We start from the raw sequence: 57671 nt of genomic DNA, 5'->3' as shown, positions 1-57671 counted from the left end.
CGCAAGGACGGCCTCCGCATCGCCTACGAGATCACAGCAACCGCGTCACGCGGCCTGGAAAGCAAGGTCCGCCGATGGGCCCAGGCTTTAGCGGCGCACCCCCTCGAAACGTCGGGCCTGGTCTTAGTTTTCATCGCGGCTCCGCACCCCGACCGGAAAGACGGGAAGAATCCTCTCACTGCGATCCGCAACGCCATCGCGGAAGTCCTCCGCGATTTTCCCGGAACGGGCAGCGACTCACCCACCGCCCGCATAGGTGTCGCGTCATGGGACGACTACTTCCCCTCACGCCACGAACTGAGCGAAAATTTCTTCCGCCTCGAAGCAGATTTCGCCGTCGGCAACGGAAAAGGCGCGGCCAAATGGATCCCCCGAGGGCTCCTTGACGAACAGAAGTTCGAGCCCTGGACCGAGACATTCGACGCGAAGGCAGTCATCGACAACGCATCATTGCTGGGAGCCACGCCCCATTGGTTTCGTGAAGCAGGGAAGGATTACACGCAACTCATTGGGAGCCCCATGGACAGGGCCGGTGTATCCGTTCCGCACCCGGCACCTGCCAACGCAAAACTCGCGAAGGGACGGGCACTCGGCTCCGGGGTAGGCTCCGCAAAAGACACCCAGCTCCCCCGCAGGCTCCGAATCATCGGATGACGCAGAGTCAGGTTCGTCATGGGAGAAACCGACCACAGTGCCCATACGTGCGGCGTGAGTGGACGGCGCCTTGGGCAGGCGCTTTGACGGTAGCGGCTGGGCTTTAGCCTTCGCTTTCGTCAGTGACAGGAGATGCCCCGAGTATCTTGACGAAACGATTCCTGATCCTGAGCTTCCGCTCCTCGAAGAACGTCGTGAAGTCCGCAAGATCGAGGGCTAGTCCGTCTAGATCGTTCTCCGCCAGATAGGTCGATCGCTTCTCTTGGTTCGGGAAGGCATTCGCGATCCAGTCGGACGGAAGAGCCGCCTGTTTCTCGCTGTTGACAGTGCCTGCGAGCAGCTGGAGGTTGGGCAAGAGGTTGACGGCGGCGAGGTACTCGTTGACCTTGTCCTCGGCAATTCCGGCATCGATGAGCTTTTTCTTAGTGAAGCGGGACTTGGGGAAGATGTGATCCTCGTGGAACTTTTTACCCAGATCCAACCCAGGGTAGAGCACCGATAGTACGGAGAAGGTGCGCTGCCCTGCGTACTTGAGGTTAAGCAGCTCGTCGATCTCTGCTGCTTCAAAGGTCAGGCTCTTACCGACCGCCGTCATAGCCGCCTCGACGGCCAAGACCGGAAACCCTGAGGTTGTGTTGGCACGGAGTACATCGCGAATACGAGTGAGGAGGGTGTCGAGCCCGGATCCCCATATGCCGCGCTTTATCAACGAGCGGTTGATCCAACGCTGGAGAACCAGGCGGTCGGCCGCGTCGGCGCTGGAATCGAGGTAGGAGTCTCCAGCGCCTCGAAGGTGAAGGTAGTGCGCGATTGGAACGATGACGCTACTGGCAGTCAGATTGCCTTCGCTGTAACCGAACTGCTGGAGGAGGGTTGCAGCCCGCAGCAGTGCGCTCTTGATCTGCGGCCAGGAAGTCTCGACCTTCGCCATGTTTGCATGGGTGAAGTTTGAGACTTTGAAGCGGACGTCAACATCAGCGATGGTCAGTGCTGTCTTGAGGACGACGTCCTTTGAGAACGCGAACTGTCGCCCGGCATTGCTGTTGAGGTCGCTTACGAGGGAGCGGACCTCTTCGCGGGCGTCGAGATCCCTCCACTGGTTGGTGGCCATCGACAGTAGAAGGTCCGAGTATGACAGCGTCGTACCACCGCTGTTGACCCGCACGAAGATTTCCAGAACCTTATCAGGGTCCTGGTCGGTGACCAGGAAGTAGTTCATCGGCTTAAGGATGCGAACCGCCTCGTAGAGGTCATACATTCTCTGAAAAGCAGCCCCGGAGTTTGCTATGTGGCGTCGCTCCAGCTCTTTCATGATCGCCGGGCCCGAGTTGGCTAGATCGAGGACCGCTCCAACGCGGAACCACTTGTCTTCGCCACCCTCCTCGCGTGCAGCATCTTTATCGGTGAGAAAGCGCAGGTCGTACTTGAGGCCCAGCTCCTCATCGGCGGGGTCATCTACGAGGTTCAGGTAGAGCCGCTTGACGGGGAACGCGTCGGGACTGTTCCACCAGGCGTACTTCTTCTTCTCGGCAAAGCTCCCGTAGAGGGCGATGTTCAACGAGGTCAGACGTTGCTGCCCGTCGAGGACAGCTGTGGTTCCGTTGCCCGCCGGGACTGTGGCTTTGTCGGCGTAGGGGTTGTCCCGCTCGTGAAAGTTCGTCAGGAACTCGTAAAACGTATAAGACTGGGCGGTCTCGGGCTTGACTTCCCACAGCAGGAACGAGCCAACCGGATAGCCACGCATGAGGCTATCAACAAGCTTTGTTATTTGGTTCACATCCCAGACAAACTCGCGCTGGATCGCAGGCATGAGGTACTCCCGCTTATGGATGGCGGTCAGCATCTCCTCGATGCTTCGCGGGGTCTGGAACGACATGGGTTACTTCCTTTGGTCGGTCTTGGGGAGGAACAGGTTTGACCCTCAGGTGTCGATCTAGTCCTCTACGGCGATCACGGTGTCGTAGAGGCCATAATGCCGGAGGCCCTTGTGGGACTCGATGCCGGTGTACGACAGGGACGCGTCCTCGTAACGGCGGAAGGCGAAGACGGCTTGGTTCATGTGGGTCGCGTTAAAGACCCCGAGGTTGACAAGCAGGTGGAAGTCGGCGACGCTCAGGCCTGTGACTGCCCTGAACAGATCCGGTTCTAGCTTGGTGATGACGTCCTGGAGGGTGTTCTCGCGGAAGTCCGTGAGGTACATGAAAGCCGGGATACGGGTGGCGAACTTGACCAGCTTCTCTTGAATCTGTTTGCGCTTGGACTTGTACTCCTTCTCCTCGGCAGTCAACTCTTTCGTCTCTGCGGGCGTGATCTTTTCGCCCTTCTCCTTCTTCGCCTTTTTCACGGCCTCGCTCTTGTTGACGACAGTCTCGAAGACTGAGCTGCCCAGTGCGCGGAAGCCCTCGATGTTCATGACCGCATCCATCGCCGCCGGGTTACCCATGATGCGGCGCAGGGTGTCGTTATCGACGTTGACGAGGATCGCCGACTCCCACTTTCGGGCCAGTAGGGTAGCCGAGGTGCCGGCCATTGCGATGTCAAGGATGCCGCCGGCATCCACCTGGGTCATGTTCGATCCGTCGTATGCAAGCACCGGCAGAAACTTCACCAGCTCCTCGACCGCTTTCTCGGCATTCGGAGTTTCGGGCGAGAGGCCAATACCGTAGTCCGAAATCTGACGCAGCGCACGGGTCGGAGCGAAGTCGAAGACGAAACATACGGGTTTGAGGACGGCTTCCTCGTTCGGATCGTCCCCGTTGGGGTTCTTGATCGACCAAGGCGATTGGACACGGAACGCGGCCTGGAAGTAGGTCTCCGGCGAGTTGAGATTGCGGAGCATCAGGATCGAGGACCACTGCTTGACCGTGACTCCGGTGGTCAACTTTCCGCAAGACAGGGTGATCGTCTTCGTGTCATGGCCGTCCCGGATGGCTTCACGAACCGGAGGAAGCGCGTCGCGTCCGATCCCTGCGTGGGGGCCTGCGACGGTGAGTACCTGGTAGTCGTGCCAGAACACGTTCTGACGCTCAGCCAACAGGTTTGCCATTGCTTCGCAGGCCGCGACGTTGGGCAGGAACCAGAACGAGTGCTGCAGGTACGGCAGGAGCCGGGCGTCGGAGTATGGGAACGGCGGGCGCGTCCCCATTCGCATTGCGTCAACCTGGGTAGGCATGTGAGCGCCGCGGATGAGTTCGAGCCACTTCTGAACATCAGTCTTGCGCGTGAACTCGGCATCCGGGCCGGTGCCCGTGGCGTCGAAGAACGCGTTGAGATCGAACTCGTCGAATTCACCCTGGTTGGCGACCGCGACCAGATCGTCTGGCATCTGGTACGTGAATAGACGCATTTCAGGGAGCGCCCCGTACGGGTTCCACTGACCGGGATGCGCCTCTGCATACTGGGCCTTGGCGCGCTGCTCGTCGGTGTAGGTCCAGTTGAAGATTTGCTCCTCGATGAACTCCCCGGTGGCCAATGCCTTGAATGGCGTGCCCGAAAGGTACAGGTAAGCACGAGTTGTGATCGGCAGGAACTCGTCCTCGTCGTTGCCGAGCTCATCAAGCTCCTCATCGAACGCGACGAGCGCGTCGTCGTACTCAACGGCGAGTTCCTTCTTCGCGACTTTCTCGTCCTCGCCCTCGAAAAGCTCCTTCGCGGACTCGCGCCAGGCGCCGAAGTGGTACTCGTCGAAAATCACGAGGTCCCAGTTGGTAGTGTGGACCCACTCATTTTTCGACTTGATAAGGCCCGTTTTCTTGTCCCTGCCGAGCAGATCCTGGAATGAACCGAAGTAAACCATCGGCCGGTCGCGTTCGGCGGATTCAGGGTCAACCCCGTTAGCGGCGGAGAGGTACTGCCAGCCATTGAAATCGGAGTGTGATTCAAGGTCGGCCTGCCAGGCATCCTCGACGGCAGGCTTGAACGTCACAACGAGCACCCGTCGGGCGCCGAGCCGTTTGGCGAGCTGGTAGGAGGTAAAAGTCTTGCCAAAGCGCATCTTGGCGTTCCATAGGAACCGCGGTACCCCATTCGGGTTCTCGGCCCAGATCGATTTGTAGTAGTCCGAAGTCTTCTCAACAGCCTTCGTCTGCTCGGGGCGCATCCGGAATGTCTCATGATGTGTGCCGGTGAGTTTCACCCCGGTGCGCAACTCCGTGATCGCAGTCTTCACGTCCTCGGGGGTACAGCGCATCCATTCCCGCGCCGATCCGAAGGTGGGATTTTCAAAACCCTTCTCGATCAAACGCCTCCGCACATCGCTGTCTCGGAAAGCACTTCCGCCGTCATACTCAGCAAGTTCGTTGACATGCAGGGTGTACGCCTGCTGCATCTGGCCCTGCGACTCGCGGATGCGGGCGTTTACGTCGCTCTTCGTAGTTTGACCGACTTTGATAAGCCCCGCGTAGTCAGCGGGAGCATCGTTCGGGGACCATGCGTAGATGCGCAGTCGCGCCGTCGGTTTTTCAGGGAGGAGTTCGTCGACGTCCCTACTCATCGTCGTCCTCACCGCTGAGTTCGTCGAGCAGCGTGGCCTCGTGCTCGGCAACCTGCGACTCGATGAACGTGATCTCGTCGGTCGTCAGGTCGTAGCGCTCGTAGAGCAGCGCGTCGGTCCAGTCCCGGTCCAGCGGAACATCGGGAACGAACGCATAGACATCGCGAGTGGCGTGCTGGGTGGACTTTCGGAGGGAGACGAGAAACCTCACAAACCTGGTGCGGAGGTACAAGGAGTATCGATTTGCCTCCTCCTCAGTGGGAAACCTCCCCGCCACGAGGTAGGTCTCCGTGCAGGCAGCACCGGGACCGGCGATGATCGGTCTCGAGAGGAACTTTGTCTCCACAGCTGCGCTCGTGCCCTGCACGGCTGTCATCAAGACTTTCCACTCGTCGATCCATGCACTATTGACCGGGATGTCGTTGCGTTTGACCCAAGACATCTTCCGAGACCCGAACAGCCGAACCGGGTCAAGAATGCCTCGGTTAGTCTCTTTGCCGTGGAAGTTGGTCGGAAGTCCGAACGGCTTACGGCTGGAGACCCGAGCGTCGAGGGTGGGTTCGTTCTTGACCCGGACCTTGTCGAGGATGGGTATGGCTTCGTTGCGGCGGACGAGAACGTCGTAGGCATCAAGATAGCGGGCGACGGGTTCTCCGACGGGCTTCCCGTCCCACATGGTCTGAACAGTGCAGGGTCCGTCGTAATTGCGATCCCACAGGAAGTAGGAGACGCCACCTCTGATCTTTACTCCAGGGAAGGCTTCGTAGAGTTTGGGATAGTCGACGATGTCGCGCATGCGGTGGTCGGAGAGCATCTTTTTCCGGTACTCGTCGAGCCCCTTGCCGCCCGCGAACCAGCGAGATGGGGTCACGAAGACGGCGAATCGCGGGTCGAGTGCGAGGGCCTTCTCTACGAACATTTGGTAGATCGGCGCCGCCGAAGTGCCGTATCCACCGTCGCTGAGCTGGTACGGCGGGTTGCCGATGATTACGTCGAACTGCATGTCTTCTCCGAACAGCTCGGCTATCCGAGCTTTGACGTCGTGGGTGTGAATCAACGCGTAGGCATGCGTTTCGAGTTCGTCGCCGCGGCCGTAAGCGTCCTCGCTGGCACCGCAAAAGATGCATCTACGGTTGGTATAGATGGTGATTTCATCGCCGGTAAGGGGTGCGGAACGGAACTCTCGGGTGCCGCCGCCCCACGTGTGCTCGGTGCGCTCAAACCAGATGTTCCCGTCCGTGTCAGGGAAGGACTTGGCGACCGAGTGCGGCCCACTGGCATTTTTCGAGCAGTACACGCTACGGCGCGCCAGCAGCCCGGTGAGCTGGGTAATTGCGATCGCGTAGACCTGACGAGTGAGGATGTGGTCGACGCGCGCCTCGCGGCCGGGAAACGCGGACGCCAGACCGTCGATAAGGCGGCGGACGATTTCACGCAGGAAAACCCCGGACTTTGTGAAAGGGTCAAGGAACGTCACATTCGGGTCTGCCCAAATGTCGGCCCCGCCGTTTGCATCGGCCCAGGCGGTGGCGAGGGTGTCGAGCATCTGGTTGGCGAGCTCCGGCGGGGTAAATACCTCGTCGTTGGAGAGGTTGGCGATGCACGTTAGAACGTCGGGATTGTGCCCGCTTAGAGTGAACGGTGCGACGCTCATATGGTCACCTGCTCCGCGATCTCTCGGACGTTCATCGACGGAAATGTCTTGGTCGGGGTGAAGAGGTCTTCGTCGTCGAGTTGACCGAAGAGAGTGCCTTCGAAGGAGGCGCGCTGAGTGAGGGCGTCATAGCGGAAGTCACGACGCTGGTACTTTCCCTTGCCGAGGTAGCCCCACTCGGGGAATGTGATTGGCCCACCGCCGGAAACAGTCATGGTTAGGGCGTCGCCTTCCACGATGTTCACTGCCAGCACCGCTCTGGCCGCTTGCGCCCACTCATCTGCGTCTTCAATGTCCAGGAAACTGTTAAAGACCGTGGCGAGGTTGATTCGGCACTCCTGAGCGTTGTCGGCCAGAAGCTCAATCCCGTAGGTGCACATGAGGGCGAAGAGAGCGTAGTGTCGCTTCTCGAAGTCGCTCTTGCCGTGGCGTAAGTGGACGGTGACGAGCTTGCGGACCAGGACGGGAAGGAGGAAGTTTCCGGAGCCGCAGGCGGGTTCAAGGACACGGCTGTCGATCCGATCGGATTCGTCTTTGACAAGGTCGAGCATGTCTTCGACCATCCAGGCAGGGGTGAACACTTCGCCGTGGTCGGCCACGCGCTGTTTGGACTTAATCAGGCGCTCTACCTCGTTCAGGCTCATCGCCGCTCCTTCACTTCTTCTTGCTGTCAGGGTAGGTCAACCCAACGACATTTGAGTCGGACGACTCGTAGCGCCGGGGCGCTTCTGCGGACCGCATCGGTGCGCGACCGGTCGTCAACCTCGCTGGCATGAACTTCCAGGGCGCCCGATCCAGTGAGCAGTCACGCCCCGTCAGTGATCCAGGCGTAAACGGCGTCTTTGGTGAGGCCGAGATGGGTGGCGATGTCGTCAGTTGACAGCTGCCGCTCGGTCATGCCGGCCCTCCCCCTGGCACTCCGGCGGGGCCAGCGCTCCTGATGCTACCGGAGGGAGCCGGTTTTGACCTGAATTTGCCTTGACGTTGATGGCGATTTTCGATGACGATGGGGACAAACCAAGGGCTGCACACACACTTGCTGGACTCGACGACGAGGCCGGCGGGGCGAACAAACACGAGGTGTTAGGCGTTGTCATCATGCGCGCCAGCCGAGGCCAGCACTTTCTCTTGGAATGAGCGCCCGATTAAGACCTCCTGGAACACCTTGTCGAGATCACCGGTCGCCTTCAAATATGTCCTGACAGCCGTCTAGGGCTGACTAGGCAAACCACAGGGCACACCAGACTGCCCGGAAGCGACCGCGGACACAGGCCCCCAGCATCCCCGCCAGCAGTGAAAAATCGCGACTAGCGGCGCATCAGAAGATCGGAGAGTATGCTCATCGAAATAGATCTTGTAGTCATTTCCAGATTCTTTGCGATGCTACAGCTATCAGTACGCTGGCGGCACCATGGTAAGGGGGTGGACACGTTGTTCGAATGGACGCAGGGCTTGAGGCCCGCTCGAACCGACTACGTGCATCCCATGGCATGGCAAGAAATACTGTTCCGACGTTTGACCGGCGATCACAGTGCAGCGCCAGCAGGTGAAAAGACCGGAAGAGCTGAGTTAGCGCTCGACCTGGGTAGGAACGTGTACTTCTCTGTGGGCCGTGTATTACCTGATTTCGGATTTCAAGCAGTCGCCCACAACCCACAAATACGCGTAGCCCAAGTTGTACTGAAGTCTTCACCGTTTGACACGGGTGGACTCATTGCCGGGAAAATACCACTTCGGCGTGAACTTAGTCCAGATGATCTGAAGCAAACTATTGCATCGAACACCTATGCGGACCTCGAATACCTCACCCCCATGAAAAACTGGATAAACGCTTCTTTCGATAGTGCCGCAGACTACGTTCTCGGGCATAGACCGCGCACTTCTACAGTTGACATTATTGATATGGCTAAATCTGATGAACCAGCATGGTCCTGGGAAGGGCGAATTATCGCCGAGGACTATCAGGAGCCCCCACTCATGCCCGTCCGGCTCTTCATAAGACATGATGACTACCACTTTTATACAAAATGGGTAGAACACTCATCATATCTCCTGGATGATGAATATTTTGAACATTTGGATTTTCTTGAGGACATCGTTAGAACCGTCGATGACCCGGTGAAGTCAATGAAGGAGTTCCTGTGCAAGGAGACGCCCGAATGATGATGAAGTTAGTGGGATTTGTTGCTGAAACTATTGGCAACGAAGATAATCTCGTCATCGCTGACGCAATTATCAGAATTGACGGTAAAGAATTCGTCGCACCGAAGCCGGATTGGAAAACTGACGACTTGCGCCCACTGGTCGCCAGTCAGCGCAATTTTGTTCATTGGCTAGACTCGAGTGAACATCGTGAAATCGCAGAAGGGAATTTCGTTTGGGTCGCTGGAAGCGGTTTCGTCGCGGTTCTTTCAACCGACTACGTAACGGAAATGCGACGCCAAATCGCTGCGTGGAGTGTCTACACACGCGGGATTCGGTGGAGAATTGGCAATCGTACAAATTTCCGCCAATTTCAAATCCAAGTTGGAAACAACATTGAAGACGCCTTTTTCAAACTTCTCCGCACAGGCGGCAGCGTAGACTCCATACGCAGCCTGACCAAAGTATATGAAAACCTTCCACTGCCACCGACCTTGGAGAGAAACGCCTGGCTGGGCCTCATCTACTTGGAAATCGGCCCTTTTCGCTCATACAACAACACTGCCCGGACTGCTATGCGCGACGGATTAGTTCAATCAACAGAAGAATTCGATAAACTAGTTCAAAGGCGCCGGAATTTGATCAAGCAAAAGCCAATTATCGAGGTAGCATCTTCCGTTGAAGTTCTACCTTCGAACGATGGGGATACGACAATCGCCATCATTTCAAAGTTGCCAACATATGGGAATTTGAAGCCGAATATACGTGCCCTTGATCCGGCTCTGCCTAAGTCAATTTTCGGTTCACGAAAATGGAGAGAAGTTCCAAAGACGTCAGTTGTTGAGATAATTCATAATTACGACGCAAAGAACCAGGACCCATTGAGAGGTTTATTTAGGTGAACGAAGAATCGCAGCGTCCTGCACTCCCAAATTTCGCGGAAAATCCGGAAAACATCAGTTCTGATCGCAGCTCGGACCAAGAGTCTGCGCCATATTCCAGAGTGCTCGATGCTATTCGCCTTGAAGAGCGGCAGGAAATTTCCGATTATGAAGTTAACATTCAGCATGAAGGGTACGAAGACAGGCTTAGGGAGGCCTTAACTCAATACAGCTCTGAAACGAAGTTTGAACCAGGAGATCTTGTTCAGTGGAAGACCTACATGCGGGATGCGATCTTCCCCTACGCTGGAGCCCCGGCAATTGTAGTCAGCTACCTTGATGACCCGATCACAACACTTAGGGATGGAATGAGGTTGCCCGAGCCTAGGAACTTAGTTCTCGGCTACCTCGACGGGGCTAATGAGTTTGTGATCGGCTTTTACTCGAGCAGGCGATTTACACAGTGGAACCAAGTGGATACGGACAATTCACCCGGCGAAACCGATTAGTTGGAATCGAAGCGGACTGATTCGGCCTCAGCCCGTCCGGCACCTCCCGGCGCCACCTAGGGACGCCGTCATCATCATAGTTATTCCTCCCGAATGGGCCGAGGATCGTCTGTCCAGGAAATTCGCAATTCCTCAGCTTCGGGACCGGTGCCGAGAGCGCAGGAAGGGTGTTCTGCGTGGCTCTACATCCGCGGCCTTCTCCTCCACGGCCGAAGGGTGCAGTTCCACTTTCGCCGCGGCCGCGCTCGGAGAAAACTGGTGTGCAGCAGGGCCCTGACTTCTTCCTGGACGCTCCACAGGTCTTACAGGGCTCTTCGTAGTTCGTGGGGAATTGAGTTCGTGTCGTTGAAGACAAGGGGGCCCGTTGCCCTGTTGGGATGAGCGTGTCTAGCATTCACCCTGAAACAGGACCACGAGCCGTGATCGAGCCTACCGGGGTCGCAGCCGACGCTGCCACCATCCTTTTCAACCTGCCCGACTACCGCATCATTTCCACCAGCATCATTGCGGGCCGGCGGCAGGTGATCGTCGAAACCGACCAGCCAGCGGGGTGCCCGAGCTGCGGCGTAATCGCGTCCAAGCGGAAGGAGCGCCGGCCTTCAGCGGCTTCGTGATTCCGGTTGCCGGGCCGGTGGAAGTGCTCTGGTCCAAGTACCGCTGGTACTGCGAAGAACCGGCGTGCGACCGGTTGTCGTTCTTTGAATCCACGCCGCAGGTGCCGCGCCCTGCCCGGTCCAGGGGCAGGCTGCGGGACCAGCTCGTGGACGCGGTCATCCGCTTAGGCAGGCCGGTGTCGGAAACAGCTGCCGGCTTCGCGGTTTCCGGGTGGATGGTCCGTGCCGCGGTGACCGAGGCCCTGCCTGCTGCAGCTGCCGGACGTGGACAAGCTCAGCCCGCGGATGCTGGGCATCGATGAACACCGGTTCCGCTCCGTTCGTTACTTCCAGGACTCCGCGTCGAAGGTGTGGACCCGCTTCGAGCCGTGGATGACAACCATCGTCGACCTGGACACCGGCCAAGTCCTCGGTGTCGTTGACGGCCGGGATCACAAGGGCGTTGGGGACTGGCTGTTCGCACGGCCGTTGGAGTGGCGGCTGGCGGTGCAGGTCGTCGCGATCGATCCAACGGCGGCGTTTCGCAAAGCGCTGCGGATGTGGCTCCCGCGCACCGCCGTTGCGGTCGATCATTTCCACCTGATCTCGCTGGCCAACCAGGTCATGACCGAGACCCGGCAGAACCTCTCGCAGCAGGTCAAGTGCCGACGCGGACGGGCGATCGACAAGGCGTGGGCGCACCGGATGCTCCTGCTGCGCGGCGGCGACGCCCTCAGTTGCAGAGCCGCCGCCCGGCTCGAGGAAGTCTTCACCCTGGACGATTCGACCGGCACCCTCCAGGCCGTATGGAAAGCCAAGGAACAGCTCCGGACCCTGCTTCGAACAGGCTCACTGGAGGACGCTGCAGCGGCCAAGAAAGTACTCGAGGACCGGGTGAAGGCAGCATGACGCTCATTCCAGCGATCCATTTCCCCACAAACCGCGAAGAGCCTCTGACAGCCTGCCGGTGGCGGTGGCGGCGGCGGCGGCAAAACTTGCCTCAGGTGGCGGCCCGGGCAGCCTGTTCTCAGAGTGTGCCGCTAGCGCGAAGCAGCGGCATCTGTTCGGCCCAGGCCTTGGGAGATGGACCACCTCGGGCAGACTTTTGGTCAGGGCGGCGCGGTCCGTTCACCGGGAGACCGCGGACGCGGCAGAGGTCTCGGAGCCGGCCCGGCTGGAATTAATGACGGCATCAAAGACGTGGCCTTGGAGCCGGACCGCGGAGCGAGAACGACGCGGGATGTGGGCATTCGACAGCGACCCTGCGCTGCCGTCATTCAAGACCTTCGCGGAAATGACCCGGTAGTGGGGCGGATTGAAGATACTGATGGCAGTTTCAGCCACCTCCCCGACAAGCTCAGTCAAGGCTTCCTGTCCTGTTCCTGATTTAATGCTAGACAGACTCAACCCGGCAGAAACACCGGCCACTTCTTTATCTACGACACGTCAGCACGCCACCAACCACTAAGAGCGGCTGCAGGCTCTCGCGGCGTGTTACTTGGGGTTGGGGGGCTAAGAGCTGGGCGGAAAAAACCTCAGACAACCTGCAACTCCGTTCCAGCGTGGGCTCCGCCGCATCGCTATGATGACCCTCATGAAATACAAGCCATACCTCGCGACGGGAGCTTTGGAGACGATTTCCGGCCCAAAGTGTTACCAAAGTGTTTATTCCCAGGACTCAAGGGCCCAAAAACCCTTGAAATTTGTGGAGCTAAGGAGATTCGAACTCCTGACCTCTTCGATGCGAACGAAGCGCTCTACCAACTGAGCTATAGCCCCGGACGAATCCGCGTCCTGCAGGTTTGCTGCCTGCCGGTGCGGAACCGGTGTCCCTAGGCTACAAATTTTCGTAGCCCAACGCCAATTGACGCGCGGGAGCTGGGGCGGCGCCCCGCAACCCTATGCGCGGCGGCGCTGCAGGACGTCGTCGAGGTTGCTGAGGGCGCTTTGGGCTTTGGACAGCTGCTGCGCTTCCGTTGCGGCAGCTGCCTCAACGGCCGGAGCGGAAGTGGCGCCCTGTTTCAGCGAGGGCTTCCCCACTGCCTTTGGTGCTTCCGGGAGCTCCAGCGGCTTCGGTTCGGGACGCTCGGCCTTGGGAGCCTCAACATAGACGGGCTTGGGAACCTCTACGGGCTCCCATGGGGTGTTCAAGGGAACGGCAGGTGCGGACGCGCCTGCGCTGGTGTCGCCGGCCGCTATGGCGACGGCGAGGGCTGCTTCCCGCAGCTCCACAGCGGTCAGTGGCTTGGCCTTCGGCTCTCCTGCCTCGGCGTCGAAAAGCGGGCTGTCACGCCGTGTGGGGGCGCTTTCGGGCTTCGGCGGGATTGCCTCGGCGGTGTCGGGACGGCGCGCCGGGGCGCTCATCGCGGAGCGGAAGGCGGCGTCCACCTTCGCCTTGCGGTCACGGACGGCGAGCCAGCGCAGCAGTGCCACGGACGCAACCGTCAGCAGGGTGCAGGTAAGCGGAAGGGCGGGCGAACCGATGCCGAAAAGAAGAATCACGCCGGAGATGAAGGCGGTGACGAGTGACAGCAGCCCCACGAGAGCCAACGATGTCCGGCCGTAGCGGATGCGGAACGGCGCCGCAGGTGGAGTACTTGCAGTGCCGGCAGCGGATGCGGCGCTCTTCCTGGGTTCCATGGCTTTCTCCTGCTGGGCGGCGACGTTTCGGACCAGGCCGGACTGGGGGTCCGGCCTCTCATCGGCGGGGGCGTCTGCGAGGAAATCGACGGCGGGCTGGAACTTTTGCCGGCGGTTCCGGAGGACGTAGGGGGCAACCCACACAATCCAGAGCGCGACGGCAACCACAAGGATCACTGAGCTGCTAAGGGGGAAGTCCACACTCAAAACCGTATGAGCATCATGCCTGCTCAGGCCGCATTAGCAGCGGTGTGTCGTGTCCGCATAGGCAAACCGTTGGATTTATGACCGGCGCGATGCCAGCCACGGGCCCAGCAGGCCTTCCGGGACCTCTTCCGAGGTGAGCGCAAACGACCTGTGGTCAGCCCATTTGCCGTTGATGTGCAGGAAACGGGGCCGGTAGCCCTCGTCCCTGAACCCCAGCTTCTCCACCACCCGCAGGCTCGGGCCGTTCTCGGGCCGGATGTTGATTTCCATCCGGTGCAGCCCGAGCGCCCGGAAGCAGTGGTCCGTTACCAGCGCCACGGATGTGGGGGCTATCCCGCGCCCGGCCCGGGACTGGTCCACCCAATAGCCCAACGTAGCCATCATCGCCGAACCCCAGACGATCGAAGACACTGTCAACTGGCCCACGATGGCCGGGCTCCGCAGACCCTGCCTCCACTCGGTGATGAGGAAGGGAAGCGCGGTGGCCTGGGCGGCCTGGATATTCAGGGACCGCACCATGTGCCGGTAGTCAGGAAGTCCGCCCTGCGGGTCCGGGTTGGAGGCCTCCCACGGCGCCAGCCACTCGCTGTTCCGGTACCGAACTTCGGTCCACTCTTTTTTGTCGCGGTACCGGATGGGCCGCAGGACCAGGTCGCCGCACTCAAGGGTGACCGGCCAGATGGTTCCAGTGCGCACGGCGCTACCGGGAAAGGCCGGCGGTGAAGCCCGGAAGCCATTCCCGCAGGCCCGGGCCAAGGTCCTCGCTGTCGATGGCCAGCTGGACGCAGGCCTTGAGGTAGCTCAGCTTGTCGCCGGTGTCGTAGCGGCGGCCACGGAACACCACGCCGTACACTCCGTGCCCCTCGCCGTCACCGGTGGCCAGTTCCTGGAGGGCATCGGTCAACTGGATTTCGCCGCCACGGCCGGGCTTCGTGTGCTCGAGGACTTCGAACACGGCGGGGTGCAGGACATAGCGTCCGATCAGTGCAAGGTTGGACGGCGCTTCCTCGGGCGAGGGCTTCTCCACCAACCGGTTGACCCGAACGTAGTCTCCGCCGTCGATCTCCTGGACGTCGGCGCAACCGTAGGCGCTGATCTGGGACGGTTCCACTTCGATGAGGGCGACGACGGACCCTCCGGTTTGGGCCTGCACGTCGATCATGGTGCTGAGGAGTTCGTCGCGGGCGTCGATGAGGTCATCGCCCAGCAGGACAGCGAAGGCTTCATTGCCCACATGCTGCTTTGCCCGGAGCACTGCGTGCCCCAGCCCGTGCGGATCGCCCTGCCGCACGTAGTGGATATCGCCCAGCTGGCTCGCTGCCTGAACGGACGCGAGCTTTTCGGTGTCGCCCTTTTCCCGGAGGGTCGATTCGAGGGATGGCACCCTGTCGAAGTGGTCCTCAAGGGCCCGCTTGTTGCGGCCGGTAATCATCAGCACGTCGCTGAGGCCCACGTGGACGGCTTCCTCCACGACGTACTGGATGGCAGGCTTGTCCACGACGGGAAGCATTTCCTTGGGCATAGCCTTGGTGGCAGGGAGGAACCTGGTGCCCAGGCCCGCTGCGGGAATGACGGCTTTGCGGACTCTGGGATTACTGGTGTTCACCGGACTAATCTAACGTCAGCGTCAAGTATTTCAGTAACTACCGATGCGACGGGCCGGCACCCGGGCTGCAGGCTGCGGACCACGGGGCGACGCAGGGAGGACAACATGCTGCAGAAGTCGAACGCCATCAAGGACGGGATCCGGGCCAGTCATCGCCGCAGGCGGGCAGGCCTCGCGCCGGCCCAGCTTGAAGCAGCGGGCCTGGCTCTGGCCACCCACGGGGACGCGTGGGCCGGATCGGTCACGGAGGGCCGCCCTGGCATTGCGTGCGTCTACCTTGGCGTGGGCCAGGAGCCACCCACCCTGCCGCTGATCAACGCCCTGTACCGCAGCGGGCACAAGGTCCTGCTGCCGGTGTGCGAACCCGCACGGGAGCTGAGCTGGGTTTTCTGGACGCCGGACACCGGCTTCGAACGCAGCAGGTATGCCCCCATTTTGGAGCCTGCGGGGCACCGCCATGGCCCCGAAACCGCGGGCGATGCGTCGGTGCTTTTTATTCCGGCCACAGCGGTGGACCTTGCCGGCAACAGGATTGGCCAAGGCGGCGGTTACTACGACAAATTCCTGGGGCACCTGGCCACGGCCGGGAAGGAAATCCCTTTGTCCGCTGTTATCTACGACGATGAATTACTGCCCGCCGGCAGCATCCCAGCAGAGGAGTTCGACAGGCCCGTTCCGGCCGTTCTTTCGCCCTCCGGGCACCGGCCCCTGTTCGGGGCGGCCTGAGCACACGGCCGGCGGCGCAGTGATAGAATTAGCACTCAGGCCCTGCGACTGCTAATGGTTAACCATGTGGCAGCACGGGACCTCTCGTTTGCCCAAGAGGAGGAGCACCAGTGCCAACATATGCTTACGCCTGCAAGGACTGCGGCCACGCCTTCGACATCGTGCAGTCGTTTTCGGACAGCAGCCTGACATCCTGCCCTGAATGCCAGGGCACGTTGCGCAAGAAGTTCAATAGCGTTGGCGTGGTCTTCAGGGGCTCCGGCTTCTACCGCACGGACTCCCGCGATTCCAAGGGCAGCTCCGTCTCCCCCGCCCCGGCTTCGGCTCCGTCCGCACCCGCTGCCGCCCCCGCCGCGGCGGCACCGGCAGCTGCCGCGAGCTAACGGGCACATTCTTTCGACGGCGGCCGGCGCGTTCCAGCGCCGGCCGCTTTTGTCCACATAGCCGCAGTCCCGGCTCCCGGGCGGTTGCGGCTACAGCTAGCGTGGGCGCATGCCCATATTCCCCCGCCGTGGCCGCACCGGCATCAGGTATCCAACGAACACTGGCGGCGTCGGCCGCAGCCCCGGGAAGCGTCCGCCTGCCGCCCGGCTCGCCGCCTGGCTGAACCGCAACCGCAGGCTTGCCGCTGCCCTGCTGCTGTCAGCAGCCGCCGCTGTCGCCGTCCAGCAGGTCACCCCCGCCCCGCTCTCCACAGCTACTGCGCTGGCCGCTGCCCGCGACCTGGCCGCGGGGACAGCGGTGACCGAAGCGGACGTGGCGCGGGTCCAGGTGCCGCCCGGCATGGTCGCCGATGGCTTCCTCCAGGATGAGGCCGCCGCCAAGGGCAAGCAGCTGGCCGCGCCGATGCGGAAGGGCCAACTTTTGTCCGATGCCCAGCTGGTGGGCCCTGGGCTCCTAGCAGGTACGCCGCCGGGGTCTGCCGCTGTGCCACTGCGAATGGCTGACCCTTCGTCCATCCAACTGGTCTCCCCCGGCCAGCTGGTCAATGTGGTGCTCACATCAGCCAACGGGTTCGACCAGCAGGGTCCCTCCGAAGTATTGGCGTCCGCCGTCCCGGTACTGTGGACCTCCAACAAGGGCGGCCAGAGCGGACAATGGCTGGGTACCTCGGAGACGGATGGCCTCATCGTGGTGGCAGCCACGGCCGAACAATCATCCCGCCTGGCCGGAGCCTCCACCCAAGGCAGGCTGTTCTTTGTTTTGGTCGGCCCGCAGTGACTTGGTGGCGGTCAGCCCCAGTGCGGCGGCTTCTGTTCCTTCAGCCACGCGTCGTGGTCCTCCTCGCGGTCACCCCAGCTGCGGGCATCGTCCTCCGCGGCCTTGGTGGGGAGGACCGCCCCGGTACCACCCGGAGCCGTCCGGGACGTGGGGGTGGGAGCGGCCGGCCCCGCAGGGACTCCGCCATCAGCTGCTGTTTCCGGCTGCTTGTTCACGTTCTCGTCCTGGCGCATCTCTTCCTCGCGGCCGTTTTCCTCAGGCCTGCCGTCTGCAGGCTTCTTTTCCTCAGTCATGGGGTCCGCCTCCTGGCGTCCACCGCCGCCGTCCCGTGCTGCGCCGGAATCCCGGGACAGGTAGGAAGCTCCCGCGGCCGGCGCAGAATCAATTCCATTGAGCGCCTGGTCAACGTCGTCGTCAAGGAACCCCACGGACTGGCTGGCGCGGCCCGGAAGCACCATCTTTTCCAAGCCCAGGTAGCCGGCAATACGGTCCGCGCAGGACGAGGGGTCCGTGAAGACCTCGATGGTCCACAGCGGCATGTACCGCCAGCCGAGGCGTTCCAGCAGTTGCGGGCGCAGCCTGCTGCGCTCACGCACGCTCATGGTGCGGTACTGCGCAGTTCCGTCGGACTCGATCGCTACGGGTCGCGGAATGTCGGAATCATCCTGGCCCATCGTGTTCAAGGGGTCCGCGGCCGCAACCACGTCAATGGCACCGTCGTATTGGTGCCAGACCCTGGCGCCACGGGCACGCAAACGGTCGCCCAGGTCCGCTACCAACGGGTCCGCGCCAAGTGCCTGTTCACTGGCCGCAGCACGGGACGCGGGAGTACCGAGGTCCGTGTTGCCGGCGATTTCCCGGTCCAAAAGCGCGTACAGGTCCACCGCGCCGTGGGTAAGCCGGGTGTGGTCCAGGTCTTCGGGCCGGAAGCAGGTGAGCACGTGCAGGGAACGGCGGGCCCGGGTCATGGCCAGGGCGAACTTCTCCCGGCCGCCTTCAGCGGACAGCGGCCCAAAGTTGTGGAGCGCACGGCCGTGCGGGGTCCGCCCGAATCCGGGCGAGAAGATGACGTGGTCGCGGACCAGGCCCTGGGCGCGTTCCAGGTCCACCACGCGGAAGGACTCCGGGCCGGCGCCGAAGAACCCGGCCAGGCCCGGCTGGTTGGACAGCTGGAGCCTAATGGACTCGCCGATCCTGGCGGCGTGCCGCAGGCTGGCGGTGACGACCGCCAGGGAGGTCCGCGGACGCAGGCGGGCGTGTTCGAACACCAGCTCCACTACCCTGTTGACCTCCGCCACCACGGACTCCACGCCCTCGTGGTCAGCGCTGGGAAGGCCGGTGCCGTCCGGCAGGTATTCCACCAGCAGGGACCGGTCCAAGCCTGTGGCTGACTGGCCTTCGGGCAGACGGCGCAGGCCGCCGTCGTAAAAATTCTTGCTGAGCTGCAGGACCAGGTCCTCGTCCACTGCCCGGTACACCACGTTGAGCCGCCACACCGGCAGCACTGCAGAGAGGGCGGTGAATGCGCTCTCGACGCGGTGATGGGCGGGCTCTCCAGCGGCCAGCCGCTCCACCCCTACCGTGAACGTCCGCGGCGTGGCAATGCGGGGATCGCCGAACGCAATCACCTGCCGTGCCCGGGCAATGGAGGGCAGGACAGCCTGCAGCGAAGTGGCCTCGGCGTCAAGGATGACGACGGCGTCAAAGTGCTGTTCGGCCGGTAGCAGTCCGGTCATCAGGTAGGGGCTGACCGACCACACCGGAACCAGGGTGCCGATCAGCTCCGGTGCCTGGGCAGTCAGGGACGCCAGGGAAACCCTGCCGTCCTTGAGCAGGCTGCGCAGGAGGTCTGCCTGGCGCGGCTGGGCAGAGATGGCTGTGCGCCACCGTTCCGCGAGGTCCCACCGCAACCGGGCGGCGCCGCTGGCAATGTGCGCGTTGTCAGCCAGCCGGTACTCTGCCTCGAGCTGGCGGAGGGCATCGCCGTCGGACATTGCCAGGTAGTCGTCGCCGCTGATCATCGCCTCCAGGGCGGACTGCCACCAGGCCAGCTCCAGCTCCGCGGCGACGGATCGTTCCGGAACTTCCCGTTCGGCGAGGTCGGCGAGAAGTTCACCCAGCCCGTGTTCGCGCATGTTCTCGATGAGGAGCGTGCGTTCGGGCAGGGTCTTGAGCGTGTCGGTGTCCGCTACCAGGCGTTCCAGGCGCTCCATCAGCTGCGTGTAAGGAACGGTGGAAAGTGCCCCGCCGTCCTCCGTGTGCCGCAGTGCCGCGCCCAGCTGTGCCAGCTCCTGGTCAAGGGACCGGTACATGGCAATCATCTCGGCCAGGCCTGAGGGAACAGCGGGATGGCGCTGCGTGGTGGCGTAGGCCGCCCAGAGGGCACGCTGTTCCTGGACCAGCACCAGGGACGAGTGCAGGTCGGCGATGTGGACGCCCGGACGGACGTACTCCTTGGCCACCCGGCGCAGCCTGGAACGCTGCATGGCGGTCAGTTCAATGCCGCGCTCACGCCGCCAGGCGGACGGCGCCGTGGCGGAGATGAGGTCGGTCACCGGCCGGTCGAAGATGTCAGGGGTGAACTTGTCCAGGCTGCCGCGGACGGCCACCAGCAGTTCAAGCTGTTCGCCCCATTCCGCGAAGGATTCGCCCAGACGGATTTCGGCGTGCTCCGCAACGGCGTCCATGCGGTCGCGCAGGGCGGGAAGGCTCTTGGCCACGGAGCGGACCAGGTCCTGGGCTTCCTCGGTTTCCTTGCGGGTCAGCAGCCTGGCGCCGTGCCATGGGCTGGTGGTGGCGGCCTTGCTGAAGCTGCCCAGTTCGGCTGCGCGGCGGAGGCGGCCGGCCAGTTCTTCACGGTCCCGGATGCTGTCCAGGACGCTTCGCTTGAGCCGGACGGTGGTGGCCGGCGCAGGGTGGATGGAGGTGAGTTCGGCAAGCGACTGCATGGCCTGGTAGGGCGAGCAGCCCCACCGCTCGCGGACGTTGTGGAGCGATGCCACGTGGTCCATGAGGGCATGCCGGTGTTCGGTCAGGGTGGTGTGGAGGTTTCCAAGCTGCGGTTCCAACGACTTTTCGTTGCGGACGATTGCCCGGACCAGTTGGCCCTTCAGCTGTTGGGCCGTGACGTTTCCGGTCAGCTGGAACAGGATGGATTCCAGTCCCAGTGACTCCAGGTGGCCGGAGACCTCATTGAGGCTGGCGCGGCGGTCGCCCACCACCAGCACCGTCTTGCCGGCATCCACCAGCGCGCCGATGGTGTTAATGGCGGTCTGGGTCTGGCCCGTTCCCGGCGGGGTGCTGACCACCAGGGAGTCGCCCGCCCGGGCGGCGTCGACCACGTACTGCTGGTCCGTATCGGCGTCCAGCAGCAGCAGTTCGTCTTTGGGGTGCCGGTTGTCCAGGTGCGGGAAGCGGGACGGGTCCGGATCCTCAACGTCTATCACTTCACCGCCGGCAGCGGTGGCCAGGGCGGAGACGATGGGGTTGGAATCGTTGATCCAGGGGTCGTCCAGGTTGCCGGACAGGTCGGCAAAGGTGGACACCAGCAGGTTGTGCTGGGTTTCGACGCCGTGGATGGGCCGGATAAGGGTGGCCAGCCGGTCCAGGACGGGCTGGGGGTCGAACCGGGCGGTGCTGTAGGCCAGGCGGGTCACGGCATTGACGTCGAAAACGATCCCGTGGATGTTTTTCAGGTGCCGGACCAGGGCGGGATTGATCTGGGCCTGTTCGGTGAGTTGCAGTTCGAAGTCATCCTCTCCCGGCCGGACCGTGAGGGAGATGGCGGTCAGCATGACCGGAGCGGAGACGCGCTGGGGTTTGCCGCCGACGGCGGACGTCCACACTACGGTGCCTGCGGACAGGTACCCGGCATCGATGCCGCGGTCGTTGGCGAGTTCGAAGATCTTGGACCGGATGTTGCGCGACGCCCTGGCGGCCACGACATACTGCTGCCGGTCACGAATCAGGGTGGACAGGCGTGTGCGGCGCCCGGCCATGAGCTGGGCGAGGCCTGAGGGGTGCGCCGAAGTGAGGTCGATGGAACCTTCCGGCGTCTTGGTGAAGCGCAGCATCGTGTCCGCGCCGGTGACGGGTTTGAGCCCGGAGAGCCATTTACGAAGCTCTTCGGAGCCTTCCGGGTGGCCTTGACCAACTGACACTTCTGCCTTCTTTTCTGCGTTTGCACGTGACGCCCTGGACCATACCGGCATAGATTCGAGAGTAGCCGCTCCGGCGCCGGACTTGAGAGACCGCAACACTGGGGCACGGGAAATTGCCGGGGAATTCGCTGGGAAAAGGCAGTGGCCGGCCTCCGCTGACGGAGGCCGGCCACTAGGACGCTATTCCCACTCGATGGTTCCCGGCGGCTTGCTGGTAACGTCCAGCACCACCCGGTTGACGCCGTCAACCTCGTTGGTGATCCGGTTGGAGATGCGGGCAAGCAGGTCGTACGGCAGGCGTGACCAGTCGGCGGTCATCGCGTCTTCGGAGGACACCGGACGGAGCACGATGGGGTGGCCGTAGGTGCGGCCGTCGCCCATGACGCCCACGCTGCGGACCTCCGCGAGCAGGACCACGGGCATCTGCCATACTTCGTTGTCCAGCCCGGCTGCGGTCAGTTCGGCGCGGGCGATGGCGTCGGCCTTGCGGAGCAGTTCCAGCCGCTCCTTGGTGATGTCGCCGACGATCCGGATGCCGAGGCCTGGGCCGGGGAACGGCTGGCGGCCGACGATTTCCTGCGGCAGGCCGAGCTGGGCGCCCACGGCACGGACCTCATCTTTGAACAGTGCGCGCAGCGGCTCAACGAGCTCGAACTGCAGGTCATCGGGGAGGCCGCCCACATTGTGGTGGCTCTTGATGTTGGCTGCACCTTCGCCGCCGCCGGATTCGACGACGTCCGGGTAAAGCGTGCCCTGGACCAGGAACTTGATCTTCTCGCCGTGGGCTGCGGCCTCGGCGATGATGGCCAGTTCTGCTTCTTCGAAGGCGCGGATGAACTCCCGGCCAATGATCTTGCGCTTGGTCTCGGGATCGCTGACGCCGGCCAGCGCGGACAGGAAGCGCTCCTGTTCGTTGGCCACGTACAGCTTCACGCCGGTGGCGGCCACGAAGTCGCGCTCCACCTGTTCGGCTTCGCCTTCGCGCAGGAGGCCGTGGTCCACGAACACGCAAGTGAGCTGGTCGCCCACAGCGCGCTGGACCAGTGCTGCCGCCACGGCGGAATCGACGCCGCCGGAGAGGCCGCAAATGACACGGGCATCCCCGATCTGCCGGCGGATGCGCTCCACCTGTTCTTCGAGGATGTTGCCGGTGGTCCAGTTGGGTTCGATCTTGGCGCAGTTGAACAGGAAGTTCTCGAGCACCTGCTGGCCGTAGGCGGAGTGCTTGACCTCAGGGTGCCACTGCACACCGAAGAGGCCCTTTTCCTCGTTGGCGAAAGCGGCCACTTCCGCGCCCGCCGTCGTGGCCAGGACTTCGAAGCCTTCCGGCGCCCGGTGGACGGAGTCGCCGTGGCTCATCCAGGTCTTCTGGTGCTGGGGCATGCCCTCCAGCACGGAGCGCCCCTCGCCCAGGATGGTGGTTTCCGTGGATCCGTACTCCCGCAGCCCGGTCTTGTCCACCTTGCCGCCCAGGGCGTTGGCCATGGCCTGGAAGCCATAGCAGATGCCAAAGACGGGAACACCCGCTTCGAAGAGGTCGGCACCCACGCTGGGGGCGCCGTCGGCATAGACGCTGGAAGGTCCGCCGGAAAGGATGATGGCGGCGGGATTCTTGGCCAGGAGCTGCTCGGTGGACCAGGTATGCGGAACCACTTCCGAATACACGTTCGCTTCCCTGACGCGGCGGGCAATCAGCTGCGCGTACTGGGCACCGTAATCAACAACCAGCACCGGCTTCTGGGAAGTCTGGGATGCAGTGGGAGTAGTCACCGTAATAGCCTACTTTGCGCCCTTGCACCGGCGCACCTTGAGAGGCCCGGCTGTGACGGAGCAGACGTCCGACGGCGGGTGGCCGGCGCGCGCGAGGCACGTTTCAGTAGCGCTGCGGTGCCTGCGGGTTGGCGGCCAGCTCGGCCTCCACCTCGGCGTGGAACTTCTTTTCGACGATGAAGGACAGGAACGGCACCACACCGCCCAGTGCCAGCAGGACAAGTTTCAGGAACGGCCAGCGCATCAGGGACCAGAGCCGGAAGTTCGAGATCAGGTACACAACGTACATCCAGCCGTGGACGATCAGCACGGTGACGGAGACGTTCATGCCGTTGAGCACCCCCGCCGGTTCGGCGTCGGCAAACCCGAAGCCGAACGGCTGCCCGGTCACCGCGTTGGTCCCCCCGGCGAACAGGTACTGCCCGAAGCCGTAGCGTGCCACCAGTTCCGCACACAGCAGCAGGAGCATGGTGCCGGTGAGGTAGGCCATGACCTTGTAGAACTTCAGGGCCGACCGGATCTGGGCCTCGGTACCGCCGAAACGGCGTTTCTTCCCGGAGCTCTTGCCGGAGGCCTGCGATGAGGGGGTGGCCGGTTTCGGATCAATCATGGCTGTACCTTCTGCTGGTGCTGGTCAGGCTGCTGGTGCTGTTTGGCCTGCTGTGGAAGCTGGTGCTGTTCGTCGTGCCCGTCATCGTCGGCGTCGTCAAGGGCCTCCTCGAGGTCCCGGTGGTAGTCATCCTTGACCAGGCGCCACCAGATGAAAAGCGCGAAGCCGGCGAAGACAACCCACTCGATGGAGTAGAAGAGGTTGAGCCAGTTGATGTGCTGGGCGGGCGGCTGGGGTCCGATGTCCAATGGAAGGAGGTTCCCTGGCACCGCGGAGGCACTCACATCCTGGCCGCCCACCACCTCTGCGGTGGCGGAGACGAAGCCGGGATAGCTGCTCACCTCCCAGTAGTTGATGAGTTCCGCCACGGAGACGGCGGAGGCCTCCCCCGCTTTGGGCGCTTTCCCGGCCACCGGCGCTTCGGACGGCAGCAGCCGCCCGGTCAGTTCAACAAGTCCCGACGGCGGTGCTGCCGCGTCCCCGGGTTCCGCGACCCACCCGCGTGCCACCGGGATCCAGGTCTGCGGTGAGGCGCCTGCGCCGGCCAGGGCCGGGGCATCTTTGACGGCGAAGGCTGAAACGACCCAGTAGCCGGTCTTTCCGTCGTGGAGCCTGCCGGGAACCAGGACCTGCTTGTCCGGGCTGTACGTCCCCTGCGCGGTGACCATTTGGTCGGCAACGCTGCCGTGGAAGAATTCACCCGGCTGCAGGGTGGTGGTGAGTGGCTGTACCTGTTCAGTGGCGGGGTTGACCGGAACCTCGGGCTGGGTGGAGCGGCCGAACTGCCACTGGCTCAGCAGCACGAAGACCCCGGAGAGAGCGATCGCGAAGATAAAGCCTGCGATCCATCGGGGCTTAAGGGCTGTTTTCCACACGTCTTAACCGTACTTCGTACTTCTGTAGAACAACTAAACGCCAAGGGGCGTCCGGGCTCGGAGGCGGGACCGGGGATGCGCCTAGTGGTCGAAGAACACCAGGCTGGAGTTGATGAGCTCGGCGATTACTTCTGCGTCGTAGGCACGCCGAAGCGACTCGCGGAATGACTCCTTGGAGAGTGACCGGGCCAGGGTGGCCAGGACTTCCAGATGGTCGGAGAACGAGCTGGCCGGGGTGGCGATCAGCAGGATGACCGTGGCGGGGCCGTCGGCGGCTCCGAAATCCAGCGCGTGGCCGTACTTGGCAATGCCGACGGCGATGGAGGTTTGCGATACGAACTCGCTGCGGGCATGCGGCAGCCCGATGCCGCCCGGGAGCCCCGTAGCCAGCTGATGCTCCCGGGCGTTGACGTTCTTCAGGAACCCGTCAAGGTCCGAGATCCGCCCGGCGGCGTAGAGCCGCTCTGCCAGTTGGTTGGTGGCGTCGGTCTTGTCCTTCGCCTCCATTTCCAGGATCACCATGTCGGCGGTGGTCAGGTGGGCGTCATACGGGTCCAGTGGTTCCGCCAAGGCGTATCCCTTCGGTCAGCAGTGGGGCGAACGGCCCCTCAACGCAAGGGCACGATGTCTTCCGCGCCCAGGCGGGCGGCGTCTGCGGATTCGTCGTCCGGCTGTTGCTGGCTAAGGCGTTCGGCCTCCACGCGGGCAAGGTAGTGGCGGACTTCGTTTTCACGCTGCGTGTCACTCCAGCCGAGGACGTCACCCATCAGTTTAGCGACAACGGGAGCGGCCGACACTCCGCGGTCCCAGGATTCGATGGAGATCCTGGTGCGGCGGGTGAGGACGTCCTGGACATGGCGGGCACCTTCATGGCTTGCGGCGTAGACCGCCTCTGCCTGCAAGTAATCGTCGGCGCCGGGGAGTGGCTCCGCCAGCTCCGGGTTCTGCTCAATAATGGCCAGGACCTCAGGCGTCATGGAGCCGTACCGGTTGAGCAGGTGCTCGATCCGCGCCACGTGGACACCGGATTCCTCTGCGGTGCGGTTCCGGCGGTTCCAGGCCGCCCGGAAACCGCTGGCACCCAGCAACGGGATGGTCTCGGTGCAGCTCGGCGGGACCCGCTCATCCATGGTGCGGGTGGCCTCGTCGACGGCATCCTTGGCCATGACCCGGTAAGTGGTCCATTTTCCACCGGCAACCACCACCAGCCCGGGGACGGGGTGCGCCACGACGTGTTCGCGGGAGAGCTTGGCGGTGGAGTCGTTTTCGCCGGCCAGCAGTGGCCGCAGCCCCGCGTAGACTCCTTCGACGTCTTCCCTGGTCAGGGGCCGTTTCAGCACCTGGTTGACGTGTTCCAGGACGTAGTCGATGTCCTTGCTGGAAGCGGCAGGGTGGGCCTTGTCCAGGTGCCAGTCCGTGTCGGTGGTGCCGATGATCCAGTGCCGTCCCCACGGGATGACGAACAGGACCGATTTCTCGGTGCGCAGGATCAGGCCAACCGTGGACTGGAAGCGGTCGCGGGGCACCACAAGGTGGATGCCCTTGGAGGCGCGGACCTTCAGCTGGCCGCGGTCGGTGACCATGGCCTGGGTTTCGTCGGTCCATACGCCGGTGGCATTGATGACCTGTTTGGCGCGGATGCTGAACTGGCTCCCGTCTTCGCGGTTTTCCACCTTGGCACCGACCACCCGCTCGCCTTCGCGGAGGAAGTCCACCACTTTCATCTGGTTCACGGCATGGGCGCCGTAGTAGGCAGCAGTGCGGACCAGGTTGGCGCAGTATTTGGCGTCGTCCACCTGCCCGTCGTAGTACCGGATGGACCCCACGAAGGCGTCGTCCTTCAGGCTGGGCGCGGCGCGCAGGGTGCCCCGCCTGCTCAGGTGCTTGTGGAACGGGACGCCGCGGCTGTGCCCACTGGAGATGGACATGGCGTCATAGAGGGCGATGCCGGCACCAACATAGGGCCGCTCGATGAAGGGTTTGGTCAGCGGATACAGGAACGGCACCGGCCGGGCCAGGTGGGGGGCAATCTCGGAGAGGAGCAGCCCGCGTTCCTGCAGGGCCTCCTTGACCAGGGCAAAGTCCAGCATTTCCAGGTAGCGCAAGCCACCATGGATAAGTTTTGAAGACCGGGATGACGTCCCCGCAGCCCAGTCGCTTGCCTCGACGATGCCGACGCTCAACCCCCGGGTCACGGCGTCAAGGGCGGCTCCCGTGCCGACGATGCCGCCGCCCACAATCAGGATGTCGAGTTCCTGGCCGGGTTCCGTGGTGGCGCGCAGCCGCTGGATGGATGCTTCCCTGGCTTCGGGGCCAAGGACCCCGCCGTTTGCAGGAACACTCTTCATTGAACGCCTCCAGTGCCTCTCGTGCCGGTAGTAAACCCACACTACTTGCTCGTGGCGTGCTTGGGCAGGGCGGGCCAGCGCCCGCCCTGCCGCGGAGCGTTAGTTGCCGGCGTAAGGCGACACCACGACGTCGACCCGCTGGAATTCCTTCAGGTCGGAATATCCGGTGGTGGCCATGGAGCGCCGCAGGGCGCCAATGAGGTTGGACGTGCCGTTGGTGTGGTGGCCGGGCCCAAAGAGGACCTCCTGCAGGGGGCCGACGGTGCCCACGTTGGCGCGGTCTCCGCGGGGCAGTTCGGTGTGGTGCGCTTCCTGGCCCCAGTGCCATCCCTTACCCGGCGCTTCTTCTGCCCGGGCCAAGGCACTGCCCAGCATGACGGCGTCGGCGCCCATGGCGATTGCCTTGACGATGTCGCCCGAGGTGCCCATCCCGCCGTCGGCAATGACGTGGACGTAGCGGCCGCCGGACTCGTCCATGTAGTCGCGGCGGGCGGCTGCGACGTCGGAGATGGCGGAGGCCATGGGCGAGTGGATGCCCAGGGCGCGGCGGGTGGTGGTGGTGGCGCCGCCGCCGAAGCCGACCAGGACGCCTGCGGCGCCGGTGCGCATGAGGTGCAGCGCCGGGGTGTAACCTGCTGCGCCGCCCACGATCACCGGGACGTCGAGTTCGTAGATGAACTGTTTGAGGTTCAGCGGCTCGTGGTCCTTGGAGACGTGCTCGGCGGACACGGTGGTGCCGCGGATGACGAAGATATCGACGCCGGCCGCCAGGACGGTCTTGTAGTGTTCCTGGGTGCGCTGCGGGGTCAGGGACCCGGCAACGGTGACGCCGGCTTCGCGGATTTCAGCCAGGCGGGAGGTGATGAGCTCCGGCTGGATGGGGGCCTGGTAAAGCTCCTGCATGCGCCCGGTCACGGCGGGGCTGTTGGTTTCGTCCTCCAGCGCCGCAATTTCGTCCAGGACCGACTGCGGATCCTCGTACCGGGTCCAGAGGCCTTCCAGGTCCAGCACGCCAAGGCCGCCCAGCTTGCCGAGGGCGATTGCGGTGGCCGGGGACATGGCCGAGTCCATCGGCGCGGCGATCACCGGCATCTCGAACTGATAGGCGTCGATCTGCCAGGAGACGGAGACGTCCTTGGGGTCGCGGGTGCGACGGTTGGGGACGATTGCAATGTCATCCAGGGAGTAGGCACGACGCCCACGCTTGCCACGGCCGATCTCGATCTCATAAGTCACTGCTCTAGGTTATCCCAGCGGCTTCGGTGAACTGGCCCGGCTGTGTCCGTCCGGGTAGCGCTGCCGGTTGGAGCGTTGCCATCGACGGCGGACCCGTCCTGGCCTCCCATTAGAGTGGCGTGATGGGCGCACGCTGGATTTTCGACGGGCACATCGCCGGGATTGGCACTGCCTCCGGGCTGCGCGCCGTCGTGGGCATCTGGCAGGACTCCCCCTTTGGTTCATTTGCCGATGTCATGGTGCAGCAGCCTTCGGGGCACCGGATGCTGCTGGCTCCCTCACCCGAAGTGGCCAGCTTCATATCGGCCACATACAGCTTTGACGAGGTACAGGTCGGGGAGGTTCACGCCTCGCTCGCCGGACAGGTGTTAACGGTCGACGCCGGCCCGCTGGCCATCCGGGCTGCCACCGGACCGCGTACCCTTCTGGGAACAGCGCTGCGGGCAGTGCCCCGGCGCCTTGCGGTCCATCCCCGGTGGCTCGCCGCGGTCAATCCGCTCGCCGCCCTCGCCGCACCCGGCGCCCGCACGTACGGCACTGCCGGCAGCGGCAGGGCTGAGTTCTACGGGGTGACTGACCTGCACCACGTGACCTCCGCCGTCGTCAGCTGGGAAGGATCCGACGCCGGGGCGCTGGCTCCCATCCGGCCCGCCGTCACGTTCGGCTTCAGCAGCGTGCCGCCGCGGCCAAGCCTTGCCCGCGTCCGAACCACAGTTGTGGAGGCATGACGGGCAGCCGCGTCAGACTTCTTCAGGTTCATCGACCGTCAGCTGCGATTCAAACATCCTGAAGTAGCGGCCGCGCAGGGCAACCAACTCCTTGTGCGTGCCCTCCTCCACCACTTCCCCGTCCTCCAGCATGTACACGACGTCCGCCTTCTCGATGGTGGCGAGCCGGTGGCTGATAGCGATGATGGTGCTGCTGCGGTCCGCAAAGAGCCGGGTGAAGATGCGGTGCTCGGCGAGGGCGTCGATGGCGGAGGTGGGCTCGTCCATCACCATGAAGGACGCGTCCCGGTAGAAGTTCCTGGCCATGGCAAGGCGCTGCCACTGGCCTCCCGAAAGGCCACTCCCCTTCCGCCCCCGTGGATCCTCCATCCAGTTGCTGACGTGGTTGTCCAGGCCGTTGGGCAGCCTGTTGATGAATTCCAGGGCCTCCGCGTCCGAGGCCGCCCTGCGGATGCGTTCATCATCCCGGGCCGAGTCGACGTCCCCGAAGTAGATGTTCTCGGCCGCCGTGGCGAACTCATACTTGAGGAACTCCTGGCTGAGCACGGCCAAGTGCCGGTGCCAGGAGGTGACGTCGACGGCGGCGAGGTCCACGCCGTCGAGCAGGACCTGGCCTGAGTCAGGCCGGTAGAGCCCGGCGAGGATGCGGATCAGCGTCGACTTCCCGGCCCCGTTCTCACCCACGATGGCGATGTGCTGGCCCCGCCGGATAGTGAGGCTGATGCCCCGGATGACTTCGATGTCGCTTCCGGTGTAGGTGAAGCGGATGTCCTTCAGCTCAATTTCCCGCGGGGCTTCCAGCAGCGGCGGGGCATGCTCAGAGTGCACGGGCATCGCCATGAACAGCTCGTAGTCCTTCAGGTTCGCGAGGTCTTCGTCAATGGAGCTGAGCGAGGACACCAGGTTATTGGCCGTGGACAATGCACGGCTGACGATCTGCTGTACGTAGAGGAACTGGCCCACCGGGGCTGCGCGGGCAATGATCTGCCCCACCACCCAAATCAAGGACACCACCTCGGCACCGTACTGCAGGGCGTCCGCAGCCAACTGCCTGGGAATGTACCGGCGCTGGTAGTCCAGCCGGCGACGCTCGTCCGCATCACGAAGGCGCGAGCGAAGGTCCATGAGGAAACTGACGATGCCGTAAAGCCGCATTTCGGCAATGTGCTGCGGCCGGAGGAGGTTGGTCTCGATCATGCGGCGCTGGCGGCGTGAATCAACCTGCGTGTTCCAGTGCGCGATCTGCTCCCTGGACAGCTTGAACTGCAGGTACACGCTGGGGACGATGGCCACCAGGACGATGACGGCGATCCACCAGCTGACCAGCAGCAGGGCGCCGATGGCCAGGATGACTGAGATCAACTGGGTGAAGATTGCTGCGATGCGGTCCAGGACGCGCGCATACGAATCCGAAAACCGTTTGGCACGGTCGTAGAGGTCCACTGTCTCCTTGTCGTCGTACCGCCAGAACTCGAGGGCAAGGAAGCGTTCGTACATCTGGTCACCGACGATGGCCCCCACCTTGAAGCTCATCAACTGCTGGATATACCGGTCGATGCTGTTGAAGGCGCCCCAGAAGAGACCCAGCGCGGCAGTGACGACGACGTAGACGATCGCAAGGCGCCCCGCCGCGGCGTCGCCCGCGTAGGCTGCCGCCAAAGCCGTGGTGGTGAGGGACGCGAAGTAGGTGGTGACCAGCGGCAGCACGGCCGAAATCAGCGAGCCAAGCACTTTCATGACCACCGCGCCCGGGGAGGCGCGGAAACTCACCCGGAGAACCTGGGCCACGGCCTTGGCATAGGGACGCAGCGCCAGCCGCTTTTGCGGGTCGCGTTTAGGGGCCAGTTCCGCCGGATGGCGCGGTTGGGACATGGAATCAGCCTAGCGCCGGACTGGACATGAAAAACGGCCGCTAGCCAGCGAGACGCAGCACGAGTGCTTCCTCCAGAATACTTCTTTGCCCTGGCAGGCTTCCTGGTGGCCAGTGGGTTGGTTCTGCCTCCTGCTGGTCGGGTTTGTAGAAGCGCCCGGTGGGTGAGGTCCAGCCCGGTGGGTCCTTGCTCGTGGCCGGGCCGGGGGTCCATTGGCTGTGGTGTTTGAGCCGATGGTGCTTGCGGCAGAGCTGGGCCAGGTTGCTGACGTTGGTGGTGCCGCCGTGTTGCCAGGCGGTGAGGTGGTCTGTTTCGTTGTCGGGGGTCCTGTTGGTGCAGCCGGGGAACGTGCACTGGGCATCGCGCAGCCTGATCCAGCGTTTGATGGGCCCGGTGAGCCGGTAGTTTTTGCGGCCGATTTCCAGGGGTGCACCGTCCCGCGGGTCGACCAGGACCCGGTAGAACGACTCCGCCCCACCGGCGACGAGTTTCCGTGCCATCGATGCCGGGATTGGGCCGAAGCCGTCCAGCACTGCGGGTTCGTGGTGAGGCCGAGGAGCGAGAACACGGGCACGGTGACCAGCACGTCGGCCCGCGGGGTGGGAACTTCAGCAACGTCGGTGGCGGTTTCAGCCCCCAGCAACAGGGATGCGGCGATGTCGGGGCGGAGTTGGGTGAGCGTGCGGGGTTCGTTGGGGCCTTGGAGGCCGCGGGCGGTGGGTGGTCCGGTTCCAGATGGCGCACGCGGTATCGCCGGGAAGGTAGAGGGAGACCCAGGCCATGCCGTCCCGGTCCGGGGTGTACTCCATCCGCCGGTCCGCCACCCCCTTCGCATGGCGCTTTTGGATCGACTCCGGGTGGTGGCGTTCCCGCCAGGCCCGGATCTTGGCCCGGAACCGGGACGGAACCAGTTCACCGGGCGCGGCACCCCGGGCCGGATCGGGTGCGTCGGGGTCGAAGAAATGCGCCACCAGCCCGGCCGCCCCGACAGCGTCAAGGCTCTCGGTTTCGTCCGCGACGACGCGGGCGTGCTGCCACGACATCACGCCCGCGGCCAAGGCGTTCATGACCAGCGGCAGGGAACAGACCCGCCGGGACTGCTCCACCAGCGCCCCGGCACCGGCGGAACTAACCGTCAAGACCGCGGCGATCTCCTCCACCACCTACATCTGCGCGTAGGTACGGTCCTGGACCGAGGCGTCCGGCGGGGTCATCGCCTCCTGGAACCCGACGGCGTCGGCCGCGTCCCGTGCCTTCACTGCTGCAAGCTGCGCCTCCAACCGGGCAACGAGCTCCAGCCGCTCCAGCCGGATCTCATAGCGCCGCTGCAACACATCCACACCGGCACCAACACTGGCACCGACCGCCAGGGAAGCGTCCTCCCGCTCCAGCGCATCCAGGGCAGCAACAGAGGCACGAACACCCTCCAACGCCACCGCAACACCACCGCCGATTCCCATACCCACATCATCCAACGGGGGTCCGACATTCAAGGACGAGAAGGGCTCTGCGGAGGAAGAGGAGAGGAGGCAAGGTCAAAAACCTTGCCTCCTCTATTCAGTCCTGTGTCTAGCGCGAGCCGTAGTTCGGCGCCTCGACGGTCATCTGGATATCGTGCGGGTGCGATTCCTTCAGCCCGGCGGAGGTGATCCGTACGAATTTGCCCCGGACCTTCAGCTCGGGGACAGTGGGTGCACCGGTGTAGAACATGGTCTGGCGCAGGCCGCCCACCAGCTGGTACGCCACGGAGGACAGCGGGCCACGGTACGCCACGCGGCCTTCGATGCCTTCAGGGATCAACTTGTCGTCACCGGAGACGTCAGCCTGGAAGTAGCGGTCCTTGGAGTAGGACGTGTTCTTGCCGCGCGACTGCATGGCGCCCAGGGAACCCATTCCACGGTAGGACTTGAACTGCTTGCCGTTGACGAAGATCAGGTCGCCAGGGGACTCGTCGCAGCCTGCCAGGAGCGAGCCCAGCATCACGGTGTCGGCTCCGGCCACCAGGGCTTTGCCGATGTCGCCGGAGTATTGCAGGCCGCCGTCGGCGATCAGCGGAACGCCGGCCGGAATGGCAGCCTTGGCGGATTCGTAGATGGCTGTGATCTGGGGGACGCCGACACCGGCCACGACGCGGGTGGTGCAGATGGACCCGGGACCAACGCCCACCTTGATGCCGTCGGCACCGGCGTCGATCAGGGCCTGGGCGCCTTCGCGGGTGGCGGCCTGGCCGCCGATGATGTCCACGTGGGCGGCGACGGGGTCGGACTTCAGCCTGCGGATCATGTCCAGGACACCCTGGGAGTGGCCGTTGGCGGTATCCACGAACAGGGCGTCGACGCCGGCGTCCACCAGGGTCATGGCGCGCTCCCAGCCGTCGCCGAAGAAGCCGATCGCGGCACCCACGCGGAGGCGGCCCTCATCGTCCTTGGTGGCAAGGGGGTACTGCTCGGCCTTGGTGAAGTCCTTGGTGGTGATCAGGCCCTTGAGCCGGCCCTGCTCGTCCACGAGCGGGAGCTTCTCGATCTTGTTGGTAGCCAGCTTGTGCGAGGCTTCCTCGCGGCTGATGCCTACATGCCCGGTGACCAGGGGCATCTTGGTCATGACGTCGCTGACCAGCCGCAGCGGGAAATCGGACTCCGGCACAAAGCGGGTGTCGCGGTTGGTGACGATGCCCAGCAGCCGGTTGTCCTCATCCACCACGGGAAGGCCGGACACGCGGTAGTGGGCGCAGAGATCATCGAGCTCGCGCAGCGTTGCCTCGGGCCGGATGGTCAGCGGGTTGGTGATCATCCCGGACTCGCTCCGCTTCACCCGGTCAACCTGGTCCGCCTGGTCGGCGATGGACAGGTTGCGGTGCACCACGCCCAGGCCGCCCTGACGGGCCATGGCGATGGCCATCCGGGATTCCGTCACGGTGTCCATGGCGGCGGAGAGCAGCGGGGTCTGGACCGTGATCCGCTTGGAAATCCGCGAGGACGTGTCGGCCTCGGACGGAATGACGTCCGTGTGCCCCGGCAGGAGCAGGACGTCGTCGTAGGTCAGGCCGATAAAGCCAAAGGGATTGTGTTCGGGCTCGGTCATGAGTGCGCCTCTTACCTTGGTTGCTGGGTCACGGGTAGGGGTTGCAGCCGATGACCAGCCCGTGATTACGGAACTGGCCTGTGCAGACGATCCTGCGGGAGCACCGCGCAGGACGGCGTTCCGGGGGCAGAAAGTGTTGAGTAAATATTAGAACCTCGGCGCCGATCCCCCTATTCCACGCCGCCAATGTGAGCAACCCCACCCACGGTCCGGCAACCGTGACGGCTCAGCTCCAGCCGGTGGCAGCCAGCAGCCGCTGTTCGAACATGGGAATCATGGACTCGACATAAGTCCTGGTGAGGTGGTTGTCGTCCTTGTAGACGTACACATTCCCCACCACGGCCGGGCAGACGCCCCGTGCGCAGATGAAGTCGCTCATGTCCATCAGGTGAAGCCCCGGAAGCTTGCCGCGGTAGTTTTCCAGCGGCGACGGCTCCACCAGGGACTCGGCCAGAGGCGGGTTGCACGCGGGTGCGCCGGCACCGTTACGTTGGGCGCACTGCGGCATATTGAAGGTGAACCGGGGGTTGTCGCGGATGCCGACGATCTCGATTCCAGCGTCAGCGAACGGCTTCACACCATCGAGGTATCCCGGAACCTCAGTTTCGAACGGGGCGTCCTCGTGGGTCAGCGACGCCACGGTGAACACGGCGTCCGGCCGGTGTTCCAGGACGTAGGCGGAGCTGGCGCGGTTGTAGGCGTTGCATTCAGCGTTCCTGGCGTCCGATTCGGCTCCGAAGCGGCAGGCAGGCATCAGCAGCGTTACCAGTTCCCAGCCACGGGCCGCTGCCACCGGCGCCAGGGCGGCGAGGTACTGCTGGGCGTGGGAGTCGCCCAGGACCACGATGCGCCGGGTGGCCGGTTCCTCCGGAAGCTCCTGCCGGCAGCCCTCCAGGATGGGGTCGGCCGTGGCGTTGGCACCGGTGCAGGGCGAGTCGATGCCGGCCCAATCGTTGTCCAGGGCCGTGGGCCCGGGGATGGTGCGGGCTCTCGGCGCGGGCGAGTCTTCGTTCTCCGGGGTGAGCGCCAGCGCCCCGGGCGTGAGCTCCCTCGGTTGTGCCGCCGTCGCACTTTCCTCAGCGGTGAGTGATGTCTGCCAGACCGCGACGGGCCCGGCCAGGACAGCGCCACAGGCAACAACGACGACGGCGGTCCGCCACGTTCGGAGCTTGGGCCAGTGCCAGTCCCGCAACGGCTTTTCCACGAAGCGCGTGGTCAGGACGGCGAGGACGATGGCGGCTCCAACGATGCCGAGGCCCTGCATGAGGTTCGGCGCTTCGACGCCGGTGGCCGCGAGCGCCAGCACCAGGACGGGCCAGTGCCACAGATAAAGAGCATAGGAGTTGTCGCCCAGGGCCACGGCGGCCCGGCTGCTGAGCAGGCGGTCAACGCCGAAACGGCTGCCGGTCTGCCCGGCAACGATGATCGCGGCGGCCGCAAGCGTAGGCCACAGTGCCACGTACCCCGGGAAGGACCGGTCAACGGTCAGCACCAGTCCGCAGGAAATCATCGCGGCCAGTCCGGCCCAGCCCAGGGCAATGCGCACCATGCGTCCGGGCCGCAGGTACGGCAGCGCCAGCGCCACCAGGGAGCCCAGTGCAAACTCCCAGAGCCGGGCGCGGGTGTCGAAGTAGGCGTAGGCCTGGTTGGTGGCTGTCTGGTCAACGGAGTAGGCCAGTGACACCGCGAAGACTGCACCGAAAACCATGGCCAGCAGGCCGCGGTACGTCAGCCATTGCAGGCGGGATACCCGGCGCAGCCCGGCCAGAACGGCTGCCGTGGCGGCAAAGACCAGCGGCCACAGGATGAAGACCTGCCCTTGGATGGACAGGGACCAGAAGTGCTGCAGCGGGCTGGCACCGGCGTGGTCCTGCGCGTAATAGTCCACAGATAAGTCCGCCAGGAGCCAGTTCTGGCTGTACAGCAGGGACGCCCAGGCCTGGTCCAGTACCTGCGGCCAGCGGCCCTGCGGCAGGATCAGCCAGGTGCCGGCGAGCACGCCGAGGATCACCACGACGGCGGCTGGCAGCAGCCGCTTTAACAGGTGCAGCCAGTGCGCCGGCAGCTTGAAGGGTTTGCCTGACTCGGCTTTCCGGACGAACGACAACGTGAGCAGGAAGGCCGAGATGAGCAGGAAGATATCGACTCCGCCGGACACCCGGCCCAGCCACACGTGGTAGGCCACCACCATCAGGACAGCCAGCGCCCGGAGCCCCTGGACCTCCGGACGGAAAGTGGGCTTCCGCGGGCGGTCAGCGGGGCCGGATCCTGGTGCCTTCGGGGCTTCCGTTACGGACACTAGAACCCCTCACAACAGCCGCCAGCCAAAGCATCAAGCCTAGCCAACGCGCTGTCCAACAGCCAATCACGCCGCCGGTTCAGACTATGCTGGGCCCAGTCGTGGAAGGGAGCGGGCGTGGTTGTCCAGCTGCGGATTTGTGTGCCCGGGGAGCTGTCCGACGTGACCGTGCAGACCTGCCGCGACCAGCGTGGAACGGCAGAGGTCACTGTGGTCCGGGGTGCCTCCGTGGTGCCAGAGGGCGATGTCATTGAAGTCCTGGTCGCCCGGGAATCAGTGGAGGAACTTCTGGAGAAGCTCAGCATCCTGAAGGTCCGCGATGTTGGGTCCATTTCCATGTCCACACCCGAATTCGTGCTGTCCCGGAACGCCGACCAGGCTGAGCGCGCCGCCCCGGGTGAGGGCGCAGACGCAGTGATCTGGGAGGACGTCACCCGGCAGACCGGCGAGGACTCCCGTTTGACCTGGAACTTCCTTGCCTTCCTGGTCCTGGCAACCCAACTCGCCGGAATCGGTATCGTCACCGACTCCCCCATTGCCATTGTGGGCGCCATGGCAGTGGGTCCTGAGTTCGGGCCACTGGCCGCCCTCGCGGTTTCGATCGCCACCCGAAAGTGGAGGCTTGGCCGCCGTGCCGCAGTAGCCCTGGCCGTGGGCTTCCCGGTTGCGATGCTGCTGGCCGCACTGACGGCGTGGCTGTCGATCCCGCTGGGCCTCTTTCCGCGCGATGCCCTGGACAAAGGCTCGGCAGTGGAGTTCATCTACCACCCCGGCCCGTATTCGTTGATCGTTGCCATCCTGGCCGGAATCGCCGGGATGCTGTCCATCATCGGCCGCCGCTCGGCCGCCCTGATCGGTGTCTTCATCTCCGTGACCACCGTGCCGGCGGCCGGATACGTGGCGGTAGCTTTGGTACTGGGCGAATACCCGAAGGCTGCAGGCTCCGCGCTCCAACTACTGCTCAACCTTGTAGGCATCGTGGTGGCCGCCGTCGCCGTCCTGCTCTTCTACCGCATGATCTCCAAGCGCCTGCCGGATGGTGAGGCCCGGACCCTACGGCGCCAGGGCAGCAGAAGCCGCAACTGACGGACAGCGGTTCCTTTCGACTACGAGCGCAGCAGGGAGCGGAGGGTCTGGATGGTGTCCGCTTCGGCCGGGGCCTTGTCCTCCCGGTAGCGCTTGACCCGGGCAAACCTCAAGGCGATCCCGCCCGGGTAGCGCGGCGACTGCTGCACGCCGTCAATGGCTATTTCGACGACGGTCTTCGGCTCAACCCATACGGTGCCGGCGGTGCGCCGCACCTCAATTTCCTGGAACCTGGCCGTCTGCCAGCGCAGCAGTTCATCGGTAAGGCCCTTGAACGTCTTGCCCACCATCACGTAGCCGCCGGGTTCGCCGAAGTCGCCGCCGGGATCCAATGCCCCGAGGTGCAGGTTGGACAGCATCCCTGTCCGGCGTCCCGAGCCCCATTCGCAGGCAAGCACCACCAGGTCGTAGGTATGCACCGGCTTTACTTTCACCCAATTGGATCCGCGCCGGCCGGCGGCGTAGACCGAGTCGATCGCCTTCACCACCACGCCCTCATGGCCCGCGGCCAGCGCATCCTGCGAAACGCGCTCGGCGACGGCGGGGTCGGCGGTGACCTCCCCCGGGATCCGGTGTGCAGGGGCCACGCGGTCGAGGATGTCGATGCGGGTGGCCAGCGGTTCATCCAGCAGGTCACGGCCGTCGATGTGCAGCACGTCGAAGAACCAGGGGTGCAGCAGCGTCTCCCGGACTGCGTCTGCGCCAAAGCGGGACATGGTTTCCTGGAAGGGCCGCGGGGCGCCCTCTTCATCCAGGGCGAGGGTTTCGCCATCGAGGATAATGTCCTGTACCGGCAGCCCGCGGACCAGGTCCACCACCTCGGGCAGGCGGTGCGTTACATCGGCAAGGTTGCGGGTGAAGATGCGCACGTCGCTGCCGGACCGGTGCACCTGGATGCGGGCGCCGTCGAGTTTATATTCCACCGAAGCCTCCCCGGTGGCTTCAAGGGCCGCGCCTGCGCTGCCGGCGGTGGCCGCGAGCATGGGCTGCACCGGCCGGCCCACCACCAGGCCGACGGCATCAAGCTCCGCGGCGGTGCCCATCAGTGCAAGTAGCGCCGTACCGCCGAGGTCGCCGGAGAGCATGGCCGCACGCCGCACTGCGTCGACGGGCCGGTCCGAGGCGCGTGCGACGGCGTCCGTCAGCACTCCTTCCAGGGCGCCGGTGCGCAGTTCCCCAAGCAGGACGCCGGCGATGAACGACTGCTCGGGTTCGGTGGCGGCAGCCATGAGCGTATTGAGGATGGCGGCCCGTTCTGCACCCGACCCGCTGCCTACTGTTGCCAGGAGCCGGTCCAGCGCGGTATCGAAATCCGACACGGTGAGGCGTGGCTCCGCTGCGGGTTCCGCCTTGGCCGCAGCCACGGCGCTCCAGCCAACCCCAACCCGGCCCTGGCGGGGTTTGGCACAGAGCAAGCCCACCGCCGTCGGAATCTCCGCCGGTTCCAGCCGGCGCAGCAGGTGGACCAGGGCGTCCACCTTTGCCAGCCGGGACCGGGTTGATGCGACGGCTTTAGTGGTTTCCACGAGCTCAAGGAGCAGCATGGCACCATCCTGCCACGGGCACTGCACCGGCACCCTGGATCGGAGTACTGGACAGCGTGCAGGCGCGGGTCCACAATGTGCGCGTGGGGATCATCGTGGCAAACCTGTTCATCACCCTCGACGGCGTGTACCAGGCGCCGGGCGGCCGTGAAGAAGACCCTGAAGGCGAATTCGCGTTCGGCGGCTGGCAGGCGCCGGTGTCCGACGACGAGGCCGGCGCCTCGATAGCGGACGAGATCAGCCGGATGGATGCCCTCCTCCTCGGCCGGAAGACCTACGACATCTTTGCGTCCTACTGGCCCCACCAGTCCGGTGACATAGCCGATGCCCTCAACCGGGTCCCCAAGTTCGTTGTCTCCGGCACAATGGCGGACCCGGACTGGGCAGGCACCACTGTCCTGCCGGATGCCGCGGCCGCGGGGGGCCTACGGGACGGGTTTGGGCAGATCCATATGTTCGGCAGCGGGGTACTGATCCGGTCCCTCATGGCGGCCAATGTGCTGGACCGGCTCCATTTCTGGCTGTATCCGGTGGTCCTGGGCCAGGGAAAGCGCCTGTTCGGCACTGGAACGGTGCCCTCCACCTTCACGCTGGCCGAGCCGGCCCGCAGCTTCCCGAAAGGGGCGGTCTCGCTGGTGTACGAACGCGGAGGAGAAGTGCAGACGTCCGAGATGGCCGCAACCTAACCTCGCTTCGCTCGGCCAGGGACCCTGGCGGCGTGGGCCCAGCAACCTAGCCTGGCATCCTGTGAAGGGCATGAAAAAGGCTGGCCCGGCAGATGCCGGACCAGCCTTTTCAGCGGAAAGCCGCTAAGGTGCAGCCCTAGTGGCTGTGGCCTGCGTGCTCGTCCTCTTCGGCCGGCTTCTCCACGACCAGGGTCTCGGTGGTGAGAACCAGGGCGGCGATGGAGGCCGCGTTGCGGAGGGCTGCACGGGTGACCTTGACGGGGTCGATGACGCCCGCGGCGATCAGGTCCTCGTACTCGCCGGACTTGGCGTTGAAGCCGTTGTTGGTCTCCAGGTCGGCAACCTTGGAGGTGACAACGTAGCCATCGAAGCCGGCGTTCTGGGCAATCCAGCGCAGCGGCTGCACCAGTGCGCGGCGGACGATGCCGACAGCTGCGGCGGCGTCGCCTTCGAGGGCCTTCACGGAAGCGTCCTCGTCCAGTGCCTTGAGGGCGTGGATGAGGGCGGTACCGCCACCGGCCACGATGCCTTCTTCGAGGGCAGCGCGGGTGGAGGACACGGCGTCCTCGATGCGGTGCTTCTTTTCCTTCAGCTCAACCTCGGTGGCAGCGCCAACCTTGATGACGCCGATGCCGCCGGCCAGCTTGGCCAGGCGTTCCTGGAGCTTCTCGCGGTCCCAGTCGGAGTCGGTGCGGGTCAGCTCGGCGCGCAGCTGGGCGACGCGTGCAGCCACGTCCTCGGCCGAACCGGCGCCGTCCACGATGGTGGTGTTGTCCTTGGTGACGGTGATGCGGCGGGCAGTACCCAGCACCTCCAGGCCTACGGAGTCCAGGCTCAGGCCCAGTTCCGGGGAGACAACCTGTGCACCGGTGAGGGTGGCGATGTCCTGCAGCATGGCCTTGCGGCGGTCGCCGAAGCCGGGAGCCTTGACAGCCACGACGTTCAGGGTGCCGCGGATGCGGTTGACGATCAGCGTGGACAGGGCCTCGCCCTCAACGTCCTCGGCGATGATGAACAGCGGCTTGGAGCTCTGCAGGGCCTTTTCGAGCAGCGGCAGGAATTCCTGGATCGAGGAGATCTTGCCCTGGTTGATCAGGATGAGTGCATCCTCGAGGACTGCTTCCTGGCGCTCCGCGTCGGTGACGAAGTACGGGGACAGGTAGCCCTTGTCGAACTGCATGCCCTCGGTGAGGACCAGTTCCGTCTGGGTGGTGGAGGACTCTTCGATGGTGATGACGCCATCCTTGCCTACCTTGCCAAAGGCCTCGGCGAGGAGCTCGCCGATCTCGTCGCTCTGCGCCGAGATGGCGGCAACGTTAGCCACCTGGGTGCCTTCGACCGGGCGGGCGTTTTCGAGCAGGCGGGCAGCCACGGCCTCAACCGCAACCTCGATGCCGCGCTTGATCTGGCCGGGGGCAGCGCCGGCTGCAACGTTGCGCAGGCCTTCCTTGACCAGGGCCTGGGCCAGGACCGTGGCGGTGGTGGTGCCGTCGCCGGCAACATCGTTGGTCTTGGTGGCTACTTCCTTGGCCAGCTGGGCGCCAAGGTTCTCGTAGGGATCGTCCAGTTCCACTTCGCGGGCGATGGTGACGCCGTCGTTCGTGATGGTGGGGGCGCCCCACTTCTTGTCCAGGACGACGTTGCGGCCGCGGGGGCCGAGCGTCACCTTGACGGTGTTCGCGAGCTTATCGATGCCGGCCTCAAGGGACCTGCGGGCAGCGTCGTTAAACGCAAGCTGCTTTGCCATGGTTTTGTCCTTTCAAAGACAGAAACCCCGCACTGCCGGCCAGCATGAGCATGGCCGGCAGCACGGGGATCCGAAGAGTTACTTGACGACGATTGCCAGGACGTCGCGGGCGGACAGCACGAGGTACTCGGTGCCGCCAGTCTTGACTTCAGTTCCGCCGTACTTGGAGTAGATGACGACGTCGCCAACTGCTACGTCAACGGGAACGCGGTTGCCATCTTCGAAGCGGCCGGGGCCAACTGCAACAACTTCGCCTTCCTGCGGCTTCTCCTGTGCGGAGTCCGGGATGACCAGGCCGGAAGCCGTGGTCTGCTCGGCTTCGAGCGGGCGGACAACAATACGATCCTCAAGAGGCTTAATAGAGACCGACACTCGGACCTCTCCTTTTCGTCAGCAAATTCGTGGACTGGAAAGCTTTCCGCCGTAGCTGGCAAACCGTCGTCGCGGTGCCGGCAGCAGCCTGGCTGGCAGCTCTTCATGTGTTAGCACCCTCCTAGGGAGAGTGCTAATGAAGACTCTATGTAAGGGTTAGCACTCGGTCAAGGTGAGTGCCAACGTTTCGTCATGGGCGTACACCCTTTGGCGCCCGACGGCGGTGGGCCGCCGGGGAGGGTAGGCACCCCATCCCGGCAGCCCGGGTGGTCGGTGCCCCGCGTCGTCACCGGCCCAGGTCGTCGAAGTCCACGTCCTCGCCGCCGTCGGTTTCGCCGTCGTCCTGGTTCCGTCCCCTGTACAGCACCCAGCCGGACACTGCCGCGGCGAGGAGCGCAGCAACGAGGAAGAAGATGCTCCCGGCCCGCGCGCCGTCGTACAGCCCTCGGATGTCCCTGGCCTCCTGGGTGTTGTCCTGGACGTTTTTGCCGCCTACCGAATAAACGGTCGCGTTGAAGGTGTCCAAGAGGAAGATGATCACCAGCAGCGCGATGCAGACCACGGCCACCACGGCGGCGGCAATCAGGACGGGACGGGCGAACCTGGCCGGCCCGTGGTCCCCCGGTTCGTGGTCATCGGGCTCGCGGGGGGCTGCGCTCTCATCCATGGATTCAACAGTATCCGCATCCCGCGCATGCACTCCTCCGCTAGGCTGGAACCCATGGCTCACGCTCCCCAGGACCAGATGGCACAGGACCAAATCGCACCGTTGCTGACCCCGGAGGGCTGGGAGTTGCTGGCGTCCCTGGGCCCATACCGCGATGAGGACTCGTTCGAGCTCAACACAGCACTTCGGAAGGCAGGTCACCCTGCAGGACTCGTCTCGGCCGTCCTGACGCAATCGCGGCTGCGCACCAGGGCGGAGTCCAAATTCGGCGAATTCGCCCGGCAGATGCTTTTCACGCAGGCTGGGTTGGAACAGGCCACGCGCCTGAGTGTCGCCGCCCACCACGCCCGGCGGTTCGCGGCCGCCGGGATCAGCCACGTGGCGGACCTTGGCTGCGGCCTGGGCGCGGACTCCCTGGCCCTGGCCTCCCTGGACCTCGACGTCACTGCCGTCGAAATGGACGAAACCACCGCGGCCTGCGCCACCGTGAACCTCATTCCCTTCCCCAACGCCACGGTGGTGCATGCCGACGCCTCGTCCGTCCCCCTGGACGGGATGGACGGCGTCTGGCTGGACCCGGCCCGGCGGGTCACCTCCAGCTCCGGCACCAAGCGGATCTGGGACCCTGAGGCATTCTCGCCGCCGTTGTCCTTCGTGGAGTCACTGGCTGCCCAGGGCAAGGCCGTGGGCGTGAAGATGGGCCCGGGCATGCCGCACGAGTCCGTGCCTGCGGGCTGCGAGGCGCAGTGGGTGTCGGTGGCCGGTGACGTCACGGAGGTGACCCTGTGGTTCAACGGCGTTCGCCGGCCCGGAGTCCGCCGCGCCGCGCTGGTCCTGGGGCCGCAGGCACCGGCGGAGTTGACCAGTGCCGAGGACTTCGGCGCGGGCCCTGCCGCGCCGATGGGCCCCGTGGAGGGGTACCTGTATGAACCGGACGGCGCCGTGATCCGTGCCGGGCTGGTGGCGGACGTGGCGCTGCAGCTCGGCGGCCACCTGGTGGATGAACACATCGCATACATCTGCGCGCCCAGGCTCCTGGCCACCCCGTTCGCCCGTGCCTACAAGGTCCTGGAGGTCATGCCGTACAACGTCAAGGCGCTCAAGGCCTGGGTAAAGCAGGAGGGCATCACCGTGCTGGACATCAAGAAGCGCGGCACGGCGGTCACTCCGGAAGAGCTGCGGAAGCAGCTGCTGCCCGGCGGAAAGAACGCGAAGAAGGGCGGTAGGACGGCCACCCTGGTCCTGACGCGCATCGGCGAGGACCGGGTGGCCATCGTGGTGGAGCCCGCCTGACTCCAGGCCAGGCGCCGCGGCCCCTGCTACTGGGCGCGCATGAAGTCCTCGGCCGCCCGCACTTGGTCCGGCGTGGGACGCACGCCCGTGTACAGGACGAACTGCTCCAGCGCCTGGATGGTGGCCACCTCGGCCCCCGTAATGACCGGCTTGTCCGCGGCGCGGGCGGCGCGGATCAGCGGCGTTTCTGCGGGCAGCGCCACCACGTCGAACACCAGCCGTGCCGCGTCAATGGCCTCGGCGGGGAAGGACAGGCTGTCGGCTTCCGCGCCGCCCGCCATGCCGATCGGGGTGACGTTGATGATCAGGTCAGCCGTCCCGCCGTCGAGCGCTGCACGCCACTGGAAGCCATACTGGTCCGCCAGCGCACGCCCGGCGGCCTCGTTCCGGGCGATGACGGTGACGTCCCGGAATCCTGCGTCCCGGAGGGCTGCAACGGTGGCCTTGGCCATGCCGCCGGCGCCCTGCACCAGCACCGAATAGTCGGTAGGGACTTCATTGGTGGCGAGGAGCTGTTCGATGGCGGTGTAGTCCGTGTTGTACGCCTTGAGATGCCCGTCCGTGTTCACGATGGTATTTACGGAGTCGATGGCCTTGGCGGAGGGGTCCATCTCGTCCACCAGCGCGATGACGTCTTCCTTGTAGGGCATGGAGATGGCACAGCCACGGATGCCCAGCCCGCGGACACCCGCGATGGCCTGTTCGAGGTTGGTGGGCGCGAACGCCTTGTAGATCCAGTTCAGGTCCAGCTGCCCGTAAAGGTGGTTGTGGAACCGGGTCCCGTTGTTGCTGGGACGGGCCGAGAGCGAGATGCAGAGGGTCATGTCTTTATTCAGAATGGGCACCAGACCATTAAAGCGTTCCTGCGGGCGTGCGCGGCCAGGGGCTCAGGGGCAGCCGGTTCCGGCCGGGAAGGGCCCGACGGCGGCGGGCAGCTTTCCCGGGGCCGGGGCCTTCCCTGCCAGTACGGCGGCCAAGGCGTCGAAGGCGGCATCGGTGCGTCCGTACAGTGCCAGCTTCACCGGGGCGCTGGACCCCTGGAGTGGCCAGGGGGCGTCGAGGGACACGGCGATGTCCCCGCCCGCCGGTTTGCCGCCGAATCCGATGAGGTTGACCACCGGCCCTGATCCCATGGAAATCCCGGCGCGCGCGGCGGCGGCTTCAAAACGTTCCCGGTCCCCCGGTCCCCCGCCGGCCACCCGCACGGAGCCGGGAACCAAGGGTCCGCTGCAGGGGCCGGAGACAACCGTGACGGCCGACGCCGAGACCTGGGCCGACAGCGCTGCCCCGCTTCCTGCCGGAGCACCCGCGCCCGGGGTTCCGGCAGGCGGCGTGGTGCGGGCATGCCAGATCATCATGGTGGCCACGCGCTGCGCTGCCTCATCCAGGCGTGCGGCGGGAAGGGTCCCGGCGGCCAGGGCCTGGACGATGGCGGCGTGCGCCTGCTCCACGTCCGCAGGCATCAGCAGCAGGTCGGCGCCGGCGGCCAGTGCTTTCACTGCAGCGGCGCCGGCCGGGTACTGGTTCTCGACGGCGCCCATGTTGAGGGCATCGGTCACGGCCACGCCCTTGAAGCCCAAACCCCTGAGCGCCGCGTAGCTCGGTGCGGAGAGCGACGACGGCACACCGGGTTCCAGCGCGGGCACGGCAATGTGTCCGGTCATGACAACGGGCAGGCCCGCGGCGACGGCAGCCTCGAAGGGTTTCCAGTCCCGGCCCCGCAGCACGTCGAGGCCTGCCTGCTGGACGGGGAGGCTGAGGTGGGAATCCGCCGTCACCGAGCCGTGCCCGGGAAAGTGCTTGACGGTGGGGAGCACCCCTGCGTCCAGCATGCCCTGGGAGAAGGCCGTTCCCTGGGCTGCCGCCGCAGCAGGGTCAGAGGACATGGAACGGGCGCCGATGGTCGGGTCTGCAGGACCGACGGTCACATCAGTGTCCGGTGCGAAATCCAGGTCGAAGCCCAGCGGCACCAACTCGCTTGCCAGGCTCTTGCCGGCCTTGCGCGTCAGGTCAAGGTTGCCAGCGGCCCCGTAGCTCATGGGCGCGGGCCATTCGGTGAGCGGCTGCCCCAGGCGTGCCACCGCCCCGCCTTCCTGGTCTACGCTCATGATCCCCGGCCAACGCCGGCCGTCCGCGGCAACAGCCTGCTGCAACCGCTGGTTCACGGCACCCATTCCGGGCACGTCCACCTGGCCCCGCGGGTCGCGGGGCACGTTGTCCCCCATGATGATGGACCCTGCCAGGTGGAGGCGCTGGATGAGCGCCGCCTGCGCCTCCACCTGGTTGCCCTTGAAGAACGGGAGCAGGACCTGCCCGGCTTTCTGCTCGGGCGACATGGCCGCGACGGCCGCCGCCGCGGCGTCCTGGTCCCGCTGCTCCGGCCCCCACCCCAAGGGCCGGGAACCCGGATCAGGTGACGGGGAAGCCAAAGGGGGCGCCGGCGTCGTACTTGCTGATGCGGACGGGGACACCCCGGTGGGCGGCGCGGAGGACGACGGCGGGGCGGCGCCCGGGGAGGCCGAACAGGATGCCAGAGCCAGTGCGGAAAGGGCGGCGAGGAGGGGGAAGGATTTGGCAGGACTATGACGCGGGGGGAACGGTGCCATCAGTACGATGCTACCCCTGCACTAGACTTGAACCACCCGTTCCCCTGCCGGCAGCAGCCTGTGAGCGGCTTCAGCCAGCGGCAAACCGGACAGTAAGGAAACGTGTGAAGATCGACTTCGCGTCATCGAGGCAGTCAACCCTCGGTGTTGAGTGGGAGCTTGCCCTGGTGGACGGAAAGACGGGCGAGCTCGCTTCCGTGGCCAACCAGGTGCTCCGCGGCGTGGCCTCCCGCCATCCCGAGCTCAACGAAGACGACGAACATCCGCACATCAAGCAGGAACTGCTGCTCAACACGGTGGAACTGGTCACCGGGATCTGCGAAACGGCCGCCGAGGCCAAGGAGGACCTCAACAGGTCCGTCGCTGCCGTGCGTGAAATCACCGATCCCATGGGCGTTGAGCTGTTCTGCGCCGGCAGCCACCCGTTCAGCCCCCCGCAGCTGCAGCCCGTGACGGACAAGGAGCGCTACGCCAAGCTCATCGACCGGACCCAGTGGTGGGGCCGGCAGATGGTCATCTACGGCGTCCACGTCCACGTGGGCCTGGACCGCCGGGACAAAGCCCTTCCGGTCCTGGACGGCCTGGTCAACTACTTCCCGCACTTCCAGGCGCTCTCCGCCTCCAGCCCGTTCTGGGGCGGCGAGGACACCGGATACGCCTCGCAGCGTGCATTGATGTTCCAGCAGCTTCCCACCGCAGGCTTACCCTTCCAGTTCACGTCCTGGGCGGAGTACGAGTCCTATGTCCAGGACATGTTCACCACGGGCGTCATCGACACCATCTCGGAGATCCGGTGGGACATCCGGCCGGTGCCCGCCCTGGGCACCATCGAGATGCGGATCTGCGACGGCCTGGCCACCCTGGAGGAAGTGGGGGCCATCGCGGCGCTCACGCAGTGCCTGGTGGATGAGTTCTCCACCACCCTGGACAATGGCGGCACCATCCCCACCATGCCGCCGTGGCACGTCCAGGAGAACAAGTGGCGGGCTGCCCGGTACGGCCTGGACGCCATCATCATCCTCGACGCCGCGGGCAAGGAGCAGCTGGTCACCGACCACCTGCTGGAGACCCTGAACCGGCTTGAACCGGTCGCGGCCAAGCTGCGCTGCTCCGACGAACTGGCCGACGTCGAGAAGATCATCCGCCGCGGCGCCGGGTACCAGCGCCAGCGCCGGGTGGCTGCCGAGAACGGCGGAAACCTGCAGGCCGTGGTGCTGGACCTGGTCAAGCAGATGCGCAACGGCCCCACCGCCTGACCAGCCCCCTTCCCGTTTCGCAGGGTTTGCCGGGTGTCAGGCGGGGAGCGAGACCGAGGTGACGGGCATCGAGGAGTCCGGGGCGAAGCCGATGCCGCTTGGGTCGGCGCCGGCCATCACCAGCTGCGCGCCGAGGGCGGCCACCATGGCGCCGTTGTCCGTGCACAGGTCCAGCGGCGGGACGTGCAGGCGGATACCGGCGGAGGCGCAGCGTTGCCCGGTCAGCTCCCGCAGGCGGGAGTTTGCCGCTACGCCGCCGCCCAGCAGGACATCCTTGATGCCGTGCTCCCGGCAAGCCAGAACCGCTTTGGAGGAGATCACGTCCACCACGGCTTCCTGGAACGCCGCGGCAATGTCGGCCACGGGAATCTCTTCGCCGCGGGCCTCGAACTGCTCTACGCACCGTGCCACGGCCGTCTTGAGTCCGCTGAAGGACCAGTCGTACCGGTGCGGGCCGGGTTCATCGGCCGTGCCCATATATTTCGGCTGGCTGAGGCCCCGGGGGAAGCGGATCGCCTTGGGATTGCCGGTGCGGGCCACCTTGTCGATGGCCGGTCCCCCGGGGTAGCCCAGCCCCAGGATGCGCGCCACCTTGTCGTAGGCCTCGCCTGCGGCGTCGTCGATGGTGGAGCCCAGGAGCTGCACGTCGCTGGTGATGCTGTTGATCCGCAGGATTTCGGTGTGGCCGCCGGAAACCAGCAGGGCTCCGAGGTTTTCCGGCAGCTCCTGCCTGCGGCCGGTGGCACGGTCGTCCAGGAGTCCGACGCCAACGTGCGCCACCAGGTGGTTGATGGCGAACAGGGGTTTTCCGGTGGCCACGGCGAGCGCCTTGGCGGCGCACACGCCCACCATCAGCGCGCCGGCAAGCCCAGGCCCGGAGGTTACGGCGATGGCATCCACCTCGTCCAGGGTCACGCCGGCGTCGGCCAGGGCCTGTTCGAGGGTGGGAACGAAAGCATCGAGGTGGGCCCGGGAGGCGATCTCGGGGATGACTCCGCCGAAGCGGACGTGCTCGTCCATGGAGGAAGAGACCGTATTCGTCAGGAGGGTGGTGCCACGCACGATGCCAACGCCGGTTTCGTCGCAGGACGATTCGATGCCCAGCACCAGGGGCTGCGTACGGTTCATGCCTGGCCTGCTTCCGTTGCTTCGTGTCCGTCAGTTTCAGGCGCGGCCAGCTGGAGCCGCATGATGAGGGCGTCCACGCCGTCGCGGTAATACCGGGGGCGGATGTGGATCTGTTCGAAGCCGAACCGCACGTAGAGCTGTTGTGCCCGAGGGTTGTCGGCCCGGACCTCAAGAAGGACGTCAGCGGCGCCGCGGTGCCGGGCCTCGTCGATCAGCTGCGTGAGGAGCGTGCTGCCGATGCCGCGCCCCTCGTGCTCGGGGACGACGGCGATGGTCTGGACGTCAGCGATGGGCTCGATGCACATCAGCCCGGCGTAGCCCACGATGCCACCCGTGGTCTCCGCCACCAGGTAGCGCCGGGTCTCCGGCTGGGAAAGTTCGTCCAGGAACATCTGGACAGGCCACGCGTCAATGGGGAAGAGCTTGTGTTCCAGTGCGCCGACGGCGGGAATATCGTCCAGCGTCATGTCGCGGACGGTGACGTCAGCCGCGCGCGGGTCCGGGGTGGTGCTCACAATGCCCGCTTCCGTGGTCCGGGCACCTGGGCATCGGATTCGCGCAGGTACAGGGGGGTGGAGTCCAGCAGGGTGTGTCCCGACGCCAGCCGGGCCAGGGCGAACTGGCCGAGATAGAGGGCATCCGGTTGCTCCGCGGCGAAATCCGGATGGGCCCGGAGCACATCGGCGTAGAGTCCCGCGCCGGCGCCGAAAGCAGGCAGGTCCGGGAGGTCAGACGCGAACCCGACGTGGGGGCCGTCCTCCAACACGGGCAGCTGTCCGTCAGCCAAGCTGTACCGGGCCCAGTAGACCTCTTTGCGGCGGGCATCGGTCACCACCAGGAACTCGGCGACGGCGGCGGTGGACTCGGCAACTTCCAGGGCCATCGCGTCCAGGCTCACCAGTCCGTGCAGCGGCTTTCCCCACACATAGGCCAAGGTGCGGGCGGTGGCGATGCCGGAGCGAAGCCCGGTGAACGGACCAGGACCAACCCCCACTGCCAGGGCGTCCACATCCTGCCCGGTCACGCCCGCGGACGCCAGCATGGCGTGGATTCCGGGGGCAAGCACCTCGGCATGGCTCCGGGTGTCCTCCGTGGCAAAGCTGGCCAGCACGCTTTCGGGGGCATCGTCGGTGACCAGCGCTGCGCTGGCCACGGCCGACGTGTCAATGGCGAGGATCAGCATGCCGCTCCCCCATCCGGTCCGGCCAGTGCGGGGAAGTCCGCCCAGCGGGGACCGTAGCCACGCACGACGATGGTCCGGGGCTCGTCGGTGTCTTCGGCGTCGAAGTCCAGGCTTCCTGGGGTGGCCGCCGGGGTGGCCCCGAGCCCGATGGCACGGTGCAGGTCGATTTCGAGCCGGCTGTCGCTCAGGTGCTCCACGCGCTCATGTCCCCACTCGACCACCGTCACCGATGAATCCATGGTGTTTTCGAGGTCGATGTCGTCAATTTCCGCCGCCGACCCCAGGCGGTAGGCGTCCACGTGCACCAGGTCCGGGCCGCCCGGGCGGGGGCCGTCCGGCAGGTTGGGGTGGATCCGGACCAGGACGAACGTCGGCGAGATGATGCCCGGGCGGACGCCCAGGCCTTCGCCCAGACCTTGGGTGAAGGTGGTTTTCCCGGCACCCAGCTCGCCGGACAGCACCAGCAGGTCCCCGGCCTGCAGCACCTCCGCCAAACGGGCGCCGAACGCGTGGGTCTGTTCCGCCGTCGTCGCCGTGAAGGTCTTTTCCCAGTTGGCGGTCAGTTCGTCCGGCGCGCTCATGCCGCTCCGGCCTTGCCGGGCGCGCCGGCCATGGCCTGGCCGCTGCCAGCGGATTCGTCCTCGTTGATGAAGCGGCGGGGTACGCGCGGACTGATCCTGGTCACCACCTCGTAGTTGATGGTCCCGGCGGCACGCGCCCATTCGTCAACGGTGGGTCCGCCGTCGGCACCGTTCCCGAACAGCTCCGCTTCCGCGCCCTGCAGCGCCGCGGCGGATGGCTCCGGACCGAGGTCGATGACCATCTGGTCCATGGCGATCCGCCCCACCACGGGATAGGTCTTCCCGGCCACCCGGACGGGGCCGCCGGTGGCCACGCGCGGGACGCCGTCGGCATAGCCCAGTGGGATCAGTGCCAGGGTGCTCGCTTCCCGGGTGCGGTAGTGGAGGCCGTAGGAGACGCCCTGTCCCGCGGGCACCTCCTTGCACTGCGACACCAGTGTGCGCAGCGTCATGGCGGGCCGGAGGCCGAGCTCGGCGGAGGTCGTCCCGTCGAACGGTGAAAGCCCGTAAATGCCCAGGCCCACGCGGACCATGTCGAAGTGGGTGTCCGGGCGGGAAAGGGTGGCGGGGGTGTTGGCCAGGTGCCGGACCTCGGGGTCCACGCCCGCGTCCTCGGCAATGGCAAGGGCCTCCCGGAATGCGGCCACTTGCTCATCGGTTTCGGGCCGCTCCGGCTCATCAGCCACGGCGAGGTGGGAGAAGATGCCCACCACGCGCAGCAGTCCCTGGTCCTGGTACTCCACGGCCTCCCCCACCAGGCGGTCCCAGGCTTCCGGGGTGGCGCCGTTGCGGCCGAGCCCCGTGTCCACCTTCAGGTGGATCCGGGCGGGGCGTTCCTGCTCACGGGCCGCAGCAACGATGCGTTCCAGCTCCCACCCGGAGCAGCCAATGTCGACGCCGGCAGCCACGGCGGCGCCGAAGTTGCTGTCGGCGGTATGCAGCCAGGCGAGCAGGGGCGCATCGATGCCGGCGGCGCGGAGCGCGAGGGCCTCGGAAATGTGCGCCACGCCCAGCCAGGACGCGCCTGCCTGCAGGGCTGCACGGGCCACGGGGACGGCGCCGTGCCCGTAAGCATCTGCCTTGACCACGGCCATGACTTTCGCGGGGGAAGCGGCGGCGGCAAGCCGGCGGACGTTGTGCCGGATGGCCTCCAGGTCGATCACGGCGGACCGCTCATGGTGGGGGTCCGGCCCGGAGGCAGCGCTGAATTCACCGGTTGTTGCGGGGTAGGTCACCTAACTGATTCTAGTGCGGGCACTTCGCGCCGAATAATCGGGCGTCCGGCGCTCCTCAGGCGTCGGATAGGTGCGCGATGGTGGCGGCCGCGCGGCGCTGGGCGGCGATGGGGACGTCCTCGATGATTTCCGCGAGGAATCCGAAGCGGCGCAGCCACTGGCTCATCTGCCGTTCCGGGCGGGCGTTGGCGCGCTTCCACCAGTCGGCGATGTCCCCCCAGCCAGGGGCGGCCAGCGATCCGCCAACCTCCTGCACAGCCAGCGAGGCGCACAGGTTGGCGAAACGCAGCCTGTCCCCCAGCGGCCAGCCGGCCAGGGTACCCACGATGAACGCCGCGTCGAAGCAGTCGCCTGCTCCGGTGGGATCGTGCGCCTTGACCGGAAGCGACGGGACCCATTCCTCTTCCCCGGTTTCCGAGTCCACGGCCATGGCGCCCTGCGCGCCCAGGGTCACCACCGCCACGGGCACGCGGTCCGCCAGTGCGTAGAGGGCACTCCACGGATTGTCCTTGCCGGTGAATGCCATGGCCTCGCGCTGGTTGGGCAGGAAGGCGTAGAAGTACTGCAGGTTTTCCAGCCGCACCGGCGCCCACTCCCCGCTGGGATCCCATCCGACGTCCCCGAACAGGCGAACTCCTGCGCCGTGGGCTGCCCGGGCCCACGGTTCAATTTCCATGCCGACCTCCGCGATGCCGGCGAGCGCCTGGGGCGGGCTTCCGATCAGCTCGGAGTTGGTCACCGGTGCAGAGTGGCCGTGGGTGACCATGGAGCGGTCCTGGTCCACGCAGAGGGAGACGGTGACCGGCGAGTGCCAGCCCGGGACGCGGCGGGAGAGGCTGAGGTCCACGTGTTCCTGGCTGGAGAGGATCTTCCAGTTGAAGTCACCGTAGCCGTCGTCCCCAAACGCCGCCGCCAGCCCGGTCCGCAGCCCCAGCCGCGCCGCGGCGATGGCCTGGTTGGCCACCCCGCCGGGACAGCTGCCCATGCCGTCGCTCCAGATTTCCGTGCCGGGTTCGGGCCCGTGCGGCAGGCCGGTGAAGATGATGTCCTGGAAGACGGTCCCGGCCAGCAGCAGGTCGAATCCAGGTTCCGCCGGCGAGCGGACAGCGGCCAGCGGATCGAAGCGGCGGGCTGGCGTGGCGTCCATGAGCGCAGGATACGCCGTGGGGCAGGGGCTCCGGTAGGGGCTTAGGAAGCGGTCTGGACAGGGTGTCGGAGGCTGGTCCTAGACTGCATCCATGCGGCTTCTGATTGCCGGCGGCGGGGGTTTCCGGGTGCCGTTGATATACCGGGCGTTGGTGTCCGGGCCCTTTTCCGGGCTGGTCACGGAGTTGGTGCTGCACGACGTCGATCCCGCCCGCCTTGACGCCGTCACCGCTGTGCTGCGCAGTATGCCCACAGGACAAGGTGCGCACCTTCCGGTGGATGCCACCACCGATCTTTCCGCGGCCCTCCCCGGAACCTCCATGGTGTTCGCCGCGATCCGGCCCGGTGGGACGGCAGGCCGCGTGGCAGATGAAAAAGTGGCGCAGGACCTCGGGCTGCTGGGCCAGGAAACCACGGGGGCGGGCGGGATCTCCTACGCTTTGCGGACCATCCCGCACATGGTGGACCTTGCCCGGCTGATGCGCGAGCGCTGCCCGGGCGCATGGCTGGTCAACTTCACCAATCCGGCCGGGATGGTCACCGAGGCGCTGCGCCCCGTCCTGGGGAACCGGGTCATTGGGATCTGCGACTCGGCGGGCGGCCTGGTGCAGCGGGCGGCGCGGGCTGCCGGTGTGGCCTTGCCGGCGGGACGGCTCGACGGCGTGGGGTACTACGGGCTGAACCACCTGGGCTGGTTGTACCGGCTGGAGTCCGGCGGAAGGGATTTGCTCCCAGGCCTTCTGGCGGACGCCGCGGCGCTGCAGTCCTTCGAGGAGGGCCGGCTGTTCCCGCAGCCGTTCCTTGCCGGGCTGGGCCTGCTCCCCAACGAGTACCTGTATTACTACTACCAGGGCGAGGCTGCCCGGCAGGCAATGCAGGCCATGGCGGGCACGCGCGGGCAGACGATCCACAGCCAGCAGCAGGAGCTGTATCCCCGGCTTGCCGCGGCCGGCCCGGACGCCTACCGGCTGTGGGAGGCGGCGCGCCGGTCCAGGGAAGAGGGATACCTGGCCGAAGCCCGGGGTGCCGGCGAGCGCCGGAGCGAGGAAGACCTCGCCGGCGGCGGCTATGAGCGTGTCGCGCTCGCCGCCATGCGCGCCCTCGCCGGCGGCGGAGGCACGCAACTGGTCCTCAACACTGTGAACGCCTTGCCGGCGGCCCCGGCACCCGGGCGCGCCGGTGCTACCCCGTCCCCGCCCCAACCTGCCATTCCCGGCCTGCCGGCGGACGCCGTCGTCGAGGTCCCCTGCACTGTCACCGAGGCCGGCGCCGTCCCGCTGCCCCAGCAAACCCCGGCGGAACCGCAGCTGGGCCTGCTCCTGCGGGTCAAGGAGGTGGAGCGGCTCGTTGTCGTGGCTGCGGGCGCCGGCAACAGGGAGGCGGCCGTCGAAGCCTTTGCCCGGCACCCGCTGGTGGATTCGGCGGACCTGGCCGTGAAGCTGATGGCCGGGTACGAGCGGGCGTTTCCGGATCTGGGGAAGATGTGGGAGGGCGGCGGGCGTTAGGGGAAGGAGTAATGTTTTATCGGATGTGCACTGAGCCGGCACCCCTGACACGCGCCGGCGGCCGGAAGGAGGTCCCGTGGCACTGATCCGCAGGGTCGCTTTGCTTTCCCTCCACACTTCCCCCATGGAACAGCCGGGCTCCGGTGATGCTGGCGGAATGAACGTCTACATCCGTGAGCTGGCCTCGGCGCTGGCCGAGGCAGGTGTGGAGGTGGAGATCTTCACGCGCGCCACCTCAGCCGACCAGGCCGCCGTCGAGCATCCCGACCCCGGGGTGTGCGTTCACAACGTCTTGGCCGGCCCGCCGCGGAAGATCCCCAAGGAGGAGCTGCCCGGGCTGCTCCACGCCATGGTCGCGGAAATCGAGCAGATCCGGCGCCGCCAGCCGCACGGCCGGTACGACGTCATCCACTCCCACTACTGGGTGTCCGGGATCGCCGGGCTGGAGCTGTCCGAGCTGTGGGGCGTGCCGCTGGTACACACGATGCACACCATGGCCAAGGTCAAGAACCTGCTGCTGGAATCCGGTGAGCAGCCTGAGCCCCGGCGCCGCGAACTGGGCGAGCACCGCATCGTGGACGGCGCGGCCAGGCTCATCGCCAACACCAGCTCTGAGGCCGCCGAACTCGTCTCCCACTACGGCGCCACCTACGACCGCATCGACATCGCCCCGCCCGGCGTGGACCTCGCCACGTTCACTCCCGCCTTCCGGGCACGGTCCAGGGCCGGGCACGGCGTCAGCCCGGAGACGTTCCACTTGGTTTTCGCCGGCCGCATCCAGCGCCTGAAAGGCCCCCAGGTCCTGGTCAAGGCCGCGGCGCTGCTGCGCAAACGCCGCCCGGACATTGACCTGCGCGTCACCATCCTGGGCGCTTTGAGCGGCAACAAGGAGTTCAACCTCCGCTGCCTGGTGGCGGAGGCGGGAATGGACGACGTCGTCACGCAGCTTCCGCCGGTGAAGGCCCCCGAGCTGGCGTCCTGGTTCCGCGCGGCCGACGTTGTGGTGATGCCTTCCTTCAGCGAATCCTTCGGGCTCGTGGCACTCGAGGCCCAGGCCTGCGGCACGCCTGTGGTGGCCACCCGGGTGGGCGGCCTGTCCCGCGCCATCTTCCACGGCCGGACCGGGCTCCTGGTGGACGGCCACCACGCAGCCGACTGGGCCGATGCCCTGGAGGCCCTCTACGACGACCCCGCCACCCGTGAGGACCTGGGCCGGGCCGCTGCCATCCGGGCGCAGAACTCCGGCTGGCAGCGCACTGCCGCTATCACGCTGGAAAGCTACCATGCCGCCGTCGACAACTTCGTGGGCCGCCGCCTGGCCCCGGCGGTTCCCGCTTCCTGAAGCCCTTTTCCCTGGTGACGTCGGAACCGCGTGCCGTTGGGGCTGCGTGCTGTTAGCTTAGGGGCAGGTACCGGCGCCGGCCGGTGCAGGAAAGGACAAAGATGTCTGCTCTCCCTTCTGATCTTGAGATAGCCCGCGCTGCGCGGATCCGGCCCATCGAGGAGATCGCGGCGGCCGCAGGAATCAACCCTGACGCACTGGAACAGTACGGCCGCTACAAGGGGAAGATCGACCCCACACGCCTCGATGCGCCCCCGCCGGCCGGGAAGGTGGTGCTGGTCTCGGCGATGTCTCCCACCCCGGCCGGCGAGGGAAAGTCCACCACCACCGTTGGCCTGGCAGACTCGCTGGCCCGTGCCGGCCACAAAGTCATGATCGCCCTGCGGGAACCGTCCCTGGGCCCCGTGCTGGGCATGAAGGGTGGCGCCACCGGCGGCGGCTACTCCCAGGTGCTGCCCATGGACGAGATCAACCTGCACTTCACGGGCGACTTCCACGCCATCACGTCCGCCAATAACGCACTGATGGCCTTGGTGGACAACCACATCTACCAGGGCAATACGTTGAACATCGATCCGCGCAGGATGACCTTCAAGCGGGTGCTGGACATGAACGACCGCGCCCTGCGGGAGATAGTGATCGGCCTGGGTGGCCCCTCCCAGGGCGTGCCCCGGCAGGACGGCTTCGACATCACCGTGGCATCAGAGATCATGGCCGTCTTTTGCCTGGCGACGGACATCACCGACCTTCGGGAGCGCCTGGGCCGGATCACCTTCGGGTACACCTATGACCGGACACCTGTCACCGTAGCCGATTTGGGGGTCCAGGGCGCCCTGACCCTGCTGCTGAAGGAAGCCATCAAACCGAACCTCGTGCAGACCATTGCCGGTACCCCGGCGCTGGTGCACGGCGGCCCGTTCGCCAACATCGCGCACGGCTGCAATTCGCTCATTGCCACGCAGACCGCCCGGCGCCTGGCGGATATCGTGGTGACCGAGGCCGGATTCGGCGCAGACCTCGGGGCAGAGAAGTTCATGGACATCAAGGCCCGGATCGGCGGCCTGGCACCCTCCGCCGTCGTGGTGGTGGCAACGGTCCGCGCCTTGAAGATGCAGGGCGGCGTAGCCAAGGCCCGGCTGACCCACCCGGACCTGGCGGCGCTGGAAGCAGGTGTGGTGAACCTCCAGCGACACATCCACAACGTGGAGAAGTTCGGCGTCACGCCCGTGGTTGCCATCAACCGGTTCTCGTCCGATTCCGCAGAGGAGCTCGACTGGCTGCTTGCCTGGTGCGCGGCCGAAGGTGTCCCGGCGGCCGTCGCAGACGTGTGGGGCCGGGGCGGTGGCGGGGACGGCGGTGACGAACTGGCTGCCCTGGTGGCCGGGGCAGTGGCTGGCCCCAACAGTTTCCGGCACCTCTATTCGCTGGGGCTGTCGGTTGAGGACAAGATCAGGACCATCGTCCAGGAAATCTATGGCGCCGACGGCGTGGACTTCTCCGTGCCCGCGTTGAAGCGGCTTGCCGACATCGAGCGGAACGGCTGGAGTTCGCTGCCCGTGTGCATGGCCAAGACCCAGTACTCGTTCACTGACGATGCCTCCCGGCTGGGCGCCCCCAAGGGGTTTACCATCCACGTCCGCGACCTGCTGCCCAAGACCGGCGCCGGGTTCATAGTGGCCCTCACCGGGGCCGTTATGACCATGCCTGGCCTCCCTGCCGTCCCGGCTGCGCTGCGCATGGACGTTGACGCGGACGGGAATCCAGTGGGCCTCACCTAACCCCACGCCCCATCACCTTCCGACCCCAATTCACCAACGCCCGATCACCTCCCGCCCCAACTCACCAACGCCCCATCACCTCCCGCCCCAACTCACCAACGCCCCATCACCTCCCGCCCCAACTCACCAACGCCCCATGGGGTTGCCCGCAAATCGTGGACAGTTGATCAGGCGGCTTGTGCCGGCTGAGGTTGTGCTGTGGAGAGCAGTAGC

General features: G+C 65.5%; 50 protein-coding genes and 1 tRNA gene (1 of these 51 running past the window's edge). 17 read left to right on the top strand and 34 right to left on the bottom strand.

Translation table 11 applies throughout. From position 1 onward, the window contains the following. Nucleotides 1–654 carry the final stretch of a hypothetical protein gene (locus PV772_RS17145; protein ID WP_347886921.1) on the top strand. 750 nt of this gene lie to the left of the window's left edge, so the window shows 654 of its 1404 coding nt (coding positions 751–1404); its start codon lies off the left edge, out of view; its stop codon occupies nt 652–654. A gap of 103 nt (nt 655–757) precedes the next feature. Here the strand turns inward: PV772_RS17145 and PV772_RS17140 are convergent, their stop codons facing one another. The 4 genes from PV772_RS17140 to PV772_RS17125 are packed head-to-tail and all read right to left on the bottom strand — an operon-like array spanning nt 758 to nt 7444. Further along, the gene (locus tag PV772_RS17140) at nt 758–2530 is read right to left on the bottom strand and encodes a DUF262 domain-containing protein (protein ID WP_347886920.1); all 1773 of its coding nucleotides are present in this window, start codon (nt 2528–2530) and stop codon (nt 758–760) included. A gap of 57 nt (nt 2531–2587) precedes the next feature. Next, a complete protein-coding gene (locus PV772_RS17135; RefSeq protein WP_347886919.1) occupies nt 2588–5146 on the bottom strand; it encodes a DEAD/DEAH box helicase family protein in 2559 nt (852 codons plus the stop codon). Further along, nucleotides 5139–6800, bottom strand: coding sequence for an Eco57I restriction-modification methylase domain-containing protein (locus PV772_RS17130; protein WP_347886918.1), 1662 nt, complete (start codon nt 6798–6800; stop codon nt 5139–5141). The genes PV772_RS17135 and PV772_RS17130 overlap by 8 nt, the downstream gene beginning before the upstream one ends. After that, the gene (locus PV772_RS17125; protein ID WP_347886917.1) at nt 6797–7444 is read right to left on the bottom strand and encodes an N-6 DNA methylase; all 648 of its coding nucleotides are present in this window, start codon (nt 7442–7444) and stop codon (nt 6797–6799) included. The genes PV772_RS17130 and PV772_RS17125 overlap by 4 nt, the downstream gene beginning before the upstream one ends. A gap of 778 nt (nt 7445–8222) precedes the next feature. On the opposite strand from PV772_RS17125, the gene PV772_RS17120 reads away from it, so the two are divergent. The 5 genes from PV772_RS17120 (at nt 8223) to PV772_RS17100 (ending at nt 11834) form a co-directional block, all read left to right on the top strand. Next, on the top strand, nt 8223–8963 hold the full coding sequence (locus PV772_RS17120; RefSeq protein WP_347886916.1) for a hypothetical protein: 741 nt from the start codon (nt 8223–8225) through the stop codon (nt 8961–8963). After that, entirely contained in the window at nt 8960–9844 is an 885-nt protein-coding gene (locus PV772_RS17115) for a hypothetical protein (protein WP_347886915.1), read from the top strand. The genes PV772_RS17120 and PV772_RS17115 overlap by 4 nt, the downstream gene beginning before the upstream one ends. Further along, nucleotides 9841–10332, top strand: a complete 492-nt coding sequence (locus tag PV772_RS17110) for a hypothetical protein (protein WP_347886914.1) — start codon at nt 9841–9843, stop codon at nt 10330–10332. The genes PV772_RS17115 and PV772_RS17110 overlap by 4 nt, the downstream gene beginning before the upstream one ends. A 419-nt stretch (nt 10333–10751) precedes the next feature. Then, nucleotides 10752–10946 (top strand): hypothetical protein, encoded by a 195-nt coding sequence (locus PV772_RS17105; protein WP_347886913.1) that lies wholly within the window; start codon nt 10752–10754, stop codon nt 10944–10946. A 264-nt stretch (nt 10947–11210) separates the two neighbouring features. Next, nucleotides 11211–11834: a transposase gene (locus tag PV772_RS17100; protein ID WP_347886912.1), complete on the top strand. Its 624-nt coding sequence runs from the start codon at nt 11211–11213 to the stop codon at nt 11832–11834. A 219-nt stretch (nt 11835–12053) separates the two neighbouring features. Here PV772_RS17100 and PV772_RS17095 read toward each other — a convergent pair whose 3' ends face one another. The 5 genes from PV772_RS17095 to galU all read right to left on the bottom strand — a co-directional run bounded on the left by PV772_RS17095 (nt 12054) and on the right by galU (nt 15378). Further along, nucleotides 12054–12290 carry a hypothetical protein gene (locus PV772_RS17095; protein WP_347886911.1) on the bottom strand — a complete coding sequence of 79 codons (237 nt, stop codon included), beginning with the start codon at nt 12288–12290 and terminating at the stop codon, nt 12054–12056. Nucleotides 12291–12631: 341 nt separating this feature from the next. Further along, a tRNA-Ala gene (locus PV772_RS17090) sits at nt 12632–12704 on the bottom strand. Nucleotides 12705–12824: 120 nt separating this feature from the next. After that, on the bottom strand, nt 12825–13766 hold the full coding sequence (locus PV772_RS17085) for a hypothetical protein (RefSeq protein WP_246857256.1): 942 nt from the start codon (nt 13764–13766) through the stop codon (nt 12825–12827). Between the two features lie 81 nt (nt 13767–13847). Then, nucleotides 13848–14468, bottom strand: coding sequence for a GNAT family protein (locus tag PV772_RS17080; RefSeq protein WP_141159849.1), 621 nt, complete (start codon nt 14466–14468; stop codon nt 13848–13850). A 4-nt stretch (nt 14469–14472) separates the two neighbouring features. Further along, the gene (gene galU, locus PV772_RS17075; protein ID WP_141182071.1) at nt 14473–15378 is read right to left on the bottom strand and encodes a UTP--glucose-1-phosphate uridylyltransferase GalU; all 906 of its coding nucleotides are present in this window, start codon (nt 15376–15378) and stop codon (nt 14473–14475) included. 105 nt (nt 15379–15483) lie between these two features. Between galU and PV772_RS17070 the strand changes: the two genes are divergently transcribed. The 3 genes from PV772_RS17070 to PV772_RS17060 all read left to right on the top strand — a co-directional run bounded on the left by PV772_RS17070 (nt 15484) and on the right by PV772_RS17060 (nt 17325). Next, on the top strand, nt 15484–16104 hold the full coding sequence (locus tag PV772_RS17070) for a 5-formyltetrahydrofolate cyclo-ligase (RefSeq protein WP_347886910.1): 621 nt from the start codon (nt 15484–15486) through the stop codon (nt 16102–16104). A 110-nt stretch (nt 16105–16214) separates the two neighbouring features. Further along, on the top strand, nt 16215–16487 hold the full coding sequence (locus PV772_RS17065; RefSeq protein WP_347886909.1) for an FmdB family zinc ribbon protein: 273 nt from the start codon (nt 16215–16217) through the stop codon (nt 16485–16487). 109 nt (nt 16488–16596) lie between these two features. Beyond that, entirely contained in the window at nt 16597–17325 is a 729-nt protein-coding gene (locus tag PV772_RS17060; protein ID WP_347886908.1) for an RcpC/CpaB family pilus assembly protein, read from the top strand. An 11-nt stretch (nt 17326–17336) separates the two neighbouring features. Here the strand turns inward: PV772_RS17060 and PV772_RS17055 are convergent, their stop codons facing one another. From PV772_RS17055 to PV772_RS17025, 7 genes are all read right to left on the bottom strand, one after another. Next, nucleotides 17337–21536: a DUF4011 domain-containing protein gene (locus PV772_RS17055; RefSeq protein ID WP_347886907.1), complete on the bottom strand. Its 4200-nt coding sequence runs from the start codon at nt 21534–21536 to the stop codon at nt 17337–17339. Between the two features lie 129 nt (nt 21537–21665). Beyond that, entirely contained in the window at nt 21666–23255 is a 1590-nt protein-coding gene (gene guaA, locus PV772_RS17050; protein WP_347886906.1) for a glutamine-hydrolyzing GMP synthase, read from the bottom strand. A gap of 103 nt (nt 23256–23358) precedes the next feature. Further along, the gene (locus PV772_RS17045) at nt 23359–23865 is read right to left on the bottom strand and encodes a DUF3817 domain-containing protein (protein ID WP_141159842.1); all 507 of its coding nucleotides are present in this window, start codon (nt 23863–23865) and stop codon (nt 23359–23361) included. After that, a complete protein-coding gene (locus tag PV772_RS17040) occupies nt 23862–24740 on the bottom strand; it encodes an SURF1 family protein (protein WP_141159841.1) in 879 nt (292 codons plus the stop codon). The genes PV772_RS17045 and PV772_RS17040 overlap by 4 nt, the downstream gene beginning before the upstream one ends. 81 nt (nt 24741–24821) lie before the next feature. Then, entirely contained in the window at nt 24822–25310 is a 489-nt protein-coding gene (locus tag PV772_RS17035) for a PTS sugar transporter subunit IIA (RefSeq protein WP_141159840.1), read from the bottom strand. Between the two features lie 38 nt (nt 25311–25348). After that, nucleotides 25349–27088 carry a glycerol-3-phosphate dehydrogenase/oxidase gene (locus tag PV772_RS17030; protein ID WP_141182076.1) on the bottom strand — a complete coding sequence of 580 codons (1740 nt, stop codon included), beginning with the start codon at nt 27086–27088 and terminating at the stop codon, nt 25349–25351. 99 nt (nt 27089–27187) lie between these two features. Beyond that, nucleotides 27188–28324, bottom strand: a complete 1137-nt coding sequence (locus tag PV772_RS17025; RefSeq protein ID WP_141159838.1) for a GuaB3 family IMP dehydrogenase-related protein — start codon at nt 28322–28324, stop codon at nt 27188–27190. A gap of 122 nt (nt 28325–28446) precedes the next feature. On the opposite strand from PV772_RS17025, the gene PV772_RS17020 reads away from it, so the two are divergent. Next, nucleotides 28447–29052: a hypothetical protein gene (locus PV772_RS17020; protein ID WP_347886905.1), complete on the top strand. Its 606-nt coding sequence runs from the start codon at nt 28447–28449 to the stop codon at nt 29050–29052. 12 nt (nt 29053–29064) lie between these two features. On the opposite strand, the gene PV772_RS17015 is transcribed toward PV772_RS17020, so the two are convergent. From PV772_RS17015 to PV772_RS16990, 6 genes are all read right to left on the bottom strand, one after another. Then, nucleotides 29065–30924, bottom strand: a complete 1860-nt coding sequence (locus tag PV772_RS17015; protein ID WP_347886904.1) for an ABC transporter ATP-binding protein — start codon at nt 30922–30924, stop codon at nt 29065–29067. A 40-nt stretch (nt 30925–30964) separates the two neighbouring features. Further along, nucleotides 30965–31423, bottom strand: coding sequence for an HNH endonuclease signature motif containing protein (locus PV772_RS17010; protein ID WP_347886903.1), 459 nt, complete (start codon nt 31421–31423; stop codon nt 30965–30967). A gap of 129 nt (nt 31424–31552) precedes the next feature. After that, nucleotides 31553–32062, bottom strand: a complete 510-nt coding sequence (locus PV772_RS17005; RefSeq protein WP_347886902.1) for a DUF222 domain-containing protein — start codon at nt 32060–32062, stop codon at nt 31553–31555. 24 nt (nt 32063–32086) lie between these two features. Further along, nucleotides 32087–32383 (bottom strand): hypothetical protein, encoded by a 297-nt coding sequence (locus PV772_RS17000; protein WP_347886901.1) that lies wholly within the window; start codon nt 32381–32383, stop codon nt 32087–32089. 109 nt (nt 32384–32492) lie between these two features. Then, entirely contained in the window at nt 32493–34004 is a 1512-nt protein-coding gene (gene guaB, locus PV772_RS16995; RefSeq protein WP_141159834.1) for an IMP dehydrogenase, read from the bottom strand. Nucleotides 34005–34230: 226 nt separating this feature from the next. Then, nucleotides 34231–36303, bottom strand: coding sequence for an acyltransferase family protein (locus PV772_RS16990; protein WP_347886900.1), 2073 nt, complete (start codon nt 36301–36303; stop codon nt 34231–34233). 117 nt (nt 36304–36420) lie between these two features. Here PV772_RS16990 and PV772_RS16985 point away from each other — a divergent pair, with 117 nt between their 5' ends. Beyond that, nucleotides 36421–37389, top strand: a complete 969-nt coding sequence (locus PV772_RS16985; protein ID WP_307357178.1) for a DUF389 domain-containing protein — start codon at nt 36421–36423, stop codon at nt 37387–37389. A gap of 20 nt (nt 37390–37409) precedes the next feature. Here the strand turns inward: PV772_RS16985 and PV772_RS16980 are convergent, their stop codons facing one another. Continuing rightward, nucleotides 37410–38933, bottom strand: a complete 1524-nt coding sequence (locus PV772_RS16980; RefSeq protein ID WP_347886899.1) for an ATP-dependent DNA ligase — start codon at nt 38931–38933, stop codon at nt 37410–37412. 83 nt (nt 38934–39016) lie between these two features. Here PV772_RS16980 and PV772_RS16975 point away from each other — a divergent pair, with 83 nt between their 5' ends. Then, nucleotides 39017–39619 carry a dihydrofolate reductase family protein gene (locus tag PV772_RS16975; protein WP_141182082.1) on the top strand — a complete coding sequence of 201 codons (603 nt, stop codon included), beginning with the start codon at nt 39017–39019 and terminating at the stop codon, nt 39617–39619. 136 nt (nt 39620–39755) lie between these two features. On the opposite strand, the gene groL is transcribed toward PV772_RS16975, so the two are convergent. The 3 genes from groL to PV772_RS16960 form a co-directional block, all read right to left on the bottom strand. Next, entirely contained in the window at nt 39756–41366 is a 1611-nt protein-coding gene (gene groL / locus PV772_RS16970; RefSeq protein WP_141159829.1) for a chaperonin GroEL, read from the bottom strand. 78 nt (nt 41367–41444) lie between these two features. Beyond that, on the bottom strand, nt 41445–41738 hold the full coding sequence (gene groES / locus PV772_RS16965) for a co-chaperone GroES (RefSeq protein ID WP_003805290.1): 294 nt from the start codon (nt 41736–41738) through the stop codon (nt 41445–41447). Nucleotides 41739–42024: 286 nt separating this feature from the next. Further along, on the bottom strand, nt 42025–42405 hold the full coding sequence (locus PV772_RS16960; RefSeq protein WP_347886898.1) for a hypothetical protein: 381 nt from the start codon (nt 42403–42405) through the stop codon (nt 42025–42027). 54 nt (nt 42406–42459) lie between these two features. On the opposite strand from PV772_RS16960, the gene PV772_RS16955 reads away from it, so the two are divergent. Next, the gene (locus tag PV772_RS16955; protein WP_347886897.1) at nt 42460–43698 is read left to right on the top strand and encodes a class I SAM-dependent methyltransferase; all 1239 of its coding nucleotides are present in this window, start codon (nt 42460–42462) and stop codon (nt 43696–43698) included. Between the two features lie 26 nt (nt 43699–43724). On the opposite strand, the gene PV772_RS16950 is transcribed toward PV772_RS16955, so the two are convergent. Beyond that, nucleotides 43725–44543, bottom strand: coding sequence for a shikimate 5-dehydrogenase (locus tag PV772_RS16950; protein WP_347886896.1), 819 nt, complete (start codon nt 44541–44543; stop codon nt 43725–43727). A 42-nt stretch (nt 44544–44585) separates the two neighbouring features. Next, on the bottom strand, nt 44586–46034 hold the full coding sequence (locus PV772_RS16945) for a glycoside hydrolase family 3 N-terminal domain-containing protein (RefSeq protein WP_347886926.1): 1449 nt from the start codon (nt 46032–46034) through the stop codon (nt 44586–44588). 374 nt (nt 46035–46408) lie between these two features. On the opposite strand from PV772_RS16945, the gene PV772_RS16940 reads away from it, so the two are divergent. Further along, entirely contained in the window at nt 46409–47560 is a 1152-nt protein-coding gene (locus PV772_RS16940; RefSeq protein WP_347886895.1) for a glutamate--cysteine ligase, read from the top strand. Between the two features lie 36 nt (nt 47561–47596). Here PV772_RS16940 and tsaD read toward each other — a convergent pair whose 3' ends face one another. Genes tsaD through PV772_RS16910 form a run of 6 tightly spaced genes read right to left on the bottom strand, consistent with a single transcriptional unit; the run spans nt 47597 to nt 52834 of the window. Next, nucleotides 47597–48688, bottom strand: coding sequence for a tRNA (adenosine(37)-N6)-threonylcarbamoyltransferase complex transferase subunit TsaD (tsaD, locus tag PV772_RS16935; protein WP_141159824.1), 1092 nt, complete (start codon nt 48686–48688; stop codon nt 47597–47599). Next, the gene (gene rimI / locus PV772_RS16930) at nt 48685–49155 is read right to left on the bottom strand and encodes a ribosomal protein S18-alanine N-acetyltransferase (protein WP_141183409.1); all 471 of its coding nucleotides are present in this window, start codon (nt 49153–49155) and stop codon (nt 48685–48687) included. The genes tsaD and rimI overlap by 4 nt, the downstream gene beginning before the upstream one ends. Nucleotides 49156–49199: 44 nt before the next feature. Next, the gene (tsaB, locus tag PV772_RS16925; RefSeq protein ID WP_141182087.1) at nt 49200–49871 is read right to left on the bottom strand and encodes a tRNA (adenosine(37)-N6)-threonylcarbamoyltransferase complex dimerization subunit type 1 TsaB; all 672 of its coding nucleotides are present in this window, start codon (nt 49869–49871) and stop codon (nt 49200–49202) included. Next, complete coding sequence (gene tsaE, locus PV772_RS16920; protein ID WP_141182088.1) at nt 49865–50452, bottom strand: tRNA (adenosine(37)-N6)-threonylcarbamoyltransferase complex ATPase subunit type 1 TsaE; 588 nt, start codon at nt 50450–50452, stop codon at nt 49865–49867. The genes tsaB and tsaE overlap by 7 nt, the downstream gene beginning before the upstream one ends. Further along, nucleotides 50449–51687: an alanine racemase gene (gene alr / locus PV772_RS16915; protein WP_347886894.1), complete on the bottom strand. Its 1239-nt coding sequence runs from the start codon at nt 51685–51687 to the stop codon at nt 50449–50451. The genes tsaE and alr overlap by 4 nt, the downstream gene beginning before the upstream one ends. 55 nt (nt 51688–51742) lie before the next feature. Further along, complete coding sequence (locus tag PV772_RS16910; protein ID WP_347886893.1) at nt 51743–52834, bottom strand: carbohydrate kinase family protein; 1092 nt, start codon at nt 52832–52834, stop codon at nt 51743–51745. A gap of 91 nt (nt 52835–52925) precedes the next feature. Here PV772_RS16910 and PV772_RS16905 point away from each other — a divergent pair, with 91 nt between their 5' ends. The 3 genes from PV772_RS16905 (at nt 52926) to PV772_RS16895 (ending at nt 57458) form a co-directional block, all read left to right on the top strand. After that, entirely contained in the window at nt 52926–54338 is a 1413-nt protein-coding gene (locus PV772_RS16905) for a 6-phospho-beta-glucosidase (protein ID WP_347886892.1), read from the top strand. Between the two features lie 76 nt (nt 54339–54414). Next, nucleotides 54415–55680 (top strand): D-inositol-3-phosphate glycosyltransferase, encoded by a 1266-nt coding sequence (gene mshA / locus PV772_RS16900; protein ID WP_307357136.1) that lies wholly within the window; start codon nt 54415–54417, stop codon nt 55678–55680. Nucleotides 55681–55781: 101 nt separating this feature from the next. After that, complete coding sequence (locus PV772_RS16895) at nt 55782–57458, top strand: formate--tetrahydrofolate ligase (RefSeq protein ID WP_347886891.1); 1677 nt, start codon at nt 55782–55784, stop codon at nt 57456–57458. Nucleotides 57459–57671: the final 213 nt, after the last annotated feature.

It is taken from the genome of Pseudarthrobacter sp. CC12, from assembly GCF_039907755.1.
Lineage (GTDB): Bacteria > Actinomycetota > Actinomycetes > Actinomycetales > Micrococcaceae > Arthrobacter > Arthrobacter niigatensis.
This window is presented reverse-complemented; position numbering and strand designations above follow the sequence as displayed.

Bases quoted from the DNA above. Each gene is read 5' to 3' on its own strand.
- PV772_RS17140 (WP_347886920.1), bottom strand. From the start codon at position 2,530: ATGTCGTTCCAGACCCCGCGAAGCATCGAGGAGATGCTGACCGCCATC.
- PV772_RS17135 (WP_347886919.1), bottom strand. From the start codon at position 5,146: ATGAGTAGGGACGTCGACGAACTCCTCCCTGAAAAACCGACGGCGCGA.
- PV772_RS17130 (WP_347886918.1), bottom strand. From the start codon at position 6,800: ATGAGCGTCGCACCGTTCACTCTAAGCGGGCACAATCCCGACGTTCTA.
- PV772_RS17125 (WP_347886917.1), bottom strand. From the start codon at position 7,444: ATGAGCCTGAACGAGGTAGAGCGCCTGATTAAGTCCAAACAGCGCGTG.
- PV772_RS17115 (WP_347886915.1), top strand. From the start codon at position 8,960: ATGATGATGAAGTTAGTGGGATTTGTTGCTGAAACTATTGGCAACGAA.
- PV772_RS17070 (WP_347886910.1), top strand. From the start codon at position 15,484: ATGCTGCAGAAGTCGAACGCCATCAAGGACGGGATCCGGGCCAGTCAT.
- PV772_RS17060 (WP_347886908.1), top strand. From the start codon at position 16,597: ATGCCCATATTCCCCCGCCGTGGCCGCACCGGCATCAGGTATCCAACG.
- PV772_RS17055 (WP_347886907.1), bottom strand. From the start codon at position 21,536: ATGCCGGTATGGTCCAGGGCGTCACGTGCAAACGCAGAAAAGAAGGCA.
- PV772_RS17045 (WP_141159842.1), bottom strand. From the start codon at position 23,865: ATGATTGATCCGAAACCGGCCACCCCCTCATCGCAGGCCTCCGGCAAG.
- PV772_RS17030 (WP_141182076.1), bottom strand. From the start codon at position 27,088: ATGAAGAGTGTTCCTGCAAACGGCGGGGTCCTTGGCCCCGAAGCCAGG.
- PV772_RS17020 (WP_347886905.1), top strand. From the start codon at position 28,447: ATGGGCGCACGCTGGATTTTCGACGGGCACATCGCCGGGATTGGCACT.
- PV772_RS17015 (WP_347886904.1), bottom strand. From the start codon at position 30,924: ATGTCCCAACCGCGCCATCCGGCGGAACTGGCCCCTAAACGCGACCCG.
- PV772_RS17010 (WP_347886903.1), bottom strand. From the start codon at position 31,423: ATGGCACGGAAACTCGTCGCCGGTGGGGCGGAGTCGTTCTACCGGGTC.
- PV772_RS17000 (WP_347886901.1), bottom strand. From the start codon at position 32,383: ATGGGAATCGGCGGTGGTGTTGCGGTGGCGTTGGAGGGTGTTCGTGCC.
- guaB (WP_141159834.1), bottom strand. From the start codon at position 34,004: ATGACCGAGCCCGAACACAATCCCTTTGGCTTTATCGGCCTGACCTAC.
- PV772_RS16980 (WP_347886899.1), bottom strand. From the start codon at position 38,933: ATGCTGCTCCTTGAGCTCGTGGAAACCACTAAAGCCGTCGCATCAACC.
- groL (WP_141159829.1), bottom strand. From the start codon at position 41,366: ATGGCAAAGCAGCTTGCGTTTAACGACGCTGCCCGCAGGTCCCTTGAG.
- PV772_RS16960 (WP_347886898.1), bottom strand. From the start codon at position 42,405: ATGGATGAGAGCGCAGCCCCCCGCGAGCCCGATGACCACGAACCGGGG.
- PV772_RS16955 (WP_347886897.1), top strand. From the start codon at position 42,460: ATGGCTCACGCTCCCCAGGACCAGATGGCACAGGACCAAATCGCACCG.
- PV772_RS16945 (WP_347886926.1), bottom strand. From the start codon at position 46,034: ATGTCGCCCGAGCAGAAAGCCGGGCAGGTCCTGCTCCCGTTCTTCAAG.
- tsaD (WP_141159824.1), bottom strand. From the start codon at position 48,688: ATGAACCGTACGCAGCCCCTGGTGCTGGGCATCGAATCGTCCTGCGAC.
- rimI (WP_141183409.1), bottom strand. From the start codon at position 49,155: ATGACGCTGGACGATATTCCCGCCGTCGGCGCACTGGAACACAAGCTC.
- tsaB (WP_141182087.1), bottom strand. From the start codon at position 49,871: ATGCTGATCCTCGCCATTGACACGTCGGCCGTGGCCAGCGCAGCGCTG.
- tsaE (WP_141182088.1), bottom strand. From the start codon at position 50,452: ATGAGCGCGCCGGACGAACTGACCGCCAACTGGGAAAAGACCTTCACG.
- PV772_RS16910 (WP_347886893.1), bottom strand. From the start codon at position 52,834: ATGGACGCCACGCCAGCCCGCCGCTTCGATCCGCTGGCCGCTGTCCGC.
- PV772_RS16905 (WP_347886892.1), top strand. From the start codon at position 52,926: ATGCGGCTTCTGATTGCCGGCGGCGGGGGTTTCCGGGTGCCGTTGATA.
- PV772_RS16895 (WP_347886891.1), top strand. From the start codon at position 55,782: ATGTCTGCTCTCCCTTCTGATCTTGAGATAGCCCGCGCTGCGCGGATC.